Source organism: Arthrobacter sp. NPDC057009 (genome assembly GCF_042673905.1).
In the GTDB taxonomy this organism is placed as follows: domain Bacteria; phylum Actinomycetota; class Actinomycetes; order Actinomycetales; family Micrococcaceae; genus Arthrobacter.
In genome coordinates this window covers 68,032-112,123 of the sequence record NZ_JBHUSB010000018.1, presented here as the reverse complement: position 1 = coordinate 112,123, position 44,092 = coordinate 68,032, and the positions used below count along the sequence as shown (strand labels likewise).

Here is a 44,092-nt window from a genome sequence, read left to right as displayed (position 1 = left end):
GCCCCCTCGCGGTCGCGCCAACGTACTGTTGGGCCCCCCGGTGGGCGCGCTAAGTAACTGTTGGGCCCCCTTTGCCCCCCCCACCGGGGCCCAAATGTGTACGTTCGCGCGCTCTCCCTGGTTTGTGCCTGTGGATAACCTCCCGAGACGCACCTGCCCGTTAGACACTGAAGCATGGGTCTCTCACCTCTGCCCCCGGACTTGGTCGCCGGATCATTCACATCCTCGGACGCTGCCGCGAGTGGTGTAACCCGGAAACGCCAGCGCCAGCCGGACTTGGCCATTCCTTCGCGCGGGATCCGGGTTCCACTCGGAGGAGAGGCCACCATAGCCGCTAACTTGCGCGCCTATTCCGCTCTCGATGACGCTTCCACCCTCACCCACCACTCCGGGGCGCGGATCTGGGGTTATGGCCTTCCGGCATGGATGCAGGAGGACTGGAGAATCCACGTCGCGCGCGAGAGAGATGCCAGCAAGCCGAGGCGGCGAAACGTCGTTGGTCACCGCATGACTTTCAAACCCGGCGAGGTGGTGATCCACGACGGCGTCCGGGTCACCTCGCCGGCAAGGACGTGGCTTGACCTCGCGGGCCTGCTCAACGTTGACGAACTGATCGCAGCGGGTGATTCGGCGGTGCTTGCCCACGGATCCGACTTCCCCGTACCCCGGGCTCCACTGGCAACGATTTACGACCTGCACCGCATGGTGGCTTCGCATCCTGGCATGCGGGGAATTAAGACGGCGCGGCTCGCCCTTCCAGAAATACGCGTTGGAGCCGATTCACCCCAAGAGACCAAAATGAGGCTCATTCTTGCCCGCACCAAGCTCGGCGAGCCGGTTCTGAACCATGTCATCCGCAACTCCTGGGGTCAGCCTGCGGTCTGGCCGGACGCTGCCTATCCGGAACACCGTCTGGCGCTGCAATATGACGGCGGGCATCATTCGGATCCAGTACAGGCAGCACGTGACAGGAAACGCCAGGAGGTCACGGAGCGCCTGGGGTGGACCGAGCTCCGAATTTTCAAGGACGATCTCGACGGCGATAAGCCGTTCGTCGTCGAAAAGGTCAGGGCAACATTGCAGGGGCTGCTGCGGCGCCAGGCATCAGGAACCTGGGGCTCCGCCCCGTGAGGAAAGCGCGAACGTACAGTTGTGGCCCCAAATCCGATTGGAAATGGGGCCACAACTGTACGTTCGCGCTAGAAGGGGGGCTAGCTCTTGCGGGCGTAGCCTTCCCACTTGCTGGCCTGGTGCTCGCCGTCCACGAAGCGGATGGTGCCGGACTTGGAGCGCATGACGATCGACTGCGTCATGACCTTCTCCTTGTTGTACCGGACGCCGCGGAGGAGGTCGCCGTCGGTGATGCCGGTGGCGGCGAAGTAGCAGTTGTCGCTGGTGACGAGGTCATTGGTGGACAGGACCCGCTCGAGGTCGTGGCCGGCGTCGATCGCCTTCTGCTTCTCGTCGTCGCTCGTGGGCCACAGCCGGCCCTGGATCACGCCGCCGAGGGACTTGATGGCACAGGCCGCCACGATGCCTTCCGGGGTGCCGCCGATGCCCATGAGGGCGTCCACGCCGGTGCCGGAGCGGGCAGCCGCGATGGCACCAGCGACGTCGCCGTCCATGATGAACTTGGTGCGCGCGCCGGCTTCGCGGATCTCCTCCACCAGCGGGCGGTGGCGGTCACGGTCCAGGATCATGACGTTGAGCTGGTTGACCTTCACGCCCTTGGCCTTGGCGATCAGGTGCAGGTTCTGCTTGACCGGCAGGCGCAGGTCCACCATGTCTGCGGCCTCGGGACCGGTGACCAGCTTCTCCATGTAGAACACGGCGGAGGGGTCGAACATGGAGCCGCGCTCAGCGACGGCCAGGACTGCCAGCGCGTTGTTGATGCCGAGGGCGGTCAGGCGGGTTCCGTCGATGGGATCGACGGCGACATCGCACTCGGGGCCGGTGCCGTCACCCACCTGTTCGCCGTTGAACAGCATCGGGGCTTCGTCCTTTTCGCCTTCGCCGATGACCACGACGCCGTTGAAGTGCACCGTCTGAAGGAAGGAACGCATGGCGTCGACGGCGGCACCGTCCGCCTTGTTCTTGTCGCCGAATCCCACCCAGTGGCCGCCGGCGATGGCGGCAGCTTCGGTAACGCGGACGAGTTCAAGGGCGAGGTTGCGGTCCGGCTCGTCGGTTCCGACGGCGAGCGACGGAGAAAGCGTTGAGTACTTCTGGCTGATGGACGCTGATGACACGTGAACCTCTTCTTCGAGTGGCGATCATTGAACCCGCGAGGCCTGAGTAGACCATCGCGGTGATTCCTCTGTAACTGATCATAGTCGTGGCGCGGGCTCTCCGGCGGCGGATGACCGCACCCCGTAACGGACGGCCGGCCTCACCGCCCCGGGCTTCGAATGTGAGTTCGGACCCCGCATGCGCGACTATAGAAGGGTGAGTGATACGCAGGACCAGTCCACCCCCTCGAGCCACGTTCAGGCTCCCAACCCCTCCCCGGCGCCGGGCAGCCAGCCCGTCAAGCCCGTAATCGCCGCGGCTGCTGCGAAGCGGGCCAATGCCTCGGTGATCGGAATGATCATCGCCCTGGTGGTGAGCGTCGCGGCGTTCCTGCCCATCGTCCTCATGAACCCGTCCCCGAAGTCGGACGGCTACCGCCCCAATATCGATGTCAGCGCCGTGGCCACCAACGCCAAGGGTGTGGCGGGATTCACACCTGTGGCCCCCGCGCCGGGCGACACATTCCGCCCGAACTACGCCCGCTGGGCTGCTGGCAGCGGCACCGGAGTCGCGGCCTGGGAGGTCGGGTACGTCACCCCCAAGGAAAAATTCATCGGCCTGACCCAGACCAGCAAGGCCAACCCCACCTGGCTCCTGCAGCAGACCAAGAACGCCCCCGTCACCGGCACCCGCAACGCCGGGGGCAAGGAGTGGGAGCTCCACGACACCGGCAAGGGCGAGAAGAGCATGGTGCTCGCCTACCGCGGCTCAACCGTCGTCCTGGCGGGAGACGCCAACCTGGAGGAGTTCGCGGTCCTGGCTGCCGCCGTCGTGAAATCTCTGGAAAGTAACCCTGCTGTCATTGTTTCCCCCTCGCCGAGCCCCGCGCCGTAAGGTGGGGCGGGTGACCACTTACCTGACTCCTGCCCTGGCCTGGCGCCGTCTGCGCGAAGGCAACGAACGCTTCGTCACCGGTGAATCCTCCCACCCCAACCAGGACGCCTCGCGGCGGTCCTCGCTCGTGGAGAACCAACACCCTTTCGCCGTGATCTTCGGCTGCTCGGACTCGCGGCTCGCCGCCGAGATCATTTTCGACGTCGGGCTCGGTGACGTCTTCGTTGTCCGCACCGCCGGCCAGGTCATCGACGACGCCGTCCTCGGCTCACTTGAGTACAGCATCGGCGTGCTGGGCGTGCCGCTGATCGTGGTGCTCGGCCACGACAGCTGCGGGGCCGTCAGCGCCACGAAGGACGCCGTCGAAACCGGCCAGATGCCGGCGGGCTTCATCCGCGACCTCGTGGAGCGCATCACGCCGTCGGTCCTCACCTCCCTGCGCAACGAGCAGACGGAGGTCAACGACATGGTGGTGGAGCACGTCAGGCAGACCTCACATCGCCTCGTGGACAGCTCGCGTGTGATTTCGGACGCAATCGAGTCCGGCCGGACAGCTGTCATCGGCCTCTCCTACAGCCTCGGCGAGGGCCACGCGGAGCTTGTTTCCGGAATCGGCGACCTCTAAAGGCAGCCTGAAAACGCCCGGGCGGGCCGCATGAAGCATGCCGTTCACGGTTTTCGATGCGGCGCCCGGGCGTCCTAAGCTAGCCCCATGACTTCCACTGAAGAGTTCCGCATTGAACATGACACGATGGGCGAAGTCCGCGTCCCCGTGAACGCCCTGTACCGCGCGCAGACGCAACGTGCAGTCGAGAACTTCCCGATCTCCGGAAAAACCCTGGAACGTGCCCACATCGAAGCACTGGCCCGGGTCAAGAAGGCCGCTGCCCAGGCCAACGCTGAACTGGGTGTGCTCGACGGCGAGCTGGCCAAGGCGATCGCGGACGCCGCCGACGAGGTGGCCACGGGCAAGTACGACGGCGACTTCCCCATCGACGTTTTCCAGACCGGCTCCGGCACGTCCTCGAACATGAACACCAACGAGGTCCTCGCCGAGCTGGCAACGCGCGCCCTGAAGGCCGCCGGCAGCGACAAGGTGGTCCACCCCAACGACCACGTCAACGCCTCGCAGTCCTCCAACGACGTGTTCCCCACCTCCGTCCACGTTGCAGCCACCTCGGCCCTGATCAACGACCTCATTCCGGCCCTCGGCTACCTCGCCGAATCACTGGAGCGCAAGGCCGTCGAGTTCAAGGACGTCGTCAAGTCCGGCCGCACGCACCTCATGGACGCCACCCCGGTCACCCTCGGCCAGGAATTCGGCGGCTACGCCGCGCAGGTCCGCTACGGCATCGAGCGCATCAACGCCGCACTCCCCCGCGTCGCCGAAGTTCCCCTCGGCGGCACCGCCGTGGGCACCGGCATCAACACCCCGGCCGGCTTCCCGGAGCGCGTCATCGAACTGCTCGCCACGGACACCGGCCTGCCGCTGACCGAAGCACGCGACCACTTCGAGGCGCAGGCCAACCGCGACGGCCTCATCGAGGCCTCCAGCCAGCTGCGCAACATTGCCATCTCCTTCATGAAGATCAACAATGACCTGCGCTGGATGGGCTCCGGCCCCAACACCGGCCTCGGCGAAATCGCCATCCCGGACCTGCAGCCGGGCTCCTCGATCATGCCGGGCAAGGTCAACCCCGTCATCTGCGAGGCGTCCATCATGGTCTGCGCCCAGGTCATCGGCAACGACACCGCCATCGCCTGGTCCGGCACCAACGGCGCCTTCGAGCTGAACGTCGGCATCCCGGTGATGGCCGCGAACCTGCTCGAGTCCGTCCGCCTGCTGGCCAACACCAGCCGCGTCATGGCTGACAAGATGATCGACGGCATCACCGCCAACGTGGAGCGCGCCCGCTTCCTCGCCGAGGCCTCGCCGTCGATCGTCACCCCGCTGAACAAGTTCATCGGTTACGAAAACGCAGCCAAGATCGCCAAGACCGCGGTGGCCGAGGGTCTCACCGTCCGCCAGGCCACCGAGAAGCTGGGCTTCGTCGGCGAAGGCGAAGGCAAGGTTTCCGAAGCGGATCTCGACAAGGCCCTGGACGTCACCACCATGACGGCCCCGGCCCACAAGGCCTAGGTCTCCCCACCGCCTCTGCGGAGGCGCCAATAAAGTACGACGGCGGTCGCCCACCTTCCTCGCGAAGGCGGACGGCCGCCGTCGTTCTTTTTGGGCCGCAACTGTCCGTTCCCGCTCAGGTTTGGGGCCACAAGTGTCCGTTCGCGCTTCCAGGGGGCCACAACTGTACGTTCGCGCTCAGGTGTGGGGCCACAAGTGTACGTTCGCGCTCGGTGGGAGGTGGAGGTCAGGCGGGCAGCAGCACCATCGCCGCGGCCGCGCCGGCCAGCATGAACGGCCCGAACGGAATGGCCGACTTGAGCGTGCCGCGCCGCAGCGCCAGCACGCCGATGCTCCAGAGGCCGCCGAGCAGGAACGCGGCGAACGTCCCCGCAAACACATGCGGCCAGCCAAGGTAACCCAGGTACAGCCCGAGGACACCGGCGAGTTTCACATCACCGAACCCCATGCCGGGCGGGTACACCAGCCGCAGCAGGAAGTAGAACAGCCACAGCACCGCTCCCCCGGCCAGGATCCGCAGCGCCGGGACGCCGAAAAGGCGGGCCCCGCCGTCGGGCACTCCGGACGGATCACCGACGGCGAGGGTCAGCACCGCGCCCAGCAGCAGCGCGCCGGCCACGGCATAGGAGGGGAAGACGATCCGGTTCGGCAGCAGGTGGTGCCGGACGTCGATTACCGTGAGCCGCACCGCCATTACGGCAAAGTAGGCGCACGCGGCGAGCACCAGCCAGAATGCGGCGGGTGCGGCTTCCCAGAGTTCCCCCAGTCTTTGGATCACCCTCGGATGCTACTGGATTGCCCGTCCCGGCGCTGGGGGCCGCGCGTAAACTGTGGATATGGTGACCTGGGACGCCAAACACGCGCAGGAGCATGGCGGCGATGCTCCGCCCACATCGGCTGCCTCCTTTCGCAATCTATGCCGCTCGTCCCCGTGGAAATGGCAGTCCCTGCGCTTCGAATACACCGAAACTCCGGGCAGCGGACCTCCCGCCACTGACATGGTCCGCGCCTGGCTGCGCCGTCCCGGCGCCCTCCGCCTGGAGTCCGCCGACGGCACCCTGCTCGGCAGCACCACAGGCATCAACGATTCCCGCGACGGCCTGTACATCAGCGCCACCCGGAAGTCCTGGCTTCTTCCTGCGCACCTGGTCACGCCGGTCTATGACGACGGCGGGCTGGTGCGGCGCCGCCCGGAGGCCGCCTACGGGGAACCCTCCTTCGGAAACGGCCGCTTCGCTGCCGCGCTGGATCCGGTGGAGCTGGCGGGCAATGCCCCGGTGCCCCTGGAGTTCCCCAACGCCAACGCCGTCGAAGTGCTGGAGCCCGTCCAGGAGGTGACTTACGAGGGCCGTACGGCGCTGGAAACCGTGGTGTCCCCGAACCCCGGCTACCGTCCGCTGGATCCGGCAACGCCCCTCTGCGGCCCGGGCCGGACCAGGATCCGCGTTGATGCCGGCACCGGTGTGTGCGTGGCCGCCGAACCGCTCGACGGCGGCGGGCAGCTTCCCGGGCACCGCATCCGGATCCTGGCCGTGGACGAGTACATGCTGGACGATCTTTTCGTGGCCCAGCCGATGAACCTCACAGACGTGCGCGAGCACATCCCGTGGCCGCTGCGGCCCAACCCTGCGTGACCGGCCGCTGCGTCTGACCGGGACGCCCGGAATGCGGGGTGCAGCGCAGGTTTTCTCCAACCTGGCCGCCGCACACTCGTGCCATGTCAGCCATGGTCCCGGATGTCTCGAGAACCGACGCGGGGGACGCCGGGTCGCCCCGTTCCCGGCGCCGGAGGAAGCTGCTGCTGATCCCGCTCTCCCTGCTCTGCGCCCTGGGGCTTCTGCTGGGATATCTCTTCCTCACCGCCAAACCGGAGCCCAGCACGCCGTTGGGTGCTAGCGCGGTGATTCCCGGCGGGACGGCGCGCGTCAGCGATGTGGTCCCGCTGGAAAAGGACGGCTGGCTTCCGCCGGAGCGCGTCCAGGTGCTGGACGCCGGCCCGTCGGCGGGGACCCACCGGGTGCGCATCCTGGTGCAGTTCACGGCCCTGGACGGCGACGGCATCGGCCTGGACACGTCACAGTTCGCGGTGACGGGGCTGGGCGCCGGCAGCATCCGTCCGCTGTGGGCGGCACCCGGGAAGGCGCAGCTGCGGCAAGGTGACTCAGCCGATGCCACCCTGGTGTTTGAGCTTCCCAACCGGGCAGTTGCCCTGGTGCTGGAGGGGCCGGATAACACCCGGCTGTCCCTCGGCCTGTCGCACCACACCGGCTGACGGCCCGGCGGCCGGCAGCCCCCCGGCCGGCAAGGGCGCTCCCCGCAGATCGGTTAGGCTTCCGGCATGACCGAGCTGACCTCCGTGTGGCCTCCGTTCGCCCTCACCCTGAGCACGCCCAGGCTCACACTGCGGCCCCTGCGCGACGACGACATCCCCAAGGCCGTTGAAGCGGCGGCCAGCGGCATCCACGACCAGGGCCGGAACCCGTTCAGCACGCCCTGGACCGCGGTACCCGCCGAGGAGCTCGGCCCCACCATGGCCCGCTGGTACTGGCAGTGCCGCGCTGCCTCCACGCCGGAGTCCTGGACGCTGGCACTGGGCATCTGGCACGACGGCACCTTCCTCGGCTGCCAGGACATGGCAGCGCGGGACTTTTCCATCCTTCGCACGGTCACCACCGGATCGTGGCTGCGGAGAAGCGCCCAGGGGCGCGGCTTCGGCAAGGAGATGCGGGCCGCCGTCGCGCTTTACGCCTTCGACTGGCTCGGCGCTGACGTGTGCGAATCCGACGCGGCACACTGGAACGCCGCATCGCTGGGCGTCTCCCGCGCTCTCGGCTACGAACTGAACGGCGTCACCCGCATGTCCTGGGCCGGGAAACCGGAAACAGTCCAGCGGGTACGCCTCACGCCGGAAACCTTCAACCGCCCCGACTGGCAGCTAAAAGTGGAAGGCCACGAACCGACGGCGAAGTTCCTCCTGGGAGTCAACTAGGGCGGCGGGGCGCCGTTGCCGTGGAAGCAGCGCGGCAACGGCACCCCGCCGTCGTCGAACTAAGCCCCTTCGAGCAGGTCCGTGACGAGCGCCGCGATGGGCGAGCGTTCGGAGCGGGTGAGGGTGATGTGGCCGAAGAGCGGGTGGCCCTTGAGCGTTTCGACGACGGCTGCGATGCCGTCGTGCCGTCCGACCCGGAGGTTGTCGCGCTGTGCGACGTCGTGGGTGAGGACGATCTTCGAGTTCTGCCCGATCCGGCTCATGACGGTCAGCAGGACGTTCTTCTCCAGCGACTGGGCCTCATCCACGATCACGAAGGCGTCGTGCAGGGAACGGCCGCGGATGTGGGTCAGCGGCATGACCTCCAGCATGCCGCGGTCCATGACCTCCTCCACGACTTCCTGGCTCACGAGCGCGCCCAGGGTGTCGAAGACCGCCTGCGCCCAGGGGTTCATCTTTTCCGCCTCCGAGCCCGGCAGGTAGCCGAGCTCCTGGCCGCCCACGGCGAACAGCGGACGGAAGACGATCACCTTGCGGTGCTCGCGGCGCTCCAGCACCGCTTCCAGGCCGGCACACAGGGCGAGGGCTGACTTGCCGGTGCCTGCGCGTCCGCCCATGGACACGATGCCCACGGCCGGGTCCATCAGCAGATCGATGGCGAGCCGCTGCTCCGCGGAGCGTCCGTGGAGTCCGAAGATGTCGCGGTCGCCCCTGACCAGGCGGACCTGTTTGTCGGCGCCGACCCGGCCCAGGGCGGACCCGCGGCTGGAGAGCACCACGAGGCCGGTGTTGACGGGCATCTCGGCGGCCGCCGGGATGAAGACGGGCTCATGGCCGTAGAGCGTGGAGATTTCCTCTTCGCTCGCATCGATCTCCGCCACCCCGGTCCACCCGGAGTCCTTGACGAGCTCGTTGCGGTATTCATCGGCCAGCAGGCCCATGGCCGAGGCCTTCACCCGCATGGGGAGGTCCTTGGACACCACGGTGACGTTGCGCCCCTCGTTGGAGAGGTTCTTGGCGACGGCGAGGATGCGGCTGTCGTTGTCCCCTGCGCGGAATCCGGCCGGCAGGACTTCGGCCGAGATGTGGTTCATCTCGATCATGAGCGTACCGCCCGCGTCACCCAGCGGGATGGGCCGGTTCAGCCCGCCGTGCTGGATGCGGAGATCATCAAGGAGCCGGAGCGCCTTCCGTGCAAAGTAGCCGAGTTCGGGGTCGTGCCGCTTCCCTTCAAGTTCGGTGATCACCACGATCGGCACTACGACCTCGTGCTCCGCAAACCGCAGCAGGGCGCGGGGGTCGGAGAGCAGCACGGAGGTATCGATGACGAAAGTGGAGACTGCTGGCTGGGATTCAGTCCGTGGGCCGGAAACAGCAAGACCGGCTGCGGCGTCTTTCATGTCCGCACCGGTCTTTGAATTGGCTCGCTTGGCGCGAGAGGTAGCCTTCTCACCCTTGTCCGTGATGACGTCGGGCAGTTGTTCAGAAATAGCCACATCGACTCCAGCCCCGGGGCGCACGCCCGGAATTGTTATTGGTGAGGCGGTTCGGCCACGAGGCCGGATCCGGCCTCCCATACAGCCGGTGCGAAAAATCGCTCCATGTACTGGCCTCCCCGATCAGCCGGCGGTTTGCCTGCTGATGGGTTTAACGTAAATCGGCCCGCAGTAATTTCCAACGTCTTCTTCCGGCGATTCCTGTTGCCGGCGCGTGAATTCGGAGTGAACGGAAACAGCCCATAGCAGGGCCGCCAGACAACGGAAGGGGCTAGGAACCGAAGCGCCGCTGCCGGCCCGCGTAGTCACGGAGGGCGCGCAGGAAATCGACCTTCCGGAAGGCCGGCCAGAGTGCCTCGCAGAAGTAGAACTCGCTGTAGGCGCTTTGCCACATGAGGAAACCCGAGAGCCGCTGCTCCCCGGACGTCCGGATGACCAGGTCCGGATCGGGCTGCCCGCGGGTGTAGAGGAAGCGTGAGATGTCCTCCACGCTCAGGGAATCCGCGAGCTCGGTGATGTCGGCCTTGTGCGCCACGGCGTCGTGCAGCAGCTCGCGTACCGCGTCCACGATTTCGCGCCGGCCGCCATAGCCGACGGCCACGTTCACGTGCAGTTTCTCGCGCACCGGCGTCCGGGCAGTGAGCTTGGTCAGGCGGTCCGCCAGGTAGTCCGGGAGCAGCTCCGGGGCGCCCATGGCGTGCACCGAGATGTCCTCATCCTCGTCCAGCCGGTCCAGCGTGTTGGCGATGATGCCCATGAGGAGATCGAGCTCCTCGCCGGAACGGCTCATGTTGTCCGTGGAAAGCATGTACAGGGTGACCACCCGGACGCCAAGCTCCTGGCACCAGCCGAGGAACTCGTGGATCTTGTCGGCGCCGGCCTGGTGGCCCTGGCTGGTCGGGGCATTGAACTGCCGCGCCCAGCGCCGGTTGCCGTCCACCATGACGCCAATGTGGCGGGGGATCCGTTCCGGCTCCAGGGACCGCAGCAGCTTGCGCTCGTAGAAGCCATAGAGGAACCCGGGCCATTCCATCCGGAGATTCACCTGACTTCCTGCTGTACGACTTTTCTGCAAGTCCTAGGCTACCGCCCGCAGGCCGGGGCCGTGTGCAGGTGCCCGCAGAGCGGTCCGGCGGACGAGCCTTCCAAGCACCAGGACCGGAACACTACCGGCAGGTAACTTACTGAACCGTAGGTTATTCTGGAGGGCATGAAGAGCAATGCCCCGGATGGCAGGCCGGGCGGGCCGGACCCGGAGCCTGCGGAGCGGAACCCAGGCCGGCAGCCGGCCCCGGCAACAGAGCCAAGCGCCGTGGACGACGCCGCGGAACGCATCGCAGAACTGCTGACCATCAAGCCAAAGTGGCGGGGATGGATCCACACCGTCACCGCCCCGTTAGCCCTGGCTGCGGGGATTGTCCTGGTTGCGCTGGCTCCCACGGCGGACCGCAAGATCACGTCCGCCATCTATGCCCTGACCGGGGTCCTGCTGTTCGGAGTCAGCGCGGTCTACCACCGCGGCAACTGGTCCCCCGGGGTCAAGCGCGTCCTCAAACGGCTCGACCACACCAACATCATGCTGGTGATTGCCGGCAGCTACACGCCGCTCGCGTGGAGCCTGCTGGACAGGCCGGCGGCGGAGGTCCTGCTCTGGCTGATCTGGCCCGCCGCGGTCCTCGGGGTGCTGTTCCGGCTGCTGTGGACCGACGCCCCGCGCTGGCTGTACGTGCCCATCTACATCGGCCTCGGCTGCGGGTCCCTGTTCTACCTGCCCGCGTTTTTCGCCGCGAGCGTCCCGGCGGCACTGCTCATCTGCATCGGCGGCGCACTGTACATCGCCGGGGCCGTGTTCTACGCGCTCAAGAAGCCCAACTTCAGCTACCGGCACTTTGGCTTCCACGAACTGTTCCACGCGTTCACGGTGCTGGCCTTCGGCGCGCACTTCGCGGCCATCCTCATGGCCGTGCTGAGCTGACCCGCTCGAGCGCCTCCTCAGCGGTTGCCACCGGCCGGTCACAGACCATGCCGCGGCACACATACACCAGCGGCTCTCCGCCGGGTCCGGCCGTCCTGTGCCGCAGCAGCGGCACTTCTGCCGGCGTCCCGCCGTCGTCCGCGTCCCCTGCCGCCACCACCAGCCCCGGGCTCGGGGACAGCAGCAGCGCGCGGTGGAGGGCGTCCCGCTCCGGACCGGGAGGCCCGACGACGGCGGCCTCCACCGGCCCGGCAAGCGCGGCCTGCGCTGTGGCCAGGAGCCAGCCCGCCACGCGCGGTGCCCGTGTTGCCAGCGGGGGCACCAGTGCCAGGATGTTCGCGGAGATGGTCCGGTGTTCGGCCGAACCGGACAGGGCAGCGTAGCTCAGCAGGACGCCGGCGAAGGCGGCCGCGCCGCTGGGCGTCGCGTTGTCGAAAGGATCCAGGCCCGGCGTTCCGCCCTGGGCGCTGACCACCTGCTCCGATTCCCCCGCCGAGTCGGCGAGTCTGCCGCCGTCGACGAACCGGGTGCAGGCGGCCTGGATCAGTGCCTCGGCGAGCGCGTACCAGCGGCCGGCGCCTGTGGCCGCATACAGGGCCAGGAAGCCGTCCGCGCAGAACGCGTAGTCCTCGAGCAGGCCGCCGATCCCCCGGGCTGCGCCGCTGTGCGACACCCGGACCAGTTGCCCGGCCGCCTGCGGCCCGCCAGATTCCGGCCGCCAGTGGACCCGTTCCAGGTAGCCGGCGATCCGGCCGGCAGCGTCCACCAGGTCCGGCCGGTCCAGGACGGCGCCGGCCTCCGCGAGCGCCGCCACGGCGAGCCCGTTCCAGCCGGCCACCACTTTCTCGTCCCGCTCGGGCTGCGGCCGCCGTGCCCTTGCTTCCCGGAGGCGGCCCCGCACCTCCTGCCAGAGCCGCACCTCGTCTGAGTCCAGTGCCCGGCCCGGGTGCAGCGGCGAGCCGAGCTCCGAGACGGTGCCGCGGGGGCCGATGTTCATCATCCAGGCGACGGCGGTGGCGTCCTCCGCGCCAAGCACCTGTTCGAGATCCGCGGGAGTCCAGAGGTAGCTGCCCCCTTCGTGGTGCTCCCCGTCCACCACGGAGTCCGCATCCAGCGAGGACGCCAGCCCGCCCTCCGGAAGCCCCAGCGCGGCGAGCATCCATTCGGCGGTCCGCGCCGCGACATCCGCAGCCTCGGCGGCCGGGAACCCTGCAGTGCCGCCCAGCCTGATCCAGTGGACGTAGGTCCGCAGCAGCTGGGCGTTGTCGTAGAGCATCTTTTCGAAGTGCGGAACGGACCAGTCCCGCGTCACCGAGTAGCGGGCGAAACCGCCGTCGAGCTGGTCAAAGAGAGCCGAGCGGGCCATGGCCGCGAGGGTGCGCCCGGCCATCTCCCGGGCTTCACCGGCCGTGTCCGAGGGGACCGCCGCGTGCCGGATCAGGAACTCCAGAACGGCCGACGGCGGGAATTTGGGGGCGGTGCCGAACCCGCCGTCGTCGGGGTCTTCGGACCCGGCCAGGGAACGGACGGCGGCCGGCAACAGGCCGGCGTCGGGCAGTTCCGGGGGCCGGGACACGTCCACGGCGGCGGCGAGCTGCACCTGGCCCATGTTCTGCGCGAGCGAGCGGGCGTTTTCCTCGACGGCGCCGCGGCGTTCTACCCAGGCCTCGGACACAGCCTCAAGAACCTGGCGGAAGGAGGGGCGCCCGGGCATGGGACGGGGCGGGTAGTAGGTGCCCGCGTGGAAGGCCAGGCCCGCGGGGGTCAGGAAGACGGACATGGGCCAGCCGCCCTCGCCGCTGATGGCCTGGGTAGCGGCCATGTACACCGAGTCCACGTCCGGACGTTCCTCGCGGTCCACCTTGACCGGCACGAAATGGCTGTTCAGGTAATCGGCGGTGGACTGGTCCTCGAAGGATTCGCGGGCCATGACGTGGCACCAGTGGCAGGCGGCGTAGCCGATGGAGAGGAACACCGGAACGTCCCGGGACGCGGCAGCCGTAAAGGCGGCGTCCCCGAACGGCTGCCAGTGCACCGGATTGCCGGCGTGCTGGCGCAGGTAGGCAGAGGGTTCAGCGCCGAGGGCGTTGCGCTCCCCCGGCCGGGGATCCCCTGGCCGGGGTTGCCCTGGTGCGGGCGGACCTGATCGGGGATCAGGTGTCGGTGCGGCCTGCATTGCCGTTGGCGGCATCGTCGCGGGCAATGTCTGCCGCCTCGGCGGCAGCCTGGCGTTCTTCCTCCACCTGCGCACGGTACCGCACGCGGCGGATGCGGCGCACCATGTCCACGATCAGCAGCGCGGTGAGCACCACGATGAAGGCGGTCAGCAGGAAGCCCAGCAGGCCGGGCGTGACCTGGTCCTCGGACAGGCCGGGGCGCAGCGACGGCGAGGGTGCCGGGGACGCTGCCAGGGCGATGAGCAAATGGTGCACTGTTCAAACCTTCTCAAGGCTGGGCCGCCGTCGGCAGCATGGGCTAACGTCCGGCCCGTTGGTACGCGCGCGGCCGCGGCCGCACGGTGTTGTCCGCAGGGTACGCGGAAACTTTCTACGCGGGATAGAAAATGTCTCTTGTCTCTATCTTAGCCCCGCGAACAGGTCCTTTTCCGGCAGCTCCGGGGCCACCTTCGACTGGATCAGCGTGTAGTCCTCCCAGGGCCAGACGCGCGCCTGCATCTCGGCCGACACGGCGAAGAAGAAGCCCAGCGGGTCCACCTGGGTCCGGTGGGCGCGCAGCGCGTTGTCACGGGTCTCGAAGAAGTCGCCGCAGTCCACCTGGGTGGTGGTCTCATGCGTGGGCGGAGGCGGCGTGTGGCCTTCGGCGTCGGCCTCGAGCCAGGCGGCAAGGCGCTGCGCGTAGGGCGACTGGAGGCCGGCCTCCTCCAGCGCGAAGTGCAGCGCACGGAAGCGTTCGGGGCTGAACGCGCGGTCGTAGTAGAGCTTGCTGGGCTCCCACGCCTCCCCGGTGCCCGGATACCTGGCGGGGTCGCCCGCGGCTTCGAAGGCTTCCACCGCAACCCGGTGCGCCATGATGTGGTCCGGATGCGGGTAGCCGCCGTTCTCGTCATAGCTGACCATGACGTGCGGCTTGAAGTCCCGGACCAGCCTGACGAGGGGCGCCGCAGCGCGTTCCAGGGGCTGCAGGGCAAAGCAGCCAGCCGGCAGCGGCGGGAGCGGATCGCCTTCAGGCAGCCCCGAGTCCACGAAGCCCAGCCAGCGCTGCCGGATACCGAGGATCCGGGCGGCCTCGTTCATCTCGAGGCGCCGGGCACCGGCCATGTCCCGCTTCGGATGGGGCGCGGTCTCCATGGCGGGGTTCTGGATGTCGCCGCGGGAGCCGTCCGTGCAGGTTGCGACCATCACATCCACGCCGGCCGCGGCGTACATCGCCATGGTGGCTGCGCCCTTGCTGGATTCGTCATCCGGGTGGGCGTGGACTGCCAGCAGGCGAAGCTTGGACGTCTGGCTGGTGGACGCTGTCATCTGGGACTGCTCCTCTTTCTCCTGGGACGGACTGCAATGCTGACGCCGGATATTTCCCGCGTTGATCGCCACTAAACTGGAAGGGTGACTACCGAGGACAAGTCGGCCACCGCCCAGCCTGCAGACATTAGCCTAGCCAATCGCTATGGCCGCCCAAAGCGCAGGATGTCCGGGAAGGCCAAGCGCTGGGCGGGAATCGCTGCGCTTGCGGCCGGGATGGGCTTTCTGGCCTGGGTGTCCACGTCCAATGCCACGGCGTCGGTGACGTTCAAGGACATCGGCTACCGGACCACGGATGCCACCCAGGCCGAAGTGGACTTCCAGGTGACGAGGGAACCCGGCACGGCAGTCAAGTGCGCCGTCAAGGCGCTCGATTCCAAGTTCGCGGTGGTCGGCTGGAAGGTGGTCGACATCCCGCCCGTCCCGCAGGAGGCGCAGGGCGAAAGCGCCGACGGCGGACGCACACTCGCCCAGCGGGTTGTCCTGCGCACCGAATCGCAGGCCGTCTCGGGCGTCGTGGACAGCTGCTGGATCCCGAAGCCCGCGGCCTCCTAGACCCGATTAGGCACGCCGGGTAAGCGGGCAGCAGAAGAAGCTATGTGACCCACGCCCCTTGATTATTGGGTTTACTCCACAGGATTGACTACAATGAATCAATACCTTTACCCCGCTGAGATGGTTGCTGAGTTCCACAGGTGGCCACCGTGGCGGGGTCTTTGTTTGTATGACCGCTTGTACACCCACTAGAGGAGAAGTCCGTGTCTACCACTAACAGTGCGCCTGCAGCTTGGCTTACCCAGGAAGCTTTTGACCGCCTGAAGGCAGAGCTGGACCATCTTTCCGGCGCCGGCCGGGCGGAAATCGTCCAGAAAATCGATGCCGCGCGTCAGGAGGGCGACCTCAAGGAGAACGGCGGTTACCACGCTGCGAAGGAAGAGCAGGGCAAGATCGAGGCCCGCATCCGCCAGCTGACCGTCCTGCTCCGCGATGCCCACGTCGGCGAGGCACCGGCCGACGACGGAATCGTTGAGCCCGGCATGATCGTCGTCGCCCGCATCGCCGGTGACGAGGAGACCTTCCTGCTCGGCTCCCGCGAAATCGCCGGCGACTCCGACCTCGACGTCTTCAGCGAGAAGTCCCCGCTCGGTTCCGCCATCATGGGCCACAAGGAGGGCGACAAGCTCAGCTACACCGCCCCCAACGGCAAGGACATCTCGGTAGAGATCATTTCCGCCAAGCCCTACTCCGGCTAACACCGCATCCGTCCGCGGTCGCTGCAAACGCACGACGCCGGCCCTCCCCTTCCGGGGACGGCCGGCGTCGTGCTTTAACCCGTCTTAGCCCTGCTTGCGCCGCATAGCGGCATTCAGAGCAGTTCAGCTGTGTTCAGCGGCGGGAGGCCCGTGCCCGCAGCAGCACGGCGGCCAGGACGCCGCCTGCGGCGCCGCCGAGGTGCGCCTGCCAGGAGACGTACCCCGCCAGGTTCGGAATGATCCCGAAAAGGATGCCGCCGTAGGCGAGGAACAGCACCACCGAGAGGAGAATCTGCCACCAGCTGCGGTTGATGAAGCCGCGCACCAGGAGGAACGCGAACAGGCCGAAGACCAGGCCGGACGAGCCCACGGTGACCCCGCCGGCGCCAAACAGCCAGACGGCCAGGCCGGAGCCCAGCCAGCTGCAGGCGATGGCCGTGAGGAAGACCCGGAGCCCGGACAGGAACACCAGGAACCCGAAGATGATCAGCGGCAGCGCATTGGACAGCACGTGGTTGAGGCTGGCGTGCAGCAGCGGGAAGGTGAACACGTCCAGGACGCCGTCGGCGCTTCTGGGCCTGAGCCCGAAGACACCGTTCAGGGAGTGCAGCAGCACCGTGTTGAGCAGTTCGATGGCGAACAGGAGCGCCACGAAGGAACCCACCACCAGCAGTCCGCCCCTGGCACGGGCGGCAGCCGTTGCCCTGCCGGCCGGCGCCTCTCCGGAACTGTCCAGCATGCCGGCTCCTAGTGCACCACGATCGGCTGGAATCCCTCGGCGCGCAGGGCACCGAGGACCTGTTCGCCGTGTTCGTGGCCCTTGGTTTCCAGGTTCACGGTGATGGACACGTCGCCCATGCTGATGGAGCCGCCCACCCGGGTGTGGTCGAGGCCGGTGACGTTGGCATCGTTCTCGGCGATGATCCGCGCGATGGTGGCCAGCGAACCCGGCCGGTCATCGAGCATCATGCGCACGGTCATGTAGCGGCCGGCGGCGGACAGGCCGCGCTGGATCACCTTGAGCATCAGCATGGGGTCGATGTTCCCGCCGGAGAGCACGACGGCGGTGGTTCCCGGGTTTTCGATCTTGCCGTCCATGAGGGCCGCCACGCCCACGGCACCGGCGGGCTCCACCACCATCTTGGCCCGTTCCAGCAGGAAGATCAGGGCACGGGCCAGCGAGTCCTCGCTGACCGTGACCACGTCATCCACCAGTTCACGGATGATGCTGAACGGAAGCTGGCCGGGGCGGCCGACGGCGATGCCGTCGGCCATGGTGGAAACCTTCTTGAGCGGCACCAGGGCATCCGCTGCCAGCGACGGCGGGTAGGCGGCCGCATTCTCTGCCTGGACGCCGATGATGCGGATGTCGCGGCCGAGCTCCTTGGCGCGGGCCTTCACGGCAACCGCGACGCCGGCCAGCAAGCCCCCGCCGCCGACCCCCATGAGGATGGTGTCAACATTGGGCACCTGCTCGAGGATCTCCAGGCCCAGCGTGCCCTGGCCTGCCACGACGTCCACGTTGTCGAAGGGGTGGACGAAGACCGCTCCCGTGTCGTCGGCGTAGCGCTGGGCCTCGGCCAGGGCTTCATCCACGTTGTGCCCGTGCAGGACCACCTCGGCGCCGTGGCTGCGCGTGGCGGCAAGCTTGGGCAGGGCCACGCCGAGCGGCATGTAGATCCGGGCCTTGATGCCCAGGCTCTTGGCGGCAACCGCCACACCCTGGGCATGGTTGCCTGCTGAGGCGGCCACCACGCCACGCTTCTTCTCGGATTCGGAGAGGCGCGCCATCCGCACGTACGCACCGCGCACCTTGAAGGAGCCGGCGCGCTGCAGGTTCTCACACTTGAAATAGACCTCGCCGCCCACCATGCCGCCCAGGGCCCGGGAGGACTCCACCGGTGTCCGCGCAATAATCCCGTCCAGCAGCTTCTGCGCCTCAAGGACATCGTCCAGCGTGACGGGAAGGCTTTCGGGGGTGTTCACGAACTATTCTCCTTTGGGTGATTCAACGTCGGCACCCGGGGCAGCGTTGCCGTCCGGGGCGCCGTGTGCAGTGCCGGCAGGGTTGCCGTGGCCGGAATGCGAGCCCGGCAGCCGGACATCCTTGAACGTGTTGTCCTCGTCGGCAGAGGCCGGGTCTGCGGTACCCGCGGCAGCCGGCACAAGTTCATGTTCCCACGTTCTGGCAGCAATATACCGAATCGCCGAATTTGCTACGGCCAGGATGGGCACCGAGAACAGCGCACCGGGGATGCCGGCAAGGTAGGAACCGGCGGCAACGGACAGGATCACGGCCACCGGGTGCAGGGCAACAGCCTTGCCCATGACCAGCGGCTGCAGGATGTGGCTTTCCAGTTGCTGCACCAGCAGCACGATGCCCAGCATGATCAGGGCGTTGACCGGGCCGTTGGCCACCAGCGCGAGCAGCACCGCGATGGCGCCCGTCACCAGCGCACCGACGATGGGGATGAAGGAGCCGATGAAGACCAGCACCGCCAGGGGCAACGCCAGCGGGACTCCGATGATCGCCGCGCCGGCGCCGATGCCCACGGCGTCCACGAATGCCACAAACATCTGGATCCGGGCATAGCTGACCATGGACGCCCAGCCGCGCCGGCCGGCGCCGTCAGTGGCCGCGCGGGCCTGGCGCGGCAGGAGCCGGACCAGGAACGCCCAGATGCGGCTGCCCTCGAGGAGGAAGAAGATCAGGATGAACAGGGCCAGGATCATGCCGGCCGCGAAATGACCGGCAGTGCTGCCGAAGGAGAGCGCCCCGCTGAGGATGCTGCTGCTGTTGTTCTGCAGTGCCGCCGTGGCTTCCTTGATGTACTGATCGATCTGCGCCGCGCTCAGGTGCAGCGGCCCCTGGGCCAGCCAGTCCTGGATCTGCTGGATGCCGGTCAGGGCTTCGCTCCACAGCTCCTGGAAACCGAGGGCAAGCTGCCGGCCGACGAGCGCCAGGGAGCCGGCGATAAGGCCGATGAAGGCAAGGACGGTGATCGCGACGGCGGCGCCGTTGGGCACCTGGGACTCCCGCAGCCAGCGCACCACCGGACTCAGCAGGCCGGCCAGCAGCGCTGCCACCATAACGGGAATGATGAGGAAACTGACCTTGGCGAGCAGCCAGACCAGTGCCCCGGTGATCAGCAGGATCAGGCCCAGCCGCCAGGCCCATGCCGCCGCAATGCGCACGCCGTAGGGAATGTCCTGCTCCAGGTCACGGTCGGTGCGGATGCGCCGCGGCTCGAGGCGCTCGAACGGGCCGCGACCGACGGGCCCGGCGCCCGCTGCTGCGCCTGCCCCGCCGGTGTTGCCGCCGCTCCCGGTGGCGCTGGCGCCCGTGTTGGCTGCGTTGTCTGGTGTGGCGTCCCTTGCTGGCGTCATAGCCCAATACTTCCCTAGCCGCAGGGTTATGGGAAAGCGGAGTAGGAGGAACAGGGCCCGCCTGACCTAGCCCAGGTCGGCGCGGATGCCCCAGGTAGCCGTGAACGAGTCGCCGGGGGCCAGCCAGCGGAGGCTGTCCCCCGAGTTGAAGGCATTGGCCGGGCCGGTCATCGGTTCCAGCGCCACGGCTGCGGGCCGGCCCGGGTAGATGCGGCTGACAAAGACGTGGACGAACGGGCAGGTCTCGTCCTGCCAGAGGCTTACGCTGCGGCCGTCCGGAGCCGTCAGCGTGTGCCGGGCGATGCCGCCGTCGAACTCCAGATCGGTCAGGGCGGCGTCGAGATCCAGCTCCCCCACCGTCCTCCCCCGGCGCAGGTCGCTGTCCGCCGAAACCGGCTCGGAGCTGCGGGGGATCATCCGCGCATCCGCCACCAGCCGCGTGGCGGCGTTCACGGTCAGGGTGAGTTCCTCGGAGGGAACATCGCCAATCCGGAGGTAGGGGTGCGCACCGAGCACGAACGGCGCCTCGGCCCCGGAATCATTGACCAGGGTTTGCCGCACCTCCAGGCCCAGGTCTTCGGCCAGGGAGTACTCCACCCGGTGCCGTACCAGGAAGGGGTAGCCGTGCTGGGGGAACACGGGCGCCTCAAGAGTCACGGCAAACTCGGATTCGGCCACCAGGGCGTACGACGCATTCCGCAGCAGCCCGTGGCTGGCGTTGTTTTTGGAAACCTCGGTGATATCCAGCTGCTGCTTCTTGCCGTTCAGGTGCCATACCCCGTCCTCCACCCGGTTGGCCCACGGCGCCAGCGTGATGCCCGCCGCGCCGGGCGGAATGTCGGAATCCCCGTAGGACTCGGTCAGCTGAACGCCTCCCCGGCTGTACCACCGCAGCCCGGCAGCCAGCTCAGTGACCACGGCGAGCGCGTCGCCCCGCCTGAGCTCGTACTGGCTGCCCGTGGCGTAGCGCCGCTGAGCCTGGACGGAATCGCTGGTTTCGGAAGTCGCGCCGGAAGTCATGGACCTACCGTACAACGCACATACGGCAACCCATGCCCCATGAGGGAACGAACAGCCCTGTTATCTTTTGGTAGAAAGTATTTGTTTTTGATCGTTTTGTGCCACAATGGATTCCGGAGCCCGAAAGTGGCCGGGCCCACAAACACAGACGCCTGGGTCACCGGGGAAGGAGGAGACAAGTGCTCGCAACGCAGCGGCAGCACCGCATCCTCCAGGAGCTCGACGCGGAAGGAACCGTCCGCGTGGCAGCGCTGGCAGACCTGCTTCGCGTCTCCGAAATGACCGTCCGCCGCGACATCGACGTGCTCGACGCCGAAGGCCTGCTGCTGCGGGTTCACGGCGGCGCCACCCGTGCCTCCTCCTTCAGCACACTTGAACCGGGGTTCGGCGCCAAATCGGCACGGGAAACGGATGCGAAACGGGCCATCGCCGCGGAGGCGCTCACGCTGCTCCGCCCCGGCATGACCCTGCTGGTTTCCGGCGGCACCACCACTCACGAGCTCTCGCGGCTGCTCCCCCGGGATCTCGGGCTCACGGTAGCCACCAACTCCCTCATGGTGGCCAACTCATTGGGTCCGGCCGGCGACGGCGGCATCCGCACCGTGGTGCTCGGCGGCCAGCGCACCCCGTCCGAAGCCCTCGTTGGCCCGGTGACGGTGCATGCGCTGGACAACCTGCACGCCGACCTGTGCTTCATGGGCGTGCACGGCTTCGACCCGAAGGCCGGCATCACCTCGCCGAATCTCCTCGAGTCCGAGGTCAACGCCACCATGGTCGCTGCCTCCGACAGATTGGCAGTGCTCGCCGACGCCACCAAATACGGGACCGTGGGGCTCGCCCGGATCGCCCCGCTATCCGCCGTCAGCACCCTCATCAGCGACGACCGGATCAGAACGGGTACCGCCGGCCCCGGCGCCGAGAACCTGCTCCGGCAGTCCGTCGGCGAGCTGCGGCTGGCGCCGGTAAACCAAACATTGCTGAACCAACCACCCATGACCCCCGCGTTCAAAGGACACGACGCATGACCCACATCACCAGCACCCAGCTCGCCGACGGCCGCGAACTGCTCAATTTCGACGACGCCGGCTCAACCCGCCCGCGGTCCGTGGAGCTCACGCAGGACGGCCGGGACCTTCCGCCCCGCGGCGAGCCGGGCGAAGTCCGGTTCGACGCACTGACCGGCGAATGGGTGGCCGTGGCCGCGCACCGGCAGACACGTACCCACCTGCCGCCCGCGGACCAGTGCCCCATCTGCCCCACCACCGACGCCAACCCGTCCGAGATCCCGGCGCCGGACTACGACGTCGTGGTATTCGAGAACCGCTTCCCCTCCCTCGGCCCGGCCGTGGGCCCCGTCCCTGCCAACCCCGGCTGGGGTACCACCGGCCCGGCGTTCGGGCGCTGTGAGGTGGTCACCTTCACCCCGGAGCACACCGGATCGTTCAGCGGCCTGAGCGAAACCCGCGCCCGCACGGTGGTGGAGGCCTGGGCACACCGGACGGCTGCGCTCAGCGCGCTGCCAGGCATCAAACAGGTTTTCCCGTTCGAAAACCGTGGTGCGGACATCGGCGTCACCCTGCACCATCCGCACGGCCAGATCTACGCCTACCCGTACGTCACCCCGCGCGCCGCTGTCATGGGCGCCGCCGCCCGCAGGTTTTATGACGACGCCGGCGGGCAGCAGACGCTGACCGGCTCACTGTTGCGAGCCGAGCGGGAGGACGGCAGCCGGATGGTGCTGGAAAGCGACAGCTTCAGCGCCTACGTTCCCTTCGCTGCCCGGTGGCCGCTGGAGATCCACCTCGTCCCGCACCGCCAGGTCCCGGACCTGGCCGCGCTGAGCGGGGAGGAGAAGGACGAACTGGCCCACGTATACCTCGACCTGCTCAAGCGCCTCGACGCGCTCTATCCCACCCCGACGCCCTACATTTCAGCGTGGCACCAGGCACCTGTGGATGATCTCCTGCGTCCGGCCAGCTACCTGCACCTGCAGCTGACGTCCCCGCGCCGGGCGGAGGACAAGCTGAAGTTCCTGGCCGGCTCGGAGGCGGCCATGGGGGCCTTCATCAACGACACCACGCCCGAACAGGTGGCGGAGCGGCTCCGCTCGGTCACCGTCCCGGCATCCCCCGCCGAAGCCCTCGCTCCGGTTGCCCCCGGACTGATCGAACCGGACCTCATCGAAGGAGCCCACGCATGACCGCCCCCGCCACCACCGACCTCGAGGCGCGGTTTTCCGCCGCGTTCGGCCGCCAGCCCGACGGCGTGTGGCAGGCTCCCGGCCGGGTCAACGTGATCGGCGAACACACGGACTACAACGAGGGTTTCGTGCTGCCGTTTGCGATCGACAGGACCGCCCGCGTGGCCGTGGGGGTCCGCCCGGACTCCACCGTCCGGATGCTCTCGACCTACGGGGACCAGGGAATCACGGCGGCGGACACCTCGTCTCTGGAGGGCGGCACGGCCAAGGGCTGGACCAAGTACCCGCTGGGCGTCATCTGGTCCCTGCAGCAGCGCGGCATCGACGTCCCGGGACTGGACCTGCTGCTGGACTCCGATGTGCCGCTTGGCGCCGGGCTGTCCTCCTCGCACGCCATCGAATGCGCGGTGATCTCCGCACTCAACGACCTCACCGGCGCCGGCATGGGCCCGGAGGACATGGTGCTGGCCACACAACGTGCGGAGAACGACTTTGTCGGTGCGCCCACGGGCATCATGGACCAGTCCGCCTCGCTGCGCGGTTCGAAGGGCCACGCCGTGTTCCTGGACTGCCGCGACCAGAGCGTCGAACTGGTCCCCTTCGAGGCGGAGGCTGCTGGCCTCGTCCTGCTGGTAATCGACACCAAGGTCTCCCACTCCCATGCCGACGGCGGCTATGCCTCCCGCCGCGCCTCCTGCGAACTGGGTGCCCAGGTGCTGGGCGTCAGGGCGCTCCGCGACGTCACCGTGGGCGACCTCGAAGAGGCCAGCGGGCTGCTGGACGAGGTCACGTTCCGCCGCGTCCGGCACGTGGTCACAGAGAACGACCGTGTGCTGCAGACCGTGGAACTCCTGCGGCAGCAGGGACCGTCGGCCATCGGGGCCCTGCTCGATGCCAGCCACGCATCCATGCGCGACGACTTCGAGATTTCCTGTCCGGAACTGGATCTCGCCGTCGGGAGCTCACGGGCGAACGGCGCCATCGGCGCCCGGATGACCGGCGGAGGTTTTGGCGGAGCGGCCATTGCCCTGACTCCGGTGAGCGAGGAGCAGCAGGTGCGTGCCGCCGTCGTACATGCCTTTGCGGAGGCGGGGTACGCCGCACCGGACATCTTCACCGTCACCCCGGCGGCAGGGGCAATGCGGCTGGTATAGCTCCCCTGCGCGGAGGCGGGTCCGGGCGTAGGCTGGTCGCATGCCTGAAGCAGTCATTGTTTCAACCGCCAGGAGCCCGATCGGCCGCGCCTTCAAGGGCTCACTGAAGGATGAGCGGCCGGACGACATGGCCGCCGCCATGGTCCGGGCGGCGCTGGCCAAACTGCCGGCGTTCGACCCCACCGGGGACACCGGGCCCGGACTGGACGACCTCTATCTCGGCTGCGCCGAACCCAGCGGCGAGGCGGGATCCAACATGGCACGCGTCGTCACCATCCTCACCGGACTGGACAACGTACCCGCGGCCACCGTCAACCGGTTCTGCGCCTCCAGCCTGCAGACCCTTCGGATGGCCTTCCACGCCATCCGGGCGGGCGAGGGCCAGGCGTTCGTGGCGGCCGGCGTCGAAGCCGTGTCCCGCTACCAGGACTGGGCCGGGGCGGGCGAAACGGGAGCCAAAAACCACAACCCGCTGTTCGAACCGGCCCGCCAGCGGACAGCCGCACGGGCGGAGTCGAACACGCCCTGGACCGATCCGCGGCTGGGTGACCGGATGCCGGACATCTACATCGCCATGGGCCAGACGGCCGAGAACGTGGCCACGTCCTACGGGATCAGCCGTGCGGACCAGGATGAGTGGGCCGTGCTGAGCCAGAACCGGGCCGAGGCGGCGATCGCCTCCGGCTTCTACGCCCGCGAAATCACACCATACGGGCGGCGCGACGGCACGGTGGTGGACCGGGACGACTCGCCGCGCCCCGGCGTGAGCCTCGAGGCCGTCAGCGCCCTGCAGCCGGTCTTCCGGCGCGAGGGCACGGTCACTGCCGGCAATGCGTGCCCGCTCAATGACGGCGCCGCGGCCCTGGTGGTCATGAGCTACGACCTGGCCCGGGATCTCGGGCTGGAGCCGCTGGCCAGGATCGTCTCCACTGCGGCCACCGCGCTGTCCCCCGAACTGATGGGGATGGGGCCGGTGGAGGCCTCCAGGCAGGCGCTGGCCCGCGCCCGCCTGGACATGCGGGACATCGACCTCGTGGAGCTCAACGAGGCGTTCGCCGTCCAGGTGGTGGCCAGCGCCCGCGAACTCAAAATCGACCCGGTCAAGCTCAACATCCACGGCGGCGCCATCGCCTTGGGCCACCCTTTCGGCATGACCGGCGCGCGGATGACCACCACGCTGCTGAACGGCCTGCGCGAAACGGACGGAACGCTGGGCCTGGCCACCCTCTGCGTAGGCGGCGGCCAGGGCATGGCCGTGGTGCTGGAGCGGCTCACCTAGCTGAAGCCCTTTAACGCGAAAGTGGGCCCCGCCGGTTGGCGGGGCCCACTTTCATGTTATTGAGGAACGACGGCGGCAGCCGCTATGTGCCTATTCTTCCCCGCCGCGGAGGATCGCCAGCAGGCGGATGATTTCCACGTACAGCCACACGAGCGTGACGGTGAGGCCGAAGGCGGCGGTCCAGGAAAAGCGCTCCGGCGCTCCGGCGCGGACGCCGGCCTCGATGCTGGTGAAGTCCATGATCAGCGAGAAGGCAGCAAGGCCGATCGCGAGCAGGCCGACGAAGACGCCCAGCGGGATACCGAAGATCTCAAAGCTCGTGCGCAGGCCGAAGGGCGAATCCACCGCGCCGGTCCACATCATGATCATGTTGATCAGGGAAAAGACCGCGTAGCCGATGACCGCGATCATGAAGAAGCGCATTGCCTTGGGCGTGGCGCGGACCTTGCCGCTCTTGAAGAGCACCAGGGTCACGGCGAACACGGACAGCGTGCCGATGACCGCCTGCAGGCCGACGCCCGGGTACATGCCGTCGAGGATGCGGGTCAGGCCGCCGAGGAACAGGCCTTCGAGGGCGGCGTAGGCCAGGATGAGGGCCGGCGAGGGCTGCTTCTTGAACGTGTTGACCAGGGCCAGGACAAAGCCGCCGAGCGCGCCGACGATCATGAGCATGCTGGCGAGCGACAGGCTCACCGTCAGGGTGACGGCCGCGCCAACCACTACCGCCGCGAGGCAGATGGCGGTCTTGACGATGACGTCGTCGAAGGTCATCCGCCCGGTTTCGGCGGGGCCGGCCGCCGGCCGGTTGTACATCTGCTGCAGCTGGTCGTTGGTCATGTTCTGCTGCTGCGACATCCAGCCGGACTGGGCGTCCATGACCGAGCCGGGAGCGCGGCCCTGGCCGTACTGCGGCTGGCCAAACTGGTTCTGGCCGTAGTTGTTCTGGCCGTACGCCTGCGGGACAGGCGGTGCCTGGGTGGCTTCACGGAAATTCTTTCCGTTGAAGATCGGGTTTCCGCCAAGTGCCATTGCGGGTGTCCTCCGTCTAGGGGGTTGAGTGTTGGTTCTAAAGCTCACGCTATCAATTCCTACGCACTAACGGCAGGGAAAGTTCCGCTGTGGCAGCGGACTTTTCAGTTGTTACCGGATCGCTATCTGATGGTCAGCTCCGCCCGCGATGTTTGTACTGCCCGCGCTGTACGATAAGCGGGTCAGGGTGACGGATATCACAGCTGGTCAAGCCCCGCTTCACCAGCAGGAACTCTCTTCCGTCCGCCGCCCTCCGTTCGCAGCGGCTGCAACGAAGCAGCCGCAACCACCCCCACGTGGAGGTTTTCAATTTGAGACGCACACCGAGAGGGCTGCCTATCCGGCGGCCGGCCGGGCTGCTGAAGGTATGGGGGGCCATTGCCTCCGCCGTCGTGGCACTTCTGCTGGTCGCAGCACCGGCATCGCAGGCAGGCACTCCAGCTCCGACACCACCCCCGTCGAACCAGCAGTTCCAGAACAGCATCAGCGGCTTCCTCCGCGACGATACCCGGCGTCCCCTCGAAGGCGTCAAGATCACCGCCAAGAGCGGCGACTTCACCGGCGAGGCAACCTCGGGCGCCAACGGCTCCTGGCGGATTGGCGTTCCCACCCAGGGCACCTACGAAATCGAACTGGACGAGTCAACGCTTCCGGAGGGCATCACGCTCGCCGAGGGCCAGTCGAATCCCCGCAACGTCACGTTCAGCCAGACGTCAAACCTCTCGGTCATCTTCGCCTTCGGCAAGGGCATCGTGGTGCAGCAGCAGGACTTCGGCCAGAACCTCCTCAACCGGCTTGTGGCCGGCCTTAGCTTCGGCCTGCTGCTGGCCCTTGCCTCGGTGGGCCTGTCCCTGATCTTCGGCACCACCGGGCTCACCAACTTTGCGCACGGCGAGATGGTGACGCTCGGCGCCGTGCTGGTCTTCGGATTCAGCGCCCTGAACCTGCCCTTCTGGCTGGCCATCATCCTGGCCCTGCTCGGCGGCGGACTCCTTGGCTATGTGCAGGACACCGGGCTGTGGCGCCCGCTGCGGCGCCGCGGCACGGGCCTGGTGCCCATGATGATTGTCAGCATCGGCCTTGCCCTGGCGGTCCGCTACATCATCCAGTTCTACTTCGGCGGGGCCACGCAGCAGCTGCCCTTCGCGCAGAGCGCCGAAATCCAGATCGGCCCGGTCTCCATCTCCCCCAACAACCTGTGGTCCCTGGTCATCAGCGCCATCGTGATCGCCCTCCTGGGCATCGTGCTGCTGAAGACCAGGCTCGGCAAGGCGACCCGCGCGGTGGCCGACAACCCCGCCCTGGCCGCCGCTTCCGGCATCGACGTCGACGGCGTCATCCGCCTGGTCTGGATCGTGGGCGGTGTCCTGGCCTCCCTGGGCGGCATCCTCTGGGCCTACTACCGCCCGGGCGTCACCTTCGACATGGGCTCGCAGATCCTGCTGCTCATCTTCGCAGGCGTGACCCTTGGCGGCCTCGGCACCGTTTTCGGCGCACTCGTCGGGTCCATCATCGTCGGCATCTTCGTCGAACTGACCACAGTGTTCGGCCTCGCGGCCGACCTCAAATACGTGGGAGCACTCTTCATCATGATCGTTGTCCTCTTGTTCCGGCCCCAGGGCATCCTGGGCCGCCGCGAGCGCGTGGGTTAGGAGACAGCCATGGACTTTGGATTTATCCTTGCCAGCGCTGCTGGGGAACTTTTCAGCCCGACGACGGCGGCCTACGCCCTCGCGGCGCTCGGCCTCGCCGTGCATTTCGGCTACTCGGGCCTGCTGAACTTCGGCCAGGCCGGCTTCATGGCGGTGGGCGCCTACGGCTTCGCCATCTCGACCCTCAGCTTCCGGGTGCCCTTCTTCGTGGGGCTGCTGATCGCCGTCGTCTGCTCGGTGCTCTTTGCGCTGGTGCTGGGCATTCCCACGCTCCGCCTGCGGGCCGACTACCTGGCCATCGTTACCATCGCCGCAGCGGAAATCGTGCGCTACGTCGTCACCACCAACCAGCTCACGTCCGTGACCGGTTCCGCCAATGGGCTTGCCGCCTTCGAAGGCGGGTTCTATTCGATGAACCCGTTCCCTGAGGGCTCCTATTTCGGCATGAACAACCGGGACTTCTTCATCCGGGTGGTGGGCTGGGGACTCGTGGCGGTCGGCTGCGTCCTTGTCTGGCTCCTGATGCGCAGCCCTTGGGGCCGCGTCCTGAAAGGCATCCGCGAGGACGAGAACGCGGTGCGTTCACTCGGCAAGAACGTGTACGCCCACAAGATGCAGGCACTCGTGATCGGCGGCATCTTCGGTGCGCTGGCCGGAATGATCTTCACGCTCCCCCGGGGCGCCGTGCAGCCGGCCAACTACGGCACCGAGCTGACGTTCTTCCTGTGGACCTGCCTGCTGCTGGGCGGCATGGCAACAGTCCTCGGGCCGGTGATCGGCGCCATGATCTTCTGGGTGGTCCTGTCCCTCACGCAGGGCGTTCTGTACGGTCTCATCGAATCCGGCGCGGTGACCTGGCTGACCACGGTCCAGGCCGGTCAGCTGCGCTACATCCTGGTGGGCATCGCCCTGATGCTGCTGATGATCTTCAGGCCGCAGGGTGTCTTTGGCAACAAGAAGGAGCTGGCGTTCGCATGAGCAAGCACAGCGAGGAAGCAATGGAAGAGGGCGTCGACTACATGACGGACACCCGTCCGATCGCCGTCGGGGAAAACACCCCCGGCTGCAAGAAGCGGGACCCGATCGTCGTCGCCGAAAACGTCACCCGCAGCTTCGGGGGCATCAACGCCGTCGACGTCGACTACCTGGAGATTCCGCGGCACAAGATCACCGCCCTGATCGGCCCCAACGGGGCCGGCAAGACCACCCTGTTCAACCTGCTCACCGGCTTCGATACGCCGAACTCGGGCAAGTGGCAGTTCGAGGGCCAGAGCATCGCCGGGGTGTCCTCCTACAAGGTGGCGCGGATGGGCATGGTGCGAACCTTCCAGCTCACCAAGGTCATGGGCAAGCTCACCGTCATGGAGAACATGCGGCTCGGCGCGTCCAACCAGCCGGGTGAAAGGCTGTCCAAGGCCCTGTTCAAGAACATCTGGGGCGGCCGGGAGAAGGAGATCACCGAGCACGCCAACGTCCTGCTGGAGAAGTTCAAGCTCGACACCAAGAAGGACGACTACGCGGCCTCGCTGTCCGGTGGCCAGCGCAAGCTGCTGGAGATGGCGCGTTCCCTGATGGTCCGTCCCAAACTGGTGATGCTGGACGAACCGATGGCAGGGGTCAACCCGGCACTGACGCAGTCGCTGCTGGACCACATCAAAAACCTGAAGTCCGAGGGCATGACCGTCCTCTTCGTGGAACACGACATGCACATGGTCCGGCACATCGCCGACTGGGTGGTGGTCATGGCCGAAGGGAAGATCGTGGCCGAGGGCCCCCCGGGCGAGGTCATGAAGGACCCCGCCGTCATCGACGCCTACCTGGGCGCCCACCACGACGTCGATCTTGGCGACACCGAGGGCATTCGGGAGCTGGAGCAGGAACTGGCGGCGGATGAGGAGTCCATCGTCGGCACCGAGAATGCGGGCATCATCGCCGTGGACGCTGTGGCACCTGACCTCCGGCCCGGCGGATCATCTGCCATCCCCACAGACAAGGACAAGGAATGAGTGCCACGAGCCCGGCCCCGGCCGCAAACAGCGCAGCAGAGGACGGCGTCGTCGTCAAAGTCACGGACCTGGTGGCCGGCTACCTCCCCGGCGTCAACATCCTCAACGGGTGCAGCATCGAGGCCCGGAAGGGCGAGCTGATCGGCATTATCGGCCCGAACGGGGCCGGCAAGTCCACCCTGCTGAAGGCCATGTTCGGGCTGGTCAAGGTGCACTCCGGGTCCGTCGTGGTCCGGGGCCGTGACCTCACGGGACTGAAGGCCAACAAGCTGGTGACCCAGGGCGTCGGATTCGTGCCGCAGACCAACAACGTCTTCGCCACGCTGACCATCGAGGAAAACATGCAGATGGGCATGTTCCAGCGTCCCAAGGACTTCGCCGAGCGCTTCGACTTCGTCACCAGCCTGTTCCCTGAACTCGGCAAACGCCGGGCGCAGCGTGCAGGGTCCCTGTCCGGCGGCGAGCGGCAGATGGTGGCGATGGGGCGGGCCCTGATGATGGAACCGGCGGTGCTGCTGCTGGACGAGCCCTCGGCAGGCCTCTCCCCCGTCAAGCAGGACGAGACGTTCCTGCGGGTGCACGAGATCAACCGGGCCGGCGTGTCCGTCATCATGGTGGAACAGAACGCCCGCCGCTGCCTGCAGATCTGCGACCGCGGCTACGTCCTGGACCAGGGCAGGGACGCGTACACCGGCACCGGCCGCGAGCTCATGAAGGACCCCAAGGTCATCCAGCTGTACCTCGGCACGCTGGCGGACGAGCACTAGCCCCGCCAGGCACCACAGAGAAGCCCCCGTCCGGTGAACTGGTCCCCAGAAGTTGGACGGTTTAGTTAGAGCCTAGGCCACAAGGGCCTGAGCACGGTATTGCACCGGGCTCAGGCCCTTTAGCTTTGTGGAGATTCTCTCGGTGTTGTACCAGCGGATGTATTCGTGCAGTGCCGTAGCCAGTGCATCGGTGTTGAGGAACCGGACGTGGTGGAAGAGCTCTTCCTTGAGGTGTCCAAAGAAGTTCTCGATCACGGCGTTGTCGTAGCAGTTGCCTTTGCGGGACATGGATTGGACGGCGCCGGCGCCCTCCAGGAGCGTCCGCCACGAGGTGTGCCGGTACTGGAATCCCTGGTCTGAATGCACGAGCGGTTTCTGCCCGCTGTCGAGCGTTGTCAGTGCATTACGCAGTGAACTGTTGGTGAGCTTCAGGTTTGGCGACAGGCCGATGGAGTACGAGATGATCTGCCGGTCAAAGAGGTCCATGACCGGCGAGAGGTAGAGCTTGCGCTCTCCGACGCTGAACTCTGTCACATCAGTGACCCACTTCTGGTTCGGGGCAGTGGCGTCGAACTCCCGGTTCAGCAGGTTCGGCGCGGCAGTGCCCTGTTCGCCTTGGTAGGAGTTGTAGCGCTTCCGCTGCCGGACCTTGCAGACAAGCCCGAGTGCGCGCATTATCTTCAGCACCGTTTTCTTCGCGACCGTCCAGCCTTGGTTGAGCAGCTCCCTCTGCACGCGGCGGTGCCCGTAACGGCCATGGTTCTTCTTGAAGATGTCCATGATGGAGGACTTGAGTTCCTCTTGCGGGTCAGGGGCCAGGAGCCGGGCCTGGTGATAGAAGAACGTGGATCGGGCAAGACCTGAGACCTGCAGCAGAACCGGAAGAGAGAAGTCCGCCTTGAGGGCGATGAGAGCCTGAACCGTCACCGTTGTTTTTGAGCCCTCAAGGCCCGCAATTTTCCCAGGTAGGCCACTTCCGCCCGCAACCGCTCGTTCTCCCGCCGCAACCGCTCCAATTCGGACGTCTCCGCCGGCGGTGGGGCGTCGGGCTTCCGGGGCCGGCCTTTGGGCTTGGGGCGCAAGGCATCCACGCCTTCGCGACGATAGGCACGAGCCCACGTCTTCACCAATCCCGGCGAAGACAACCCAGCCTCGGCTGCCAGATCCGGGGCAGTCTCACCCGCGAGGAACCGTTCCACCAGCGCGAGCTTGAAGTCGAACGAATACGACTGTTTCGGTTTAGCCACCAGCGCTCCTTGACCATGGATCCTCCACCGCCGATACAGAAGCTTGACCGGCCAGCGCGACACGCCCAGCAAGGTGGCTGTCGCCGTATCTGCAAGGCCTTTCTCAAACCACGCTACCGCGGCCTCGCGCTGAGCCTCGGATAACGAACTACGTGCATGCATAAAACTGCTCCCCGGAAGTCGGAACTGAATTTCTCAGTCCAACTTCCGGGGAGCAGTTCACTGGACGGGGGCTTCTCTGTGCGGTGGGAAGCGGCTTTACAGCTTGCCGAATTCTTCCCTGGCCGGCGTGTACTTGTTGTCGTCCTGGTACTCGTAGATGCCGATGAAGGCTTCCGTCGGGTCACCGGCCTCGGAGAAGGTCACCGGACCGGACTGGCCGTCGTAGTCGATGTCCTTGCCATTGCGGAGCAGCGTGACGCAGGACGGGAAGTCCGTGCACTTCTCGCCGCCCTCGGAGACTGCCTTGAGCTGCTTGGCGATCTCCGCGCCCTTGGTGCTCTTGGCGGCCTCTGATGCCAGCGAAATCAGGTTGACGGCGTCGTAGGACTCGCCGGCGTAGCTGTAGTCCTTCAGGGCCGGGTCGATGGCGAGGAGCTCCTTCTTGAAGTCCTCCTTGGCGAAGGTGCCGGGGATGGTTCCCTGCGCGCCCTTCAGCGTGCCGGCCTTGAAGTCCTTGCTGTAGTCGGACGTGTTGCCATCCACCATGAACAGCTGGGTGGGCTTGATGCCCTTGCCGGTCAGCAGCGGAACGATGCTCTTGGCCTGGTCGAAGGTGATCAGCGCAATGGCATCCGGCTTCGCGGCGATGACCTTGTCCACCTGGCTGCTGAACTGCGAGTCACCCTCGTTGAAGAGTTCCTCGGCCACAACCTGGCCGCCGGCTGCCTCAAAGGCGGCCTTGATGTTCTTCTGCAGGCCCGTGCCGTAGGCATCGTTCAGGACGATCATGCCCACGGTCTGGGCACCACAGGTGGCCATGTAGTTACCCAGCACCTTGCCCTGCAGGACGTCCGACGGAGCGGTGCGCCAGTACAGGCCCTTGTCATCCCAGGTGGTGAAGTCGGGCGAGGTGTTGGCCGGCGAGAACTGGACCACGCCCGCGCCGGTGATCTGGTTGATCACGGTCTTGGACACGCCCGAGGAGGCGGCGCCGATGATGGCGCTGACACCCTGGCCGAGGAGTGCCGTGGTGGACTGCGTGGCGATGTCCGTCTTGGTGTCGCCGGAATCGCGGTGGACCACCTGGATCGGCTTGCCGAGCACGCCGCCGGCGTCGTTGACTTCCTTGACACCAAGGTTAACACCGGCGATTTCGGGTGGGCCAAGGAACGCCAGCGACCCCGTCGTCGGCAGAAGCGATCCAAGTTTCAGCGGTGTGGGGGTGGTGGTGGTCGCAGCCGGCACGTCGCCGGTCTGTGTTGCAGTACTGGTTGCCCCGGCCGTGGCACTGGGTGCAGGGCACGCGATGCCGCCTGCCGCTGCGGTGGTTTCGGTCGCGCTTGGGGTGGAGCCGCCACCACAAGCCGTGGCCAGAAGGGCGACGCCGAGGCTAAGCGCTGTGAGCTTAGCGACCCTGGGCGCCGCCTGGGGGAGTGAAATCATTGAGAATCTCCTCGATCCAAAGGTGCGTACGGCCTTTGATGCGATTTGTGGTCAGGGGTTCCTGAGCTAAATTCAAGCTAATCCAATTCGTGCAGGAACATAAGTGACTAAGGTCACATCCTCATAACACTCGTTGCATATTGGAACACCGGCGGCGCCGAGGAGAAATCTAGTACCCCAGGTGGGACTCGAACCCACAACACGCGGATTTTAAGTCCGCTGCCTCTGCCAATTGGGCTACTGGGGCGCCCGGTCAATCGTATCGCCTCAGAGGGCGGCCAAGGGCCCCGCGTACCGGAATGTGCCGTGGACTCCTCCTGGCCACAGGGCGAGGGGCAGGAACTGGAAGTGGTCGCCCCACTTGGCATCGGGCGCCTGAACTCCCAGGGACGACGCCGGGACAAAGCCGAACCGGGGGTAATAGTCGGTGGATCCGAGCAGCGCGATGCCCTTCTCCCCCGCTGCGTTGGCGCGGATGACTGTTTCGCGCATGAGCGCCGAGCCGATGCCGTGGCGCTGCAGCCGGGGCGTCACGCAAATGGGCCCGAGGCCCAGGAGCTCGAGGTCCTCCACCCACGCCCGGGTGCTGATCACGTGGCCGACGATTTCGCCGTCGAGTTCGGCGACGATGCTGAACTCCGGCAGATACTCCTCGGCAACGAACAGCTCGCGCAGGACCTTGACCTCAACCGGCTCCCCCTCGACGGGCAGTCCGGTGACGGGGGAAACGGCGAAGGCTTCGGCGGCCAGGGCGAGGAGGGCCTCACGGTCGCCCGGTTCTTCGCTGCGCAGCATCACTTCCCGCACCGGCTCCGGCTCGGGGGCGTTGGCGGCCGCGAGCTCGGCCAGGACTTCCAGCGCCCGCGCCGAATCGGCCACGGGGACCAGGAGATGATCGTGGTGGAAGCCGGCTAGAACGTTGCAGCTGATCCGGGCCTGGGTCAGCGCCTTGCTCACAGCCGCGGTCAGGCCCACAGCCTCCAGCGCCGAGTGGACCTCGAGGGTGATCCAGGCCGCCACGAAGTCGTAGGGCAGGTCCAGCGCGTCCGCCTCGGCCCGGGGCAGGACCACGGTGAGCCCCTCGGCTTCCCGAACGGCGGCCTCGATGTGTCCGGCGAGCGGCCTGCCATGCGGCCAGAGAACGTAGACGTACTCCCCTTTCCGGAGCACCGGATGCATCGAGGCAAGGAGAGTCTGGAGGTTCTTTTCACCCGTCATGCAGCCAGTCTAGGGGTGCGCCAGGACACAGCCGGGAAAGCCGGGACACAACGAAGCGGCCGGTCCCCGGAAAGGGGAACGGCCGCCGTCGTTATTTTTTTACTTGGCCTCGGCCGTGACCGGGTCCTTGGCGCCGCCCTGGGCAGGGGCGGCGGACTTCTCAGCCGGAGCCTTTTCGACCGGAGCCGGCGCGGCGGGGGCCGCGGGCTTGGGCGCCGGGGTGGCAGCGGCCACGAAGGCGCCGCGCGGGTTGTCCAGGTCCAGCAGCTGCGTGGTGTCGCGGCCTGCGAAGAAGCTCAGGATCCAGTTGAAGACCACCCGGAACTTGCGCTCGAACGTCGGCATTGCCATGCCGTGGTAGCCGCGGTGTGCCAGCCAGGCGAGAGGGCCCTTGAGCCCGATGCGGCCGAACAGGTTGATGTTGGCAACACCCTTCCACTCACCGAAGCCGGCCACAGCACCGAGGTTCTTGTGCTTGTAGTCAACGAGCGGCTTGTCCCAGCGGGAAGCCCACAGGTTCTTGGCGAGGCGCTTGGCCTGGCGCAGCGCGTGCTGGGCGTTGGGGACGCAGGTGCCGTCCGGGAGGCCGCCACCCGACAGGTCGGGAACTGCGGCGATGTCGCCGGCAGCCCAGGCGTTGTCGATGATACCCTCGTCGCCCCCGATGCGCAGGTCCGGCAGGACGCGGACGCGGCCGCGCGGCTCCAGCGGGAAGTCGGTGGAGCGGACCATCGGGTTGGCCTGGACACCGGCGGTCCACACGAGGGTGTCGGTCTCGAATTCCTGGGCCGGCGTCTTGTCCGGCAGGTTGATGAGCTTGAGGGAGCCCTCGGCGTTGTCCAGCGAGGTGTTCAGCAGGACCTCGATGCCGCGGCTGCGGAGGTGCTCCACGACCCACTCGGCCTGCGGTGCGGTGACCTCGGGCATGATGCGGCCCATGGCCTCGACGAGGACGAAGCGGACTTCCTCCTGCTTGACGCGCGGGTTGTTGCGGACCGCGGCGCGGGCGAGGTCTTCCATTTCGGTGATGCACTCGATGCCGGCGAAGCCGCCACCCACCACCACGAAGGTCAGGGCACGGGCGCGTTCAGCGGGGTCCGTCATGGTGGAACCGCGCTCGATGCGGTCGAGGACCTTGTTGCGCAACGCAACGGCTTCCTCAATGGTCTTCAGGCCGATGCCCTTGTCCGCCAGGCCCTTGATCGGGAACGTGCGGGTGATGGCGCCGGCGGCAAGCACGACGTCGAAGTACGGGACCTCGAAGTTCTCGCCGCCGTCAGCCGGGGCAACCACTGCCGTGCGGTTGGCGTGGTCGATGGAGAGGACGCGGCCCTGGATGAGCTCGGTCTGCTTGAGGTGCTGGCGGTGCGAGACCACTGCGTGGCGGGCCTCGATGTTTCCGCCGGCAACTTCCGGCAGGAAGGGCTGGTAGGTCATGTAGGGCAGCGGATCGACGACGGTGACGATGCCGCCTGCGTTCGCGATCTTCTTCTGCAGTTTGAGGGCTACGTAGAGGCCGACGTACCCGCCGCCGACGACGAGCACACGCGGACGATCCTGGAGCTGTGGGGTGGTTGCCATGGCTCCAGAGTACAGTACTTTGTGAAAATCTTCACTAACTGGTGCGGTCGGCCCGGTCCACCTTTGTGAGCGCATCGGTGTCCGGCTCCTCTGGACCGCCGCCTGATGCCCTGTAGGCGCGGCGCAGCTGCACCGCTCCTGCCACAATGATGGCTACAAAAAGCGCACCGAAACCGATGACCACGGCCGCCGGCAGCGCACTGTCCAGCTGCGACGGAGGCACGGCCACCGGCACGGTCGCCGTGGGCAGCGTGGCCTGCGCGGCGGGCGCCGTGGACGAGGGCTCGGGAGCGGGCGTGGCGAGGTTGCCGCGCCGGTGGACGCGGATCCAGTCCGCGATGGAACCCAGCGGGTTTGCTTTCGTTTCTGCGACGTCTTCCTTGAGCGCCGCCTCCGCGTTGAGGACGCCGAAGCCGTACAGCGGGTCCTTGCCGGGCGCGCCTTCGTCCTTGGCAGTGGAGACAATCCTGTTGATGACCTGCTCGGCGCTCATCTCCGGCCACTTGGAACGGATCAGGGCAGCAACTCCGGAGACGATGGGCGTGGCGCCGGACGTGCCGGCCCATTCCGCGTAGCTGCCGCCGGGCAGTCCGCCCGCCAGCTTCTCGGCCGGCGCGGCCACGCCGATGCTGATGCCCTGGGAGGAGGAGTCGGTGCTCGCCCGTCCGGTCCGGTCCACGCCGGCGACGGTCAGCACACCGGGGATAGTGGCCGGGGCCCCCACCTGCACGTTGCCGCCCACCCGGTTGCCGGCCGCGGCCACGATGACCACGTCCTTCTGCTCGGCGTACAGGAACGCTGCGTCCCAGCTTTGCGGCCACTCCGGCGAGGTGCTGCCCAGCGAAATATTGATGACCTTGGCGCCGTTGTCCACGGCCCAGCGCACAGCCTCCGGGATCTGGTCCTGGTCGCTCTTGCCGCCCGGGTTGGGTGATCCGAGCCAGGTGGAGACGGAAAGGATCTGGGCTTCAGGGGCCACGCCCATGATGCCGTCCGGCCTGCCCTTGGCTGCTGCAGTGGCGCTCGGCGAAGGCTTGGCGCTGGCCGTGGCCTTCTTCGGCGGCTGGTGCCCGCGGCCGGCGAGCATGGTGGCCACGAGGGTGCCGTGCTCGGGCTTGGCGCCGATGCTCTTCTCACCGTCGGGATCGCCGGCGCCGGAGACGTCGTGGCCGCCTGCCAGCACGCCCTTGAGGTCAGGATGGTTGCCGTCGACACCGCTGTCGATCACCGCCACCTTCACGTTGGCGCCCTTGGAGACCTCCCACGCCTTGGTGATGCCGGCTTCCTTGAGCCAGTATTCCCTGTCCCGCCAGGAGTCGGCCTGCGCGGCCGGGGCGGTGGCGACGGCGGACGCGGCGATGCCGCCGGCAAGCACCGCGGACAGAAGGGCCGAGACCGTCCGGCGCAGCCGGGCTGTTGCTCTGGTCATTCAGGATCCAATACTTGGTTTAGCTTTGTGCCGCGGCACTCAGGGCAATTCCGTCCAGAATATCGTGCTCGCTGGCCGTGGCCGTAATGATGCGGCCGGCGCTGAGCTCGCCCATCCGGGTCAGGATGCGCCGCCAGACCAGGGCACCGGCTCCGATGACGTCCACCCGGCCGGGATGCATGTAGGGCAGTTCCGCCCGCCGGGACCGCGGCATCTGCAGCAGGTCGGTGGCGGCGGCCTGTACGGCGGCAATGGACAGCTCGGCGCCGTGGATGGCTGCCGGCAGGTATTCGGGCAGCTTGAGCGCGTGCGCCGTGATGGTGGTGATGGAACCGGCAACCCCGACGACGGCGGTGCTGCGTTCCAGCGGAACGTCCAGTCGCGCTTCGGCGATGGCGGCGTCGACGTCGGCCTCCGCGGCAGCGATCTGTTCGGCCGTGGGCGGGTCCGCCGTGAGGTGGCGTTCGGTCAGCCGGACGCAGCCGATGTCCACGGAGCGGGCGGCGATCACGCCATTGGCGTCGCCGAGCACGAACTCGGTGCTGCCGCCGCCCAAATCCACCACCAGGACCTTGTCCTCGGCCGAGATCGGCAGCACGCTGCTGGCGCCGGCAAAGGACAGCGCGGCTTCCTCGTCGCCGGTAATCACCTCGGGCTCCACGCCGATGAGGTTCCTGATGCCGTCCACGAACACCTGGCGGTTCCGGGCGTCCCGGCTGGCGGACGTGGCCACGAAACGGACCTTCCGGGCCTGGTACTCGCGGATGAGCTCGGCGTAGTCAGCCGTGGCGGCGAAGGTGCGCTCCAGCGCCTCGGGCGCCAATTCACCGGTGGCGTCCACTCCCTGGCCGAGCCGCACTACCCGCATTTCGCGCACGATATCGGTGAGCCTGGTGGCCCCGTTGCTGTGGTCAATGTCGGCGATGAGGAGTCGGATGGAGTTGGTTCCACAGTCGATGGCGGCCACCCGGGTCATGCGCCTGCCTCCGTGTTTCGGGACTCCGTCGTGCTTTCGTCGGTCTTGGATTTGCGGACGGGCGCCGGGCGGCCGACGATCTCCGGCAGTCCCTGCGGGCCATGGCGGCTGAGGTCCCTGGACGGCGCCTCGCCGGCCGTGTCCCAGGCACCCTCGCAGTAGCAGCGGTCAGCGGTCCACCATTCGCTGATGGCTGCGATGGCCTCGTCGCCCAGCGGGTTCACACCTGGGCCGGCGGCCAGCGAGTGTCCCACCAGGACGTGCAGGCATTTGACGCGGGTGGGCATCCCGCCGGCGGAGACGCCGTCGATCTCCGGGACGTCGCCGATCCCGGACCGCGCACCGATGTCGGCACGGGCAGCCAGGTAGGCCTCGTGGGCTTTCCGGTAGGAGGAAGCGAGGGAGTCGTCCGCGGCGAGCCGGTCGTTCATGTCGTTCATGAGGCCGCCGGCTTCAAGCCGCGAGACCGCCGACGTGATGACGGGGTGGGTCAGGTAGAACGTGGTGGGGAAGGGCGTCCCGTTGCTCAGGCGCGGGGATGTTGCCGCCACCAGGGGGTTCCCGCAGACGCAGCGCGCCGGGATTTCCACCACGTCACGCACCGGCCTTCCAAGCTGGCGGCTGAGCACATCGAGGTCCTGCGCTGATGGCTGCCGGGATTCACCGGGGGCGGTTGCCGTGTTGTCGTCCACTGGCGTGGCCGTCCTTCCTGCCCGGATCTGGCTGCCCCGGCGTTCCGGTAGGCAGTCCCGCGGCGGGCGCCGCTCCTAGTCTGTCGCCGAGCGCTTGATGGAGTCCCAGAGGGAATCCACCCAGGGCACATCGGCGGGGTCTTGTCTTTCTGCTGCACTGGGCTGGCTGCCTGTTGCGCCGGCCGGCAGGTCGCTGCCGAACACCCAGTAGCCGGTCTCTCCCGGCATAACCATGTTAATGCGGTCCCGTGCCTGCTGCTTGACGTAGTTCGGGTCCTGCCATCGGGACACCTGCCGTTTGAGGTTGTCCTGCTCCGCCTTGCGGTCTGCGATGTCCGATTCCAGGGCCGCAATTTCGGCCCGCTTGTCGATGAAGATCTTCACGGTGGGGGCCAGCATGATGGTGATGGCCACCATCACCACGGCCAGCGCCAGCATCCGCCCGGAGAACGCCTTCGCAGGTACGGGGTCGAGGTTGTCGTCCTCGGCGGGGACGGCTGAAGAACCGGACTTTGTGCGGCTGCTGCCAGATTTTCCGGCTGCCGTGCCGCCTGTCCTGCCGGCGCGGGCTGTTACGCCGGTTCCAGTTGATGCGCCGGCCTTTGATCCTGCGCCCTTGCTGCCGGCGCCTGTTGAACCGGTGCTGTTAGTCCCTTTAGTCCCCGCGCCGGTTTTAGTCCCTGTCCCGGCCTTCGTCCCAGGGGCGCCGGGCCTGCCCTCGGCCCGCGTCCCGTGTCCCGTCCCGGCGTCATGCGTGGCGTGCGCGGAGCGGGAAGCGCCAAAGTCCGCCTGGATGACGTCTCCCCCGGCCGATCCGGCGGCGGACTGCTGTGCTGGTGGGGTCACCCTGGGAACTTTGGGACGGCGGGTAGCCATGACACTCCTGTAACGTGTGGCGCCAAAAACAAAACCGGTGGCTATGGTCTTTCCACCATAGCCACCGGTCAGCTGTTTCTTTGGCTACTAGGCCTTGAAACGCGGGAACGCGCTGCGGCCGGCGTAGCGTGCGGCGTCGTCGAGTTCCTCTTCGATGCGCAGCAGCTGGTTGTACTTGGCAACACGCTCGGAGCGGGCCGGAGCACCGGTCTTGATCTGGCCGGCGTTGGTGGCAACGGCGATGTCGGCGATCGTGGTGTCTTCGGTTTCACCGGAGCGGTGCGAGGTGATGGTGGTGTAACCGGAGCGCTGGGCGAGGGAAACCGCGTCCAGGGTCTCGGTCAGGGAGCCGATCTGGTTGACCTTGACCAGCAGGGAGTTGGCCGTGGCGGCGTCGATGCCCTGCTGCAGGCGCTCGGGGTTGGTGACGAAGAGGTCGTCACCCACCAGCTGGACCTTGTCACCGATGGTGTCGGTGAGGATCTTCCAGCCTTCCCAGTCGTTCTCGTCCAGCGGGTCCTCGATGGACACCAGCGGGTAGTCGGCAACGAGTTCGGCGTAGTAGGCGCTCATCTCGGCGGAGCTCAGCGACTTGCCTTCGAACTGGTAGGCGCCGTCCTTGAAGAATTCGGAGGAGGCGACGTCCAGTGCCAGCGCGATGTCCGTGCCCGGGGTGTAGCCGGCCTTCTGGATGGCTTCCTGGATCAGGTCCAGGGCGGCGCGGTTGGAGGGCAGGTTCGGTGCGAAGCCGCCCTCGTCGCCGAGGCCGGTGGCCAGGCCCTTTTCGTTCAACACGGACTTGAGGTTGTGGTAGACCTCAACGCCCCAGCGCAGGCCCTCGGAGAAGGTCTCGGCACCGATGGGGGCGATCATGAATTCCTGGATGTCGACGTCGGAATCCGCGTGCGAGCCGCCGTTGAGGATGTTCATCAGCGGAACCGGCAGGACGTGGGCGTTCGGGCCGCCCAGGTACTTGTACAGCGGCAGGTCGGCCGAGGCTGCTGCAGCATTGGCAACTGCCAGGGAAACGCCGAGGATGGCGTTGGCGCCCAGCTTGCCCTTGTTGGCGGTGCCGTCCAGGTCGATCATGGCCTGGTCGATGCTGCGCTGGTCGGTGGCGTCGAAGCCGGTCAGGGCCGGTGCGATCTGGTCGATGACGGCGTCAACGGCCTTCTGGACACCCTTGCCGAGGTAACGGCCCTTGTCGCCGTCGCGCAGTTCAACTGCTTCGTGCTCGCCGGTGGATGCACCGGACGGAACGGCAGCACGGCCGATCTGGCCGTCGGAGAGGAGAACTTCAACTTCGACGGTGGGGTTGCCACGGGAATCGAGGATCTCGCGGGCGTGGATGGCATCGATAAGCGCCATGGATTTGCTCCTTGTGGGCGATATTGCGGGGGTTTCTAGAAGGAAAATCTCGACGTCCTCGTCAGGGACTAGCGTAGTCGAGAGTGGTGCACGTTACGGAAACCTATCCAGAACCCGGACGTCATGATCCGGGCGCGGAAGATTCGGGGTGGCGGTTCTGGTACCGGCGGACGGCCCCGCGGAGGGCGCGTTCGGCGTCGAACCCCCTGCTCCGGGCAGAATGTACGACGGCGAGCAGCAGCTCGCCGAGCTCGGCTTCCGTTTCCATTGTTTCGGCGAGCCGGGTCCCGGCGGACTCGACCCGCGGATGTTCTTCAGCCCGAGGCAGCCCGGCCCGTTCGGCCCGGTCCAGGGTTTTCTGGGCCTGGGCCAGTGCGGGCAGGGCCACCGGGATGCCCACGAACGGCGTGCTGCGCTGCGGGCTTTCGGCCTTTTTGACGGCATCCCACTTGAGCACGATCTCCTCCACGGTGGCAGGGAAGGAGTCCTGGAGGGAACCGTCCGGACGGAACACGTGCGGGTTGCGGCGGATCATCTTCTCGGTGAGGCCGCGGGCGACGTCGCCGAAGCCGAACACTCCGCGTTCCTCGGCGAGCCGGGCGTGCAGCACCACCTGGAGCAGCACATCGCCGAGTTCGCCTTTCAGCTCAGCCTCGTCCGCACCCGTCTCGATGGTCTCGGCCACTTCATGGGCCTCCTCCAGCAGGTACTCCACAAGGGACTCGTGGGTGAGGGCGCCCATCCAGGGGCAGTGCTCGCGGAGGGCAGCGATGATCCCCAACAGCTCCCCCACCTCGCCGGCCGGTCCAGGATCCGGAGCGGATTCAGGCTGTCGGGCAGTTTCAGCCAAGGTCGCCGTACGCGTCGTTGATGTACTCCACGAGGGCTTCCTTTTCCTCCAGCGGCAGGAAGGACGCTTCGGCGGCGTTGAGCGTGAGCTCCAGCAGGTCGTCGAGGTCGTAGTCGAAGGTTTCCACCAGCAGCTCGAACTCGTCGGTGAGCGTCACGCCGCTCATGAGGCGGTTGTCAGTATTGATGGTCACGTTGAATCCCAGCTGGTAAAGCATGTCCAGCGGGTGGCTTTCGATGCCCTCGCCGAAGCCGGCGATGGCGCCCGTCTGCAGGTTCGAGGACGGGCAGATCTCCAGGGCGATGCCGCGGTCCCGGATCCAGCTGGACAGGTTACCGAGCGTGACCAGGCCGATGTTGTCGCTATCCTCGTCGGTGTCATCCTCGTCGAACTCCACCATGATGTCCTCGGCGATGCGGACACCGTGGCCCAGGCGCAGCGCGCGGCCGTCAACCAGGGCGGACTGGATGCTGTCCAGTCCGGCGGCCTCGCCGGCGTGCACCGTGGCCGGGAAGTTGTTTTGGGCCAGGTAAGTAAAGGCGTCCCGGAAGCGCGAGGGCAGGAAGCCGTCTTCGGCGCCTGCGATGTCGAACCCGACGGCACCCTTGTCGCGGTGCCGGACGGCGAGCTCGGCGATTTCCTGGCCCCGGTCGGCATGCCGCATGGCCGTGATCAGCTGGCCCACCTGGATCTCGCGGCCGGTCTCGGCCACGGCCTCAACACCCGCTTCGAGGCCTTCCTGGACGGCCTCGACAACCTCGTCCAGGGTCAGTCCCTTCTGGAGGTGCTGCTCAGGTGCCCAGCGCACTTCGCCGTACACCACGCCGTCGTCCGCGAGATCCTCCACGAACTCCTTGGCGACGCGGAACAGCCCTTCCCTGGTCTGCATGACTGCGACCGTGTGGTCGAACGTCTCGAGGTACCGGACCAGGGATCCGGAATCGGCGGACTCGCGGAACCATTCGCCCAGTGCCGTCGGATCAGTGGACGGCAGGGTGTGACCCACGGCTTCCGCCAGCTCGATGATGGTGGCAGGGCGCAGGCCGCCGTCCAGGTGGTCGTGAAGGGAGACCTTGGGCAGGCTCTTCAGGTCGAAGTCAAGGGCAGGGGCGGCGTCAACGATTGGCTCAGTCACGTACCAACTCTAGGGTTGGACCGGCGGCAATGCCAACGAAGCGGGAGGATGCCCAAACCTGCCTCCGCCAGCGCGAACGTACAGTTGTGGCCCCAAATCCGAATGGAAATGGGGCCACAACTGTACGTTCGCGCTGGGCGGCTTCTGCTGTGCCTCCTGTTAG

General features: G+C 67.2%; 43 protein-coding genes and 1 tRNA gene (1 of these 44 cut by a window edge). 18 read left to right on the top strand and 26 right to left on the bottom strand.

The features are described from left to right. Positions 1-507: 507 nt before the first annotated feature. The gene (locus ACFTR6_RS17580) at positions 508-1,131 is read left to right on the top strand and encodes an endonuclease domain-containing protein (RefSeq protein ID WP_377958795.1); all 624 of its coding nucleotides are present in this window, start codon (positions 508-510) and stop codon (positions 1,129-1,131) included. Between the two features lie 80 nt (positions 1,132-1,211). Here ACFTR6_RS17580 and glpX read toward each other — a convergent pair whose 3' ends face one another. Further along, entirely contained in the window at positions 1,212-2,234 is a 1,023-nt protein-coding gene (gene glpX / locus ACFTR6_RS17575; RefSeq protein WP_377958804.1) for a class II fructose-bisphosphatase, read from the bottom strand. A gap of 193 nt (positions 2,235-2,427) precedes the next feature. On the opposite strand from glpX, the gene ACFTR6_RS17570 reads away from it, so the two are divergent. From ACFTR6_RS17570 to ACFTR6_RS17560, 3 genes are all read left to right on the top strand, one after another. Further along, positions 2,428-3,123 carry a DUF4245 domain-containing protein gene (locus ACFTR6_RS17570; RefSeq protein WP_377958794.1) on the top strand — a complete coding sequence of 232 codons (696 nt, stop codon included), beginning with the start codon at positions 2,428-2,430 and terminating at the stop codon, positions 3,121-3,123. Positions 3,124-3,133: 10 nt separating this feature from the next. Continuing rightward, complete coding sequence (locus tag ACFTR6_RS17565) at positions 3,134-3,748, top strand: carbonic anhydrase (protein WP_377958793.1); 615 nt, start codon at positions 3,134-3,136, stop codon at positions 3,746-3,748. Positions 3,749-3,835: 87 nt separating this feature from the next. Further along, positions 3,836-5,263, top strand: coding sequence for a class II fumarate hydratase (locus ACFTR6_RS17560; protein ID WP_076798377.1), 1,428 nt, complete (start codon positions 3,836-3,838; stop codon positions 5,261-5,263). Positions 5,264-5,489: 226 nt separating this feature from the next. Here ACFTR6_RS17560 and ACFTR6_RS17555 read toward each other — a convergent pair whose 3' ends face one another. Then, positions 5,490-6,041 (bottom strand): A24 family peptidase, encoded by a 552-nt coding sequence (locus ACFTR6_RS17555; RefSeq protein WP_087873623.1) that lies wholly within the window; start codon positions 6,039-6,041, stop codon positions 5,490-5,492. 58 nt (positions 6,042-6,099) lie between these two features. Here ACFTR6_RS17555 and ACFTR6_RS17550 point away from each other — a divergent pair, with 58 nt between their 5' ends. The 3 genes from ACFTR6_RS17550 (at position 6,100) to ACFTR6_RS17540 (ending at position 8,252) form a co-directional block, all read left to right on the top strand. Then, on the top strand, positions 6,100-6,897 hold the full coding sequence (locus ACFTR6_RS17550) for a hypothetical protein (protein ID WP_087873624.1): 798 nt from the start codon (positions 6,100-6,102) through the stop codon (positions 6,895-6,897). Positions 6,898-6,980: 83 nt separating this feature from the next. After that, complete coding sequence (locus ACFTR6_RS17545) at positions 6,981-7,535, top strand: hypothetical protein (protein WP_377958792.1); 555 nt, start codon at positions 6,981-6,983, stop codon at positions 7,533-7,535. A gap of 66 nt (positions 7,536-7,601) precedes the next feature. Next, positions 7,602-8,252: a GNAT family N-acetyltransferase gene (locus ACFTR6_RS17540; protein WP_377958791.1), complete on the top strand. Its 651-nt coding sequence runs from the start codon at positions 7,602-7,604 to the stop codon at positions 8,250-8,252. Positions 8,253-8,311: 59 nt separating this feature from the next. On the opposite strand, the gene ACFTR6_RS17535 is transcribed toward ACFTR6_RS17540, so the two are convergent. Together ACFTR6_RS17535 and ACFTR6_RS17530 are read right to left on the bottom strand one after the other, a co-directional pair. Continuing rightward, positions 8,312-9,748 (bottom strand): PhoH family protein, encoded by a 1,437-nt coding sequence (locus tag ACFTR6_RS17535; protein ID WP_377958790.1) that lies wholly within the window; start codon positions 9,746-9,748, stop codon positions 8,312-8,314. 271 nt (positions 9,749-10,019) lie between these two features. Beyond that, entirely contained in the window at positions 10,020-10,781 is a 762-nt protein-coding gene (locus ACFTR6_RS17530) for an isoprenyl transferase (RefSeq protein WP_076803496.1), read from the bottom strand. Between the two features lie 300 nt (positions 10,782-11,081). Between ACFTR6_RS17530 and ACFTR6_RS17525 the strand changes: the two genes are divergently transcribed. Next, a complete protein-coding gene (locus ACFTR6_RS17525; RefSeq protein WP_076803497.1) occupies positions 11,082-11,723 on the top strand; it encodes a hemolysin III family protein in 642 nt (213 codons plus the stop codon). On the opposite strand, the gene ACFTR6_RS17520 is transcribed toward ACFTR6_RS17525, so the two are convergent. The 3 genes from ACFTR6_RS17520 to mca form a co-directional block, all read right to left on the bottom strand. After that, complete coding sequence (locus ACFTR6_RS17520) at positions 11,704-13,899, bottom strand: thioredoxin domain-containing protein (protein WP_377958789.1); 2,196 nt, start codon at positions 13,897-13,899, stop codon at positions 11,704-11,706. The two genes, ACFTR6_RS17525 and ACFTR6_RS17520, sit on opposite strands and share 20 nt — an antisense overlap. After that, on the bottom strand, positions 13,877-14,155 hold the full coding sequence (locus ACFTR6_RS17515; RefSeq protein WP_377958788.1) for a hypothetical protein: 279 nt from the start codon (positions 14,153-14,155) through the stop codon (positions 13,877-13,879). Before ACFTR6_RS17515 ends, ACFTR6_RS17520 begins: the two co-directional genes overlap by 23 nt. A 144-nt stretch (positions 14,156-14,299) precedes the next feature. Then, positions 14,300-15,205, bottom strand: a complete 906-nt coding sequence (gene mca / locus ACFTR6_RS17510) for a mycothiol conjugate amidase Mca (protein WP_377958787.1) — start codon at positions 15,203-15,205, stop codon at positions 14,300-14,302. An 84-nt stretch (positions 15,206-15,289) separates the two neighbouring features. On the opposite strand from mca, the gene ACFTR6_RS17505 reads away from it, so the two are divergent. Both ACFTR6_RS17505 and greA read left to right on the top strand, forming a co-directional pair. Further along, on the top strand, positions 15,290-15,760 hold the full coding sequence (locus ACFTR6_RS17505) for a DUF4307 domain-containing protein (protein WP_377958786.1): 471 nt from the start codon (positions 15,290-15,292) through the stop codon (positions 15,758-15,760). A gap of 203 nt (positions 15,761-15,963) precedes the next feature. Further along, positions 15,964-16,458, top strand: a complete 495-nt coding sequence (gene greA / locus ACFTR6_RS17500; RefSeq protein WP_076798386.1) for a transcription elongation factor GreA — start codon at positions 15,964-15,966, stop codon at positions 16,456-16,458. A 133-nt stretch (positions 16,459-16,591) separates the two neighbouring features. Here the strand turns inward: greA and ACFTR6_RS17495 are convergent, their stop codons facing one another. The 4 genes from ACFTR6_RS17495 to ACFTR6_RS17480 all read right to left on the bottom strand — a co-directional run bounded on the left by ACFTR6_RS17495 (position 16,592) and on the right by ACFTR6_RS17480 (position 20,865). Then, a complete protein-coding gene (locus ACFTR6_RS17495) occupies positions 16,592-17,197 on the bottom strand; it encodes a rhomboid family intramembrane serine protease (RefSeq protein WP_377958785.1) in 606 nt (201 codons plus the stop codon). 8 nt (positions 17,198-17,205) lie between these two features. Further along, entirely contained in the window at positions 17,206-18,444 is a 1,239-nt protein-coding gene (gene ilvA / locus ACFTR6_RS17490; protein WP_087873631.1) for a threonine ammonia-lyase, read from the bottom strand. Positions 18,445-18,447: 3 nt separating this feature from the next. After that, positions 18,448-19,845 (bottom strand): AI-2E family transporter, encoded by a 1,398-nt coding sequence (locus ACFTR6_RS17485; protein WP_377958784.1) that lies wholly within the window; start codon positions 19,843-19,845, stop codon positions 18,448-18,450. 66 nt (positions 19,846-19,911) lie between these two features. Beyond that, entirely contained in the window at positions 19,912-20,865 is a 954-nt protein-coding gene (locus tag ACFTR6_RS17480; protein WP_377958783.1) for an aldose 1-epimerase family protein, read from the bottom strand. 179 nt (positions 20,866-21,044) lie between these two features. Here ACFTR6_RS17480 and ACFTR6_RS17475 point away from each other — a divergent pair, with 179 nt between their 5' ends. The 4 genes from ACFTR6_RS17475 to ACFTR6_RS17460 are packed head-to-tail and all read left to right on the top strand — an operon-like array spanning position 21,045 to position 25,498. Beyond that, on the top strand, positions 21,045-21,890 hold the full coding sequence (locus ACFTR6_RS17475) for a DeoR/GlpR family DNA-binding transcription regulator (protein ID WP_377958782.1): 846 nt from the start codon (positions 21,045-21,047) through the stop codon (positions 21,888-21,890). After that, on the top strand, positions 21,887-23,065 hold the full coding sequence (gene galT, locus ACFTR6_RS17470) for a galactose-1-phosphate uridylyltransferase (protein ID WP_377958781.1): 1,179 nt from the start codon (positions 21,887-21,889) through the stop codon (positions 23,063-23,065). Before ACFTR6_RS17475 ends, galT begins: the two co-directional genes overlap by 4 nt. Beyond that, positions 23,062-24,219, top strand: coding sequence for a galactokinase (gene galK / locus ACFTR6_RS17465; protein WP_377958780.1), 1,158 nt, complete (start codon positions 23,062-23,064; stop codon positions 24,217-24,219). The genes galT and galK overlap by 4 nt, the downstream gene beginning before the upstream one ends. Before the next feature lie 40 nt (positions 24,220-24,259). Then, a complete protein-coding gene (locus tag ACFTR6_RS17460; protein WP_377958779.1) occupies positions 24,260-25,498 on the top strand; it encodes an acetyl-CoA C-acetyltransferase in 1,239 nt (412 codons plus the stop codon). A 90-nt stretch (positions 25,499-25,588) separates the two neighbouring features. Here the strand turns inward: ACFTR6_RS17460 and ACFTR6_RS17455 are convergent, their stop codons facing one another. Continuing rightward, the gene (locus tag ACFTR6_RS17455) at positions 25,589-26,527 is read right to left on the bottom strand and encodes a Bax inhibitor-1/YccA family protein (protein WP_377958778.1); all 939 of its coding nucleotides are present in this window, start codon (positions 26,525-26,527) and stop codon (positions 25,589-25,591) included. Between the two features lie 356 nt (positions 26,528-26,883). Between ACFTR6_RS17455 and ACFTR6_RS17450 the strand changes: the two genes are divergently transcribed. The 4 genes from ACFTR6_RS17450 to ACFTR6_RS17435 are packed head-to-tail and all read left to right on the top strand — an operon-like array spanning position 26,884 to position 30,952. Continuing rightward, the gene (locus ACFTR6_RS17450; protein WP_076803499.1) at positions 26,884-28,179 is read left to right on the top strand and encodes a branched-chain amino acid ABC transporter permease; all 1,296 of its coding nucleotides are present in this window, start codon (positions 26,884-26,886) and stop codon (positions 28,177-28,179) included. A gap of 9 nt (positions 28,180-28,188) precedes the next feature. Beyond that, positions 28,189-29,157 carry a branched-chain amino acid ABC transporter permease gene (locus ACFTR6_RS17445; RefSeq protein WP_076798395.1) on the top strand — a complete coding sequence of 323 codons (969 nt, stop codon included), beginning with the start codon at positions 28,189-28,191 and terminating at the stop codon, positions 29,155-29,157. Further along, entirely contained in the window at positions 29,154-30,185 is a 1,032-nt protein-coding gene (locus ACFTR6_RS17440) for an ABC transporter ATP-binding protein (RefSeq protein WP_076798396.1), read from the top strand. Before ACFTR6_RS17445 ends, ACFTR6_RS17440 begins: the two co-directional genes overlap by 4 nt. After that, positions 30,182-30,952, top strand: a complete 771-nt coding sequence (locus ACFTR6_RS17435; protein ID WP_076798397.1) for an ABC transporter ATP-binding protein — start codon at positions 30,182-30,184, stop codon at positions 30,950-30,952. Before ACFTR6_RS17440 ends, ACFTR6_RS17435 begins: the two co-directional genes overlap by 4 nt. Before the next feature lie 72 nt (positions 30,953-31,024). On the opposite strand, the gene ACFTR6_RS17430 is transcribed toward ACFTR6_RS17435, so the two are convergent. The 14 genes from ACFTR6_RS17430 to ACFTR6_RS17365 all read right to left on the bottom strand — a co-directional run. Then, positions 31,025-31,879, bottom strand: a complete 855-nt coding sequence (locus ACFTR6_RS17430; protein ID WP_377958777.1) for an IS3 family transposase — start codon at positions 31,877-31,879, stop codon at positions 31,025-31,027. Further along, on the bottom strand, positions 31,876-32,199 hold the full coding sequence (locus ACFTR6_RS17425; protein WP_157365201.1) for a helix-turn-helix domain-containing protein: 324 nt from the start codon (positions 32,197-32,199) through the stop codon (positions 31,876-31,878). The genes ACFTR6_RS17430 and ACFTR6_RS17425 overlap by 4 nt, the downstream gene beginning before the upstream one ends. Positions 32,200-32,457: 258 nt before the next feature. Beyond that, a complete protein-coding gene (locus tag ACFTR6_RS17420; protein WP_076798398.1) occupies positions 32,458-33,804 on the bottom strand; it encodes an ABC transporter substrate-binding protein in 1,347 nt (448 codons plus the stop codon). A 173-nt stretch (positions 33,805-33,977) separates the two neighbouring features. Continuing rightward, a tRNA-Leu gene (locus tag ACFTR6_RS17415) sits at positions 33,978-34,051 on the bottom strand. A gap of 20 nt (positions 34,052-34,071) precedes the next feature. Then, on the bottom strand, positions 34,072-35,022 hold the full coding sequence (locus ACFTR6_RS17410) for an N-acetyltransferase (protein WP_076798399.1): 951 nt from the start codon (positions 35,020-35,022) through the stop codon (positions 34,072-34,074). Positions 35,023-35,121: 99 nt separating this feature from the next. Then, on the bottom strand, positions 35,122-36,603 hold the full coding sequence (locus ACFTR6_RS17405) for an NAD(P)/FAD-dependent oxidoreductase (protein ID WP_076798400.1): 1,482 nt from the start codon (positions 36,601-36,603) through the stop codon (positions 35,122-35,124). Between the two features lie 34 nt (positions 36,604-36,637). Further along, positions 36,638-38,032 (bottom strand): S8 family serine peptidase, encoded by a 1,395-nt coding sequence (locus ACFTR6_RS17400; RefSeq protein WP_377958776.1) that lies wholly within the window; start codon positions 38,030-38,032, stop codon positions 36,638-36,640. Between the two features lie 19 nt (positions 38,033-38,051). Beyond that, positions 38,052-39,008: a Ppx/GppA phosphatase family protein gene (locus tag ACFTR6_RS17395; RefSeq protein ID WP_087873641.1), complete on the bottom strand. Its 957-nt coding sequence runs from the start codon at positions 39,006-39,008 to the stop codon at positions 38,052-38,054. Continuing rightward, positions 39,005-39,700 carry a DUF501 domain-containing protein gene (locus ACFTR6_RS17390; protein ID WP_172411759.1) on the bottom strand — a complete coding sequence of 232 codons (696 nt, stop codon included), beginning with the start codon at positions 39,698-39,700 and terminating at the stop codon, positions 39,005-39,007. The genes ACFTR6_RS17395 and ACFTR6_RS17390 overlap by 4 nt, the downstream gene beginning before the upstream one ends. Positions 39,701-39,775: 75 nt before the next feature. After that, positions 39,776-40,576 carry a septum formation initiator family protein gene (locus ACFTR6_RS17385; RefSeq protein ID WP_377958774.1) on the bottom strand — a complete coding sequence of 267 codons (801 nt, stop codon included), beginning with the start codon at positions 40,574-40,576 and terminating at the stop codon, positions 39,776-39,778. Between the two features lie 87 nt (positions 40,577-40,663). Beyond that, a complete protein-coding gene (gene eno / locus ACFTR6_RS17380) occupies positions 40,664-41,944 on the bottom strand; it encodes a phosphopyruvate hydratase (protein WP_076798405.1) in 1,281 nt (426 codons plus the stop codon). Positions 41,945-42,065: 121 nt separating this feature from the next. Next, on the bottom strand, positions 42,066-42,686 hold the full coding sequence (locus ACFTR6_RS17375; protein ID WP_377958803.1) for a MazG nucleotide pyrophosphohydrolase domain-containing protein: 621 nt from the start codon (positions 42,684-42,686) through the stop codon (positions 42,066-42,068). Positions 42,687-42,786: 100 nt separating this feature from the next. Continuing rightward, a complete protein-coding gene (locus ACFTR6_RS17370; RefSeq protein WP_377958773.1) occupies positions 42,787-43,929 on the bottom strand; it encodes an adenosine deaminase in 1,143 nt (380 codons plus the stop codon). A gap of 159 nt (positions 43,930-44,088) precedes the next feature. Further along, positions 44,089-44,092: the end of a DedA family protein gene (locus tag ACFTR6_RS17365; RefSeq protein WP_377958772.1), read on the bottom strand. 698 nt of this gene lie beyond the right edge of the window; only the last 4 of its 702 coding nucleotides appear in the window; the start codon falls outside the window, past its right edge; it ends in the stop codon at positions 44,089-44,091.

Bases quoted from the DNA above. Each gene is read 5' to 3' on its own strand.
- ACFTR6_RS17580 (WP_377958795.1), top strand. From the start codon at position 508: ATGACTTTCAAACCCGGCGAGGTGGTGATCCACGACGGCGTCCGGGTC.
- ACFTR6_RS17570 (WP_377958794.1), top strand. From the start codon at position 2,428: ATGCGCGACTATAGAAGGGTGAGTGATACGCAGGACCAGTCCACCCCC.
- ACFTR6_RS17560 (WP_076798377.1), top strand. From the start codon at position 3,836: ATGACTTCCACTGAAGAGTTCCGCATTGAACATGACACGATGGGCGAA.
- ACFTR6_RS17550 (WP_087873624.1), top strand. From the start codon at position 6,100: ATGGTGACCTGGGACGCCAAACACGCGCAGGAGCATGGCGGCGATGCT.
- ACFTR6_RS17545 (WP_377958792.1), top strand. From the start codon at position 6,981: ATGTCAGCCATGGTCCCGGATGTCTCGAGAACCGACGCGGGGGACGCC.
- ACFTR6_RS17540 (WP_377958791.1), top strand. From the start codon at position 7,602: ATGACCGAGCTGACCTCCGTGTGGCCTCCGTTCGCCCTCACCCTGAGC.
- ACFTR6_RS17530 (WP_076803496.1), bottom strand. From the start codon at position 10,781: ATGGAATGGCCCGGGTTCCTCTATGGCTTCTACGAGCGCAAGCTGCTG.
- ACFTR6_RS17520 (WP_377958789.1), bottom strand. From the start codon at position 13,899: ATGCAGGCCGCACCGACACCTGATCCCCGATCAGGTCCGCCCGCACCA.
- mca (WP_377958787.1), bottom strand. From the start codon at position 15,205: ATGACAGCGTCCACCAGCCAGACGTCCAAGCTTCGCCTGCTGGCAGTC.
- ACFTR6_RS17495 (WP_377958785.1), bottom strand. From the start codon at position 17,197: ATGCTGGACAGTTCCGGAGAGGCGCCGGCCGGCAGGGCAACGGCTGCC.
- ACFTR6_RS17485 (WP_377958784.1), bottom strand. From the start codon at position 19,845: ATGACGCCAGCAAGGGACGCCACACCAGACAACGCAGCCAACACGGGC.
- ACFTR6_RS17480 (WP_377958783.1), bottom strand. From the start codon at position 20,865: ATGACTTCCGGCGCGACTTCCGAAACCAGCGATTCCGTCCAGGCTCAG.
- galT (WP_377958781.1), top strand. From the start codon at position 21,887: ATGACCCACATCACCAGCACCCAGCTCGCCGACGGCCGCGAACTGCTC.
- galK (WP_377958780.1), top strand. From the start codon at position 23,062: ATGACCGCCCCCGCCACCACCGACCTCGAGGCGCGGTTTTCCGCCGCG.
- ACFTR6_RS17460 (WP_377958779.1), top strand. From the start codon at position 24,260: ATGCCTGAAGCAGTCATTGTTTCAACCGCCAGGAGCCCGATCGGCCGC.
- ACFTR6_RS17455 (WP_377958778.1), bottom strand. From the start codon at position 26,527: ATGGCACTTGGCGGAAACCCGATCTTCAACGGAAAGAATTTCCGTGAA.
- ACFTR6_RS17445 (WP_076798395.1), top strand. From the start codon at position 28,189: ATGGACTTTGGATTTATCCTTGCCAGCGCTGCTGGGGAACTTTTCAGC.
- ACFTR6_RS17440 (WP_076798396.1), top strand. From the start codon at position 29,154: ATGAGCAAGCACAGCGAGGAAGCAATGGAAGAGGGCGTCGACTACATG.
- ACFTR6_RS17435 (WP_076798397.1), top strand. From the start codon at position 30,182: ATGAGTGCCACGAGCCCGGCCCCGGCCGCAAACAGCGCAGCAGAGGAC.
- ACFTR6_RS17420 (WP_076798398.1), bottom strand. From the start codon at position 33,804: ATGATTTCACTCCCCCAGGCGGCGCCCAGGGTCGCTAAGCTCACAGCG.
- ACFTR6_RS17410 (WP_076798399.1), bottom strand. From the start codon at position 35,022: ATGACGGGTGAAAAGAACCTCCAGACTCTCCTTGCCTCGATGCATCCG.
- ACFTR6_RS17405 (WP_076798400.1), bottom strand. From the start codon at position 36,603: ATGGCAACCACCCCACAGCTCCAGGATCGTCCGCGTGTGCTCGTCGTC.
- ACFTR6_RS17400 (WP_377958776.1), bottom strand. From the start codon at position 38,032: ATGACCAGAGCAACAGCCCGGCTGCGCCGGACGGTCTCGGCCCTTCTG.
- ACFTR6_RS17395 (WP_087873641.1), bottom strand. From the start codon at position 39,008: ATGACCCGGGTGGCCGCCATCGACTGTGGAACCAACTCCATCCGACTC.
- ACFTR6_RS17385 (WP_377958774.1), bottom strand. From the start codon at position 40,576: ATGGCTACCCGCCGTCCCAAAGTTCCCAGGGTGACCCCACCAGCACAG.
- eno (WP_076798405.1), bottom strand. From the start codon at position 41,944: ATGGCGCTTATCGATGCCATCCACGCCCGCGAGATCCTCGATTCCCGT.
- ACFTR6_RS17375 (WP_377958803.1), bottom strand. From the start codon at position 42,686: ATGGGCGCCCTCACCCACGAGTCCCTTGTGGAGTACCTGCTGGAGGAG.